Genomic DNA, 56151 nt, shown 5'->3' with positions numbered 1-56151 from the left:
CGCACCGGCTCGGCCACGACCGGCCCGGTGCCCGCGACGATGTCCAGGTCCACCCCGGCCGCGTCCAGCGGCACCATGATGTCGCTGAACAGGATCGCCGCGTCGACGCCGTGCCGGCGCACCGGCTGCATGGTGATCTCGGTGACCAGGTCGGGGCGGCGGCACGACTCGAGCATGCGCACCCCGGCCCGCAGTTCGCGGTACTCGGGCAGGGACCGGCCCGCCTGGCGCATGAACCATACGGGCGTGTGCGGCACGGCCTGCCCGCGACAGGCGCGTACGAACGTCGATCCGGCCAAGGTGAGGCGGTTGAGGCCGCCCGTGGCTGCAGTGTTCATCGTCGCCATCGTGCCACTGGACGAGGGCGGTCCGCCGCAAGGGTGGTGCCGATGTGAGCCGCATCGGCGCGCCGTGCCACCAACCGGAGGCTTGTGCGGACTAGGTTACGGCTATGGCGCTGACGACCGTACTCCCCGAGACGTTCACGCGCGCCGTCACCGCGCTGCGCTCGGTCCACCCCCGCGACGAGATCTCCCTGGAAGAGGTGCCCGCCCCCGGCAAACTCGCGCCGTACGCGTTCGCGCTGGGCGCGTCGGTGCTGCGCCGGGGCGAGGAGGTCACCACGGGGCGGCTGATCCTGCTGCACGACCCGGCCGGGCATGAGGCCTGGCAGGGCGACACCCGGCTGGTCACGTACGTCACCGCGGAGCTGGAACCCGAGCTGGCCACCGACCCGCTGCTGCCCCAGGTGGGCTGGAGCTGGCTGGTGGACGCGCTCGACGCGCACACCTCCGGCTACGCCGCCATCGGCGGCACCGTGACGCAGACCATCTCCAGCCGGTTCGGTGCGCTGGCCGCCGACGGCCCGCCCACCACCGACCTGGAGCTGCGGGCCTCCTGGACGCCGCTGGATCTGAACCTGGGCGCCCACGTGACGGCCTGGTGCGCCGCGCTGGCCTCGACCGCGGGGCTGCCGCCGGTCGGCGTCTCGGCGCTGCCGCTGCGCCACTCCTGAGGGCACCCGGGCAACTCGGTTGATCAGGCACAGATCGGGCGCGCGGAGGCGGGGAAGCCTCATTATTGGCCGGATCGTTACGACGCGCCACGGGACCGGGTGCGGCGACGACCCCGGCCATGCACGTACGGTGTGATCCATGACCGACGAGGACGCAGTGCTGCGCCGTCGGACCCGCCACCGCACGGGCGACGGCACGCCGGACGCAGCCACGCAAGGCACCACGCAGGGCGAGGGCCCGACGCTGCTCATCGAGCCCGCCGGCGGCACCCCCGCCCCCGTGGAGACGCCTGACGAGCTGGCCGAGGTGCTGGCGCGCTTCGCCGCGGGCACCGGCCCGGTGGCCGTCGACGCCGAGCGCGCCTCCGGCTTCCGCTACAGCCAGCGGGCGTACCTGGTCCAGCTGCGCCGCCGCGGCGCGGGCACCGCGCTGATCGACCCGGTGCCGCTGGGCGACCTGTCCGCGCTCGACGCCGTGCTCGCCGACACCGAGTGGGTGCTGCACGCCGCCAGCCAGGACCTGCCCTGCCTGGCCGAGCTCGGCCTGCGCCCGCGCAAGCTGTTCGACACCGAGCTGGCCGCGCGGCTGGCCGACTTCGAGCGGGTGGGTTTGGCCGCGCTGACCGAGCAGCTGCTCGGCCGCACGCTGGAGAAGCACCACTCCGCCGCCGACTGGTCCACCCGGCCGCTGCCGCAGGACTGGCTGACCTACGCCGCGCTCGACGTGGAGCTGCTGGTCGAGCTGCGCGACGCGCTGGAGGCGGAGCTGGCCCGGCAGGGCAAGACCGACTGGGCGGAGCAGGAGTTCGCCGCGCTCGTCCTCAACGGGGCGCGGCCGCCCAAGCCGCGGGTCGACCCGTGGCGGCGGACCTCGGGCATGCACCGGGTGCGCGGCGCGCGGGCGCAGTCGCGGGTGCGGGCGCTGTGGTACGCGCGCGACACCATCGCCGCCCGCCGCGACACCGCGCCCGGCCGGGTGCTGCCCGACGCCGCGATCGTCGCCGCCGCCGAGATGAACCCCAAGACCGAGCGGGAGCTGCTGCTGCTGCCGGGCTTCGGCGGCCGCTCGGTGCGCCGCCTGGCCGCGACCTGGCTGGACGCGCTGGAGGAGGCGCGCAACCTGCCCGACGACGCGCTGCCCACCTCACCGCAGTTCGAGGGGCCGCCCCCGCCGCACCGCTGGGCCGACAAGGACCCGGTAGCCGCAGCCCGGCTGGCCCGCTGCCGGGAGGTGGTCACCAAGACCGCCGAGCAGCACCACCTGCCCCCGGAGAACCTGATCACCCCGGACTTCGTGCGCCGCCTGGCCTGGGAGCCGCCCCCGGCCGACACCGCCGCGGTGGCGGCGGTGCTGGCCGGGTTCGGGGCGCGGGCCTGGCAGTGCGAGCTGCTCGCGGCCGAGCTGGCTCAGGCGCTGATCGAGCCGGAGCCGGTGCCCGCCGACGCGGCGGCCGCGGAGTCCGGCGACGGCGGCACGGAGGCGGCGGCGGGCTGAACCGGCCCGCCCCGCCCGGCCCGGATCGCGTACCCCAGCAGGTACGCCGTGAAGACCGGGTAGACATAGGGCGTGATCTCGGTGACGTCGCCGACCTGGGCGATCTCCCAGGGGGTCGGCCCCGGCAGCCCGTACATGGCGCCGCTGTACATCGTGGGCAGCCACAGCGGCGCCCACACCCGGCTCACCCCGTCGTAGAAGCCCTCACCGTCGACCGTGAGGTACTGGAGCGGGCCCGTATGGCCGAGCACGGTGATCACGATGGCGACGTCGGCCACCGCGAACGCGCCCAGCACACCCACCCACCACGCGGCGGCCAGGCGGCCCCGGGCCGCGAGACCGGACGCCGTCCGCAGGACGACGACCATCCCCCCGCCCCACCACAGCAGCTCGGGCACCACCCGCTCCAGCTTGTCCGCACCGCCGAACAGAGCCACCACCAGGGCGAGGGTGACCAGGCACGGCAGCACCAGCGCGGCGGCCAGCCGCCAGCGGCCGCGCAGCGCGGTGCGCGCGGCCGAGCGCCCGGCCAGCCACGCCAGCAGCACGCCGGACAGGAGGCAGCACATCGCCAGTACCGGGGTGACCTTCGTGGCGTCGTGCCCCTCCTCCCCGAAGATCGCGCGCGCGGTCAGGTTCGCCACGATCACGGCCACGACCAGCACCGCGAAGCAGAGCAAGGGCGCGAGTAGGACGGTGGCCGCGGTGGTCCGGGCACGCCTGGTCAGCAGACTCCGATCGACGAGGGGGTCGGCGGCCGGGCGCGACACGGCGAGGCTGAGCGCGTACGACACGACGCGCACGGACCTGCCCTCGGCGGCCAGCACATGCAGCTCGGCCAGCCATTCGCGGTGCAGGTCATCGCGGAGCCCGGCGGGCCAGCGCCGGACTGCCAGCGCGAGCAGGGCCGCGCCCACCCGCTGGGCGATCACGCGGGCCCCGGCTCGGTGCGGGGGCGCAGCGGCGCCGAGCCGGGCCGGGTCGCCGCGTGCAGCTCGGCCAGTGCCTGGCGGGCGTCGGTCACGCCCTGCGGCGTGAGCCGGTAGTAGCGCCGGGCCGGGCGGCCGGCCGCCACCGGGTCGATCCGCTCCCACTGCGCCGCGAGCCAGCCGGCCCCGGTGAGCCGCTGGAGGATCGGGTAGAGGGTGCCGCTGGGCAGCCCGGTCAGGTTCATCAGGTCCAGGCCGTATCGCTCGGCGTCCGGCTCGGCCAGCAGCGCGGCCAGAACCCTCGCCACAGGAACGGTGATTCGCATGCGCGAGACTCTATGCCTAAACTCTACATAGGGGCAAGGCCGGTTATCTATATAGGGGTCCGGACCTCTCGGCGAGTGCCGATTGTGAGTCAGACCATAGCGAGTCGCTACCCCTCGGTAGTTACCCACGAGTAGCATCCGGATCGGCTCCCTACTGCAAGGAGGCAGACCGTGCCCCGTGAAGTCCGCGACGTCGTCTTCGTCGACGGCGTACGCACCCCGTTCGGCAAGGCGAACGGAGGCATCTACGCCAACACCCGCGCCGACGACCTGGTCGTGCGCTGCATCCGCGAACTCCTGCGCCGCAACCCCCAGCTGCCGCCGGAGCGCGTCGACGAGGTGGCCATCGCCGCCACCACCCAGATCGGCGACCAGGGCCTGACCATCGGCCGTACCGCCGCGCTGCTGGCCGGACTGCCCAAGACGGTCCCCGGGTACGCGATCGACCGCATGTGCGCCGGGGCGATGACCGCGGTCACCACGGTCGCCTCGGGCATCGCCGTCGGCGCGTACGACGTGGCGATCGCGGGCGGGGTCGAGCACATGGGCCGCCACCCGATGGGCGAGGGCGTCGACCCGAACCCGCGCTTCCTCGCCGAGAAGATCGTCGACCCGTCCGCCCTGGTCATGGGCGCGACCGCGGAGAACCTGCACGACCGGTACCCGCAGCTGACCAAGCAGCGGGCCGACGAGTTCGGCCTGCACAGCCAGCGCAAGACCGCCGCCGCGTACGCCGCCGGCAAGCTGCAGGGCGACCTGGTCACCGTCGCCACCCGCGACCCCGAGACCGGCTGGGGCCTGGCCTCGGTCGACGAGGCGCCGCGCGAGACCAGCCTGGAGAAGCTGGCCGGGCTGAAGACCCCGTTCCGCCCGCACGGCAAGGTCACCGCGGGCAACGCCGCCGGGCTCAACGACGGCGCCACCAGCTGCCTGCTCGCCGCCGAGGACGTGGCCCGCGAGCTGGGCCTGCCGATCGGCATGCGGCTGGTCTCCTTCGGCTTCGTCGGCGTCGAGCCCGAGGTCATGGGCGTCGGCCCGATCCCGTCGACCGAGCGCGCGCTGCGCCTGGCCGGGCTGACCATCGGCGACATCGGCCTGTTCGAGCTGAACGAGGCGTTCGCGGTGCAGGTGCTGGCGTTCCTCGACCACTTCGGCATCGCCGACGACGACCCGCGCGTCAACCCGTGGGGCGGCGCGATCGCCGTCGGCCACCCGCTGGCCTCCTCCGGCGTACGGCTGATGACCCAGCTGTCGCGCCAGTTCGCCGAGCACCCCGAGGTGCGCTACGGCCTGACCGCCATGTGCATCGGCATCGGCATGGGCGGCACGGTCATCTGGGAGAACCCGAACTGGGAAGGTGCTAAGTGAGCGAGATCGTCACCCACGCGAAGCTGCGGCTGGTCGCCGTACCCGACCTGGACCGGCCCGCCGCGATCATCACGCTCGACAACGGCCTGGACCACACCAAGCCCAACACCTTCGGCCCCGGCGGCCTGACCTCGCTGTCGCAGGCGATCGACGAGGCGCAGGCGGCGAACCCGTCCTTCATCGCGGTCACCGGCAAGCCGTACATCTTCTGCGTCGGCGCCGACCTGACCGGCTTCGCCTCGCTGACCTCGCGCGACCAGGTCGTCGAGATCGGCCGCCTGGGCCACGCCACCTTCGCCAAGCTGCGCGAGAGCAGCGTGCCCACGTTCGCGTTCGTCAACGGCGCGGCCATGGGCGGCGGCCTGGAGGTGGCCCTGCACTGCCACTACCGGACCCTGTCGTCCGGTGCGGCGGCGCTCGCGCTGCCCGAGGTGTCGCTCGGCCTGATCCCCGGCTGGGGCGGCTCGCAGCTGCTGCCCAACATCATCGGCATCGTCCCGGCCGCGCAGGTCGTGGTGCAGAACCCGCTGATGCAGAACAAGATGCTCAAGCCCGCCCAGGCCGCCGAGCTGGGCATGGCCGACGTGCTGCTGGAGCCCGCCGACTTCCTGGAGCGCTCGCTGGAGTGGGCCGCGGGCGTCGTCAACGGCACCATCACGGTGGACCGGCCCGAGGTCGACCGCTCGGAGATGTGGGACGCCGTCGTCGGCTTCGCCCGTACCGAGCTCGACAAGCGCCTGCACGGCGCCGTCCCGTCCGCCAGCCGCGCGCTCGACCTGCTGCTGCTGGCCAAGAACGGCGTCACCGCCGAGGGCATCGAGACCGAGATCCAGGCCCTGGCCGACCTCGCGGTCACCCCGGAGCTGCGCAGCGGCCTGTACGCCTTCGACCTGGTCCAGCGGCGCGCCAAGCGCCCCGCCGGTGCCCCGGACAAGTCGCTGGCCCGCAGCGTCACCAAGGTCGGCATCGTGGGCGCCGGCCTGATGGCCTCCCAGCTGGCCCTGCTGTTCGCCAAACGGCTGGAGGTGCCCGTGGTCCTCACGGACCTCGACCAGGCCCGCGTCGACAAGGGCGTCGGCTACGTCCACGCCGAACTCGACAAGGCCGTCGCCAAGGGGCGCATGTCCGCCGGCAAGGCCGCCAAGCTGCGCGGCCTGGTCAGCGGCTCGGTCGACAAGTCCGTCTTCGCCGACGCCGACTTCGTCATCGAGGCCGTCTTCGAGGAGCTGTCGGTCAAGAAGAAGGTCTGGGCCGAGCTGGAGACCATCGTCAAGCCCGAGGCGGTGCTGGCCACCAACACCTCGTCGCTGTCGGTCACCGAGATGGCCGCCGAGCTGGCCCACCCCGAGCGGGTCGTCGGCTTCCACTTCTTCAACCCGGTCGCGCTGATGCCGCTGCTGGAGATCGTGCGCGGCGAGCGTACCGACGACGCGACGCTGGCCACCGCGTTCGCCGTCGGCAGGACCCTGAAGAAGAGCTGCGTACTGGTCAAGGACGCTCCGGCGTTCGTGGTCAACCGGGTGCTCACCCGCCTGTTCGGCGAGATCTGGAACGCCGTCGACGCGGGCACCCCGCTGAAGACCGCCGACCGGGCGCTGGACCCGCTGGGCCTGCCGATGCGGCCGCTCGCGCTGCTCCAGCTGGTCGGCCCGGCCGTGGCCGCGCACGTGGGCGGGACCCTGCACCACGAGTTCCCGGACCGGTTCCCGGCCAGCGCGAGCCTGGCCGCGATCGCCGCCTCCGGCGTGCCGCTGATGGTCGACGACCGGCTCAACCCCGAGGTCGAGGGCCTGCTGGTACAGGGCGACAGCCCGCTGACCGGCGAGGAGGTCCGGGAGCGGGCGCTGTCGGCGCTCGCGCAGGAGATCCGGCTGATGCTGGACGAGGGCGTGGTGGCCGAGGCCGCCGACATCGACCTGTGCATGATCATGGGTGCCGGCTGGCCGTTCCACCTGGGCGGCATCACGCCGTACCTGGACCGCGCCGGCGTCTCCCAGCGGGTCACCGGCCGCACCTTCGGCTGACCGCCGCGCGCGGGGCGCTTTCGATGATCGCCGTCTGCGGTCGGAACACGGGCTCAAACCCCGCCTTCCGCCCGCAGGCGGCGATCATCATTGCGTGATCGCGATGTCGGGTGGAGGCAGCGGCCGGACATCGCCCATCCACCGCCGGGCAGCTTCGATTTCGGCGCGCCGGGGAGGTCGCGGCCGGGCGCGACTACGCAACCGAGCCTCGCGGCACCACCCACTGGGCACGGGTGCCCAGCGCGGCGCAGATGCGCTCGTAGTCGCTGTCGTAGTGCAGGACCACGGCGTCATGGGCGGCGGCGACCGCCGCGACGAACAGGCCGACGACCGAGGTCCGGTGCTGGCCCTCGGCAGCCAGCTTCGCCTGCGCCGCGAGCGCCTTCTCCTCGATCAGGTCGTCGCCGTTGAGCATGATCGTCGCGTCCAGCAGGGCGCGCAGCTGCCCGTACTCCTCGCTGTTGCGCGCGCTGTAGCAGACTTCGGCCGTCAACAGGGCGCAGGTGCCCAGCTCGCCCGACCGGGTGAGTTCGGCGAGCGCCGCGGACACGGTCGGCTGTGTACGGCGGGCCCAGACAGAAGTGTCGACCAGGTAGATGGGGAACGGGTAGCGGACTGCGGCTGCCATCTCGCCACCTACCGGTTGGCGGCCCGGTAGTGCGCTTCCGGGTCCTCGATGACGGGAATGTGGGCGGTGCTCTCCAGCAGCACCCGGAGACGGCGACGGCGCAGGATGTCACGCAGCGCCGCGTTGACCGCGTCGGTCTTCGTACGCACCCCGAGCAGCTCCATCACCTCGACGCAAGCGTCGTCGTCAAGATTGATCACAGTCCGCATACCCCACCCCAATCCTGATCTTGATATCATGATTCGCCACTCACGATATCATCCCATCGGCCCAGATCGCTCAACTTGCCTGGCAGTCGTGCGTATCTTGGGGATGAGTTCGCCCGATTGCCCGGCAAGTTGCGCGATCTTGAACGGCCGCGCGGCGGGCGGGGCGGTGGGGGCGGCGCGGGGGCGGTGGGGCTGGGAGGATGCGGGGGTGACTTCGTTTGTTTCGCACACGACGGTGGACTCGGCTGACGCGTTCGAGCTGTCGCGGTGGTGGCAGGGCGTGCTGGACTACGTCGAGGACCCCGCCGATCCGAACCTGCCGGGGCACGAGGAGTGCATGATCTTCTCGCGGGACGGCAGGCACCGGCTGCTGTTCATCGACGTACCGGACGTGAAGCAGGTCAAGAACCGGATCCATCTCGACCTGCGCCCGGCTGAGGGCACTCGCGACGAGGAGCTGGCCCGGCTGATCGGGCTGGGCGCGACCACCGTCGACGACCGGCGCAACCCGGACGGGACCGGCTGGGTCGTGCTGGCCGATCCCGAGGGCAACGAGTTCTGCATCCTGCGCAGTGAAGCGGAGGTCGCCGCGGGCCCGAGGCCGTGACGAGCTCAGAGGGAGGCGGCGCGCTCGGCGGGGCTGCGTTCGACGCAGAACTCGTTGCCCTCCGGGTCGGCCAGCACCACCCAGCCCGTGCCGTCGGCCTTGCGGTGGTCGCCGACCAGGATCGCCCCGAGCGCCAGCAGCCGGTCGACCTCCTCGTCGCGGGTCCGGTCGGTCGGCATCACATCCAGGTGGAACCGGTGGTGGCCGGTCCGCGGCGCGGCGTGCCGCTCCTCGGACACGGCCATGAACAGCAGGTCGGGGCTGTCGTCCTCGCTGGACATCAGCAGCGCCGCCGGGTCGTCGGGCCGGTCGTCGGGGTGGCGCGGGTAGCCGGTGACCTCACTCCAGAAGCCCGACAGCGCGTACGGGTCGACGCAGTCCACGGTGATGTGCCGGATGCGGGATGTCATTGCTGTGACGCTAAAGGCAGCGCGATGGTGACCTCCATCCCACCCCCCTGCAGCGCCACCGCGCCGACGGTGCCGCCGTGCGCCTGGCACACCGCCCGCACGATCGACAGCCCGAGCCCGGAGCCGCGCGCGCCGGTGCGCTCGCGGCCGCCGCGGCGGAACGGTTCGAACAGACCGGCCACGTCGGCCTGCTCGACCTTGAAACCGGTGTTGCCGACCATCAGCCGCGCGTACCCGCCGTCGACGCCGCTGCTGACCCAGATCCGGCCGCCGAGGTGGTTGTAGCGGACCGCGTTCTCGATCAGGTTGCCCGCGAGCCGGTCCAGCAGGCTGGGGTCGCCGACGACCGGGGCCGGGCCCAGGTCGGTGCTCACATTGATCTTGATGCGCTGCACCTCGCGGTCCATTGCCGACAGCGCCCCGCGCACGCCCATGCCCAGGTCCAGCGGTTCGGCGCGCAGGCCGGTGCGGCCCTCGCTGCGGGCCAGCATCAGCAGCGCGTCGACCAGCGCGTTGGCCCGCTCGGAGGCGTCGCGGACCACGTTGGCCATCCGCCTGAGCTCGGCGATGTCCACCTGCGGGTCCGACATCGTGACGTCGATCTCGGTACGCATCACCGCCAGCGGCGTACGCAGCTCGTGCGACGCGTTGGCGACGAAGCGCTGCTGCGCCGTGAACGCCGCCCCGAGCCGGTCCAGCATCTGGTCGAACGTGTCGGCGAGCTCGGCCACCTCGTCGTCGGCCCCGGCGTAGTTGATGCGCTGGTCCATGGTCTCGCCGCCGAGCTTCTGCGCGGTGGCGGTGACCTGGTGCAGCGGGCGCAGCGCGCGGCCGACCACGGCGTACGCGCCGAGCACGCCGACCACGCTGATCGCCGCGACGGCCGCCGCGCCCTTGGCGAACAGCTCCGTCTGCGCGGTCGCCAGCAGCGAGTCCTGCCACCGCTGGGCGTCCATCACCTGGCCGTCGGCCAGGGTCACGATGGTGCCCGGCGGCAGCGAGTCGGCCGGGTTCAGCAGGTCGGCGGTGATCAGCCAGGCCATCAGCAGCAGCAGCGCCCCGGCACCGACCAGCAGCACCGCGTTGAGCAGGGTCAGCCGCAGCCGCAGCGTCGGGCGCAGCCGCCGCTTGGGCCGCACCGGTTGCGTACGCTGCCGCATCACGCGTCCTGCTCCTGCCCCGCCAGCGGGATGCGGTAGCCCGCCCCGACCAGCGTCTCGATCAGCGCCGGCAGGCCGATCTTCATGCGCAGGGTGCGCATGGTCACCCGCACGATGGTGGTGAACGGGTCGGTGTTGGCGTCCCAGACCCGCTCCAGCAGCTCCTCGGTGGAGACGACGCCGCCGCGGGCCCGCAGCAGCTCCTCCAGCACGCCGAACTCCTTGTTGGTCAGGTCGATCAGCGTCCCGGCCCGGGTGACGGTGCGCTTGGCCGGGTCGAGTTCCAGGTCGCCGGCGCGCAGCACCGGCGGGGTGACCGGGGTGGCCCGGCGGCCCAGCGCGTGCACCCGCGCCACCAGCTCGTCGAAGGCGAACGGCTTGGGCAGGTAGTCGTCGGCGCCCAGGCTCAGCCCCTCGACCCGCTCGGCGACGCTGCCGCTGGCGGTCAGCATCAGCACCCGGGTCAGCTGCCCGGAGCGGACCAGTTCGGCGCAGAGCTGGTCGCCGTGCATGCCGGGCAGGTCCCGGTCGAGCACGACCACGTCGTACCGGGTGACGAAGGCCATCTCGTGGCCGGTGCTGCCGTCGTACGCGACGTCGACGGCCAGTCCCTGGCGCCGCAGCCCGCGCGCGATCGCGTCGGCCAGATGCCGCTCGTCCTCCACCACCAGCACCCGCACGCCCAGCACACTCCCTTCGACGCCTCACCCCGTCGCAAACGAAGATAGAGGGCCACTGCCAGGACGTGAAATCTTGACGCGTTCGGCGGTGCCGCTTGATCGTTCAAGTTGCCGGGCAATCGGGCGGCGAAGGGCACTTCGAGCGCCCGATCGCCCGGCAACTTAGCTGATCTTGCGCGTGCCGCGGCGGTGCCGGTCAGGGCAGGTAGCGGTAGACGTCCAGGCCGCCGAGCAGGGCGCGGCAGGCCACCGTGCCCTGGGTCAGCCAGCAGCGGTCCAGGGTCGGGCCGCCCGCGCCGAGCACCCGCACCGGGCCCGGACGGGCCGGGTCGAAGGTGCCGAACCAGGTGCGCCGGCTCTGCTGGTTCGACAGCAGCAGCAGGCGGCCGTCGTAGCCGACGACCTGCCAGTCGCGCAGCCGCACCAGCACCTCGCCGGTGGCGGAGTCGCGCAGCAGGCTGTAGCCGGGAGTGTCGTGTATGCCCGCGTTGAGCACCCCCGGCGCGGCCGGGAAGAACCCGTCCATGCGGCCGTACCAGCGGACCCCGCCGGTCGCGGCGTCGAGCAGCCACAGCAGGTCGCCGTCGTTGACGCACACCGACGGGCGGCAGTCGGAGACGTACACCGAGCTGCGCCGGGCCGGGTTGGGCACGTCCCAGCCCGGTTCCAGACCGGGCAGGCGCAGCGAGGCGACCCTGGGCACACCCTTGTCCTCGTACGAGACCAGCAGCGCCCCGTCCGCCTGCTGCACCGCCCCGGTGTCCGCGGGCAGCTCCCGCTCGGCCCGGGTGGTCCCGTCGGCCCCGACCACCCGAACCCGGCGCCGCTGCCCCATGTCGACCAGTACGAACCCGGCGATCCGCCCGCCCACCTCGTAGAGGCTCCAGTCCTGGCCGGTGGTGTAGGAGACCCGCCACAGTTCGCGGCCGGTGCGCACGTCGCGGCTGACGAACCAGTCGGCCGCCGGGTCCACGCCCACCATCAGCGTGACCGGCTGCCCGCCGTCGATCCGGGTGCCCACCGCGATCGACGCGTCCCGCCAGTAGAGCAGCCCGGTCTGCCGGTCCACCGCGTACGTCGACCAGGGCCGCTCGGCCGCCGAGCCGTCCAGCACCGACACCAGCAGCACGCCGTCGGCGGCCCAGGCCCCGTACACCTCGGGCGAGCCGCCCTGCAGCGGGATCCGCCAGCGCTGGCGGCCGTCGCGGGTGTCCACGGCGGCCAGGTCGCGCCCGCCGTCCTCGCGACGGCGGGCGAGCAGCAGCAGGTCGTCGACGAGCGCCACCGAGCCGACGAGGGCGTCCTGGATGTGCACCGGGCCGCGCAGCGGACCCGGCGGCAGCCGCTCGGTGGCCACCGCCGCCAGCAGCAGCGCCACGCAGACGGCCAGGCCGGTCCAGCGCCGCTGCCACAGCGACAGGCGCGGCGCGCCGGGCGGGTCGTCGTCGGCGGGAGCGTGCTCCTCGCCGAGGTCGATGAGAGCCGTCATCGCGACCTCCTGCCTGCCGGCGTCAGCCGGTCAACCGCCACAGCGCGATCCGGTCGTCGGCGTCGTGGCACGCCAGCAGTCCGGACAGGTACTGACACCGTCGCACACGAGGCGGCAGTTCGGCCAGTACCCGGACCGTACCGTCGGATTCGAGCCGTCCGATCTGGACCCGGTCGGCGGCCTCGCGCAGCACCGTCCCGGAGGTGTCGGCGGCGGCCGCCTCCCAGCCCGGCGCCAGCACCCGCACGGTGTGCCCGGTGTCCGGGTCGATCAGCGACTCGGCGCGCAGGCCGAACCGGGTGACGCCCGGCGCCAGGACCAGGAACCCGACCGGCGTCTCGCGCAGCAGCCGGCCGGGGCGCAGCTCGTAGCGCAGCACCCCGCTGTCCGGGTCGCGCACCTGCACGACGAACGACTCCACCGCCTGCCGGGTGGTGCACCGCAGCCGCCCGCACGGCACCGCGTCGATCAGCTCGGGCGTCGTGGGCACGGCGGCGAACGTCGCGGTGTCGTACGACAGCACGTCGTAGCGGGACTCGCCCGTCTCCCAGTTGAACCGGACCGGCGTGAGCAGGCCCCGTTCGATGATCAGGTTCGGCGGCACGTCCCGCAGCGCGGCGATGTGCCCGTCGGCCACGGGTGACCCGTCGGCCAGCCGGTACGCCCGCACCTGCCCGTATTCGTCCGCCGACCAGCACAGCGGATCGGGGTCGTCGGACACGCCCCGCACCGCGGTCTCCGGCACGGTCCAGCGCACGGCACCGGTGGCCAGGTCGATCACCTCCCGCTGCACGGCCGTCGGCACCCCCGCCACGAGCAGCATCCGGTCGTAGCCGACCTGGGCGGCGGTGACCACCCAGGCGTCCCGGTGCCAGACCTGCCGACCGGTGGCGATCTCGAAGGCCGTGGTCTGCTGCGTGTCCTGGGCCAGGTCACCCTCGTGCAGCAGCACCACGCCCGATCCCGGCGGCACCTCCAGCGTGATCTGATCGGCGCGGATCTCCCGCACCGCCGACCAGCGCGGCGCGCCGTCGCGCAGGTCGAACGCGGCCAGCGCGCCGCGCTCGGCCACCAGCAGCAGGCCGTCGGTCACCACCATGGCCTCGTCGGCGGTCGGCACCGTCGCCATCGACGCCAGCCCCACGACCGGCCGGACGGGCCCGGCCGCCTCGGCGCACATCAGCGTCAGCAGCCCGGCCAGCACGAACGCGGCGGGCCGGAGCCGGCCGGCGAACCCGCCGGACCACCGGACCGGCCCGGCTTGCGGGTCGTGCGGGTGGCTCCAACCGCTGCCCAGGTCGATCTCGGCGGTCACGGTCGGCTGTCCTCCGGCGCGATGATCCGCCACATCGTCAACTGGTTGCCGCTGTGGCCGCAGGCCAGCCAGTCGTCCCGGCGGTGGCATTCCTGCACCCGGTGCTTCAGCAGGCCCAGCGTCTGCACCCGGCCGTCGACCACCACGCCGACCTGCGTCTGCCCGCCGGCGTCCCGCAGCAGCAGGTAGCCGCCGCTGTCATCCGCGGCGGGCAGCACCTCCCAACCGGTGAGGTCGAGCCGCACCTGCCCGGTGGCCTGGTCGATGAGCCGGGTGGCGGCCAGTCCGGTGCCGCGCCCCTGGCCCAGGTCGACCGTGGCGAACCACTCGCCCACCGCCATCACCTGGATGCGGCTGCCGAGCCGGTAGCGGGCCGCACCGGTAGCGGGGTCGCGCACGGTGACATGGAAGTCGTCGCTGTCCGGCACCGGCTCGAACGAGCAGCTGAACCGGCCGCACGGATGACTCGCGGCGTCCGCGCCGGGCTGGCGCACCCGCAGCGTCGCAAGGTCGTAGCGGACCTCCGTCAACGCGTCACCCGAGCCAGCCGAGCTCAACGTGATCTGGTCGTCGCCGTGGACGTGCACGCCGTAGGGCCGCCCCGCCGGGAAGGCGAGCGTGCCGGTGCGCAGCACCGAGCCGTCGCGGACGGCGTACACGGTGAAGGCGCCGGCGGGCGTCACCGTCCACACCTCGCCGCGGGCCTCGGCGAGGCTCGCGTACGGCACGCCCCGCACTGTCCACAGCACCCGGCCGGTGCGCAGGTCGTAGATGGTCGCCTCCTCCTGCTCCGTGGCGAGCTGCCCGGCCGCGTACGGCTGCATCTCCGGCCCCATGTACACGGGAATCTCGGACGCGGCCACGCCGACGCCGCCGACCACGGTCAGCGGACGCGGCACCGTCCACAGCCTCGTGCCGAAGTCGGGGTCGAGCACCGTGGTCGTCCCGCCGTCGAAGACGAGCACCACCCCCTCCGCCGACTGCACGGAGAGGTCGGCGGAGACGCGCGGGTCGAGCGGCACGCTCCACCGCAGCGTCCCGTCGGCGGGCCGGTACGCCGAGAGCCTGCCCGCACCCGAGGCCAGCAGCAGCCCGCCGCCGTCGCGGACCGCACCGCCGTCGATGATCCGGGACACCCCCGGCAGCGTGTACGTGGCCAGCTCCGCCACCTGCCGCACCGGCGCGGCCGCGGCCCCGAGCGCGCCGGTCAGCAGCAGCGGCAGCACCAGCAGGACCGCGCGCCGGGGCCGCAGCGGCGGCACGCCGGGGTCCTCGCGGGGCCGGGTCCAGTCGTCGCTGAGCTCGATCAGTTCGACCGCCACGGTCAGCGTCCCCTCTGCCCGTCCACGCGCCAGATGCCCAGTTGGTCGTCGTCGAACAGGCAGGTCAGCCGGTCGGTGCGGTAGAGGCAGCGCTGCGCCCGGTGCGGCAGCACGCCCAGCACCCGGACCGCACCCGCCACGACCTTGGCCACCTGGGTGGTCTTGCCCACGTCCCGCAGCAGCACGTACCCGTCGCTGCCGTCGACGGCGCCCAGCGCGAGCCAGCCGGTCAGATCGACCAGGGTGCGCCCGGTGGCCGGGTCGACTAGCCGGAGCGCGTCCGTGCCCCGGACGCCGGACGACTGGCCGACGTCCAGCACCACGAACCCGTCCGTGACCGCCAGCAGACTCGACTTCGCCTCAAGGGTCCACAGCGGCGCCCGCGTCACCGGATCGGTCACCGTGATCTGGAAGAAGTCGACGGTGTTCCGGTCGACGCGGTCCACGCACCGGTACCGCCCGCACCGGTACGGCGTGCCGTCCTCGCGCGCCAGCGGCCGCATCGTCGTCAGGTCGTAGTCGAGGTAGCCGAGCCCGCCGTCCGGCTCGGCCGACGCCGCGGCCAGCTGGACCGTGCCCTGGAAGGCGGCGACGTACATGGGCCGTCCCGGCGGGAACTTCGCCTCGCCCCGGCGCAGCAGGCTCGCGCCGTGGACGTCGTACACCGCGAGCGCGCCGTCGTTCGTGACGGTCACCACCAGCCCGCGCTCACTGTCGACGGTGGCGAACGGGGTGCCGGGAACCGTCCACAGCGTCGCTCCGGTGCGCAGGTCGACCCCGGTCACGGAGTCCGTGCCGGGTGGCGGGGCGCCCGGGGTCGGCTGCTCGGAGAAGTCACCGGTCCGGTTGCGCACGTCCATGCCGACCCCGGCGACGGGGTACACGGACCGCGGCGCCGACCAAAGCCGGGCGCCGGACTTCGCGTCGAACGCCGTCGTCGTCTGGCCACCGTCGATGCTCAGCACCACACCCGCGGCTCCGGTCACGTAACCGCGGTCGGCCGCCGCCGACGTGTGGGGCGCGCTCCAGCGCAGGGCGCCGTCCGCGGTCTGGTACGCCGAGAGGGCGGCCCCGCCCTGGACCAGCACCAGGTCGTCGACGGGGTGCAGGATGTCGCCGACGACCTGGTCGGTGACGCCCTCCAGCCGGTGCCGCCCCAGTTCGGCGACGCGGCGCGCCGGCACCCCGGCGGCACCCAGCGTGGCGACCAGGAGCAGCACCAGCGCGTACGCGACGCGCCGGCGCAGCACGGACAGCGGCGTGGCGCGCGGTTGCTCGCGCGGCAGCGCCCAGTCGTCGCCGAGGTCGATCATTTCGGTTGGCATGTTCCGTCCCGCTCGTCCGGGCGCCGCGGCACCGTCTCCGTCGTGGTCATCGCGGACCGGCCTCCACCTGCCAGATGCCGAACCGGTCGTCGGTGGTGCTGCAGATCAGGGCGTGCGCGGTGGACAGGCACTCCTTCAGCTCGTACGGCAGCTCGCCGATCATCCGCAGCTCCCCGTCCGCCCGCAACTCCCCCAGGTACGTCGAGTCGGCGGCCCGACCGGGTCGGACCAGGTAGGACACGAGATCGCTGCGGGTCTGCACCGCGTACCAGTCCCGGTAGGCGGGGCGCACGCCGCCCGTCAGCGGGTCGAACGTCCCGTCGACGCGGGGGCCGAGCCACAGCGACGAGAACCCGACCGCCAGCGGGCCGGCCACGCTGGGCAGGAACCCCCGGTCACCGCCGGCCAGGACGACGACCGGCCGGCCGGTCGCGGCGTCGATGATCCAGGTCCGCGGGCCCTCCGGCGTGGCGGTGAGCCCGCAGGTGTAGCCGCCCCCGCAGTCCAGCTGCCACGCCCAGCGCGGCCCGGCGGCCGACGGGCGCAGCGTGGCCCGGTCGAACCACAGCTCGGTCCGGGGCGTCTGCGGGACGACGGGGCTGCCGTCCGGCTGCACGGCGCCTTCGCCGCCGCTGACCAGCCCGACCACGTCGTCGCCGTAGGTCAGCTCCACCCGCTCGCCGGTCGGGACCGGCACCGCGACCGAGCGGCGGGCGGTGCCGTCGGCCAGGTCGTGCTCGACGATCTCGCCCTCGGGCGACAGCCGCCACAGCGTGCCGGATTGCTCGTCGAGCGCGATGGTCAGCGAGGCCGGCGTGCGCCAGAGCAGCCGGTAGTCGCGGGGGTCGTGCCCTTCGATCTCCATCGCGCCGTCCGCACGCCGGTGATAGGCCAGCAGCCAGCGGCCGCCGACCTGCCGCGTCCAGTCGGCGGCGTACCAGCGGACCTTGCCGGTGTACGCGTCGTACGCCGTGGTCTGGACGGGCGGCTGCTCGCCCTCGCCGTCGGCGGGGGTGCCCGGGACCTGGCTGACCACCAGCAGGCCGGCGATGCCGAAGAAGCTGTCAAGCTCCCCGCTGACCGGCACCTGCCAGCGCAGCGCGCCGTCGGCCAGGTTCCAGCCCGTGATCGCCTCGCGGCTGCGCACCGCGACCGTGTCGGCGCCGACCAGCACCATCGCGCTGACGACGGCGTCACGCAGCGCGAGCTGCCGCAGCCCGGCGCCCTGCGGCCGGGCCGCCGCCGCGGCGCTGACCAGCACGACCAGCACCATGGCGGCGAGCCCGGCGCGGCGCTGCCAGCCCAGCCCCGGCTTGGGCGGCAGGCTGACCTCTTCCTCGTCGTCCCAGCCGTCGCCGAGGTCGATGACGCCGATCTCGCCGTCCACGCCCTGCTGTCGCATCCGCCCGCACCGCCTCACGATGTGTCCGCGTGAGGTGACGCCTCGAACCTGGGTATCGGTTGCAGGCGGCCGGCCGGTACCGCACGGCGCAGGGGCCGCCCGTTGCCGGACGGCCCCTGCGCTACTGCTCGATCGGCTGGGTCAGCCGCGGACCGAGCTGGTCAGCGGCTGCTCGGCCGGGGCGGCGACCGCCGAGGCCCATTTGGTGACCTTCTCGGTGATCTCCGGCGCGGTCAGGCCGATCTCGGCCAGGATCTCCGCCCGGGTGCCGTGGTCCAGCCACTGCGACGGCACGCCCAGGTCGCGCACCGGCACGTCCAGCTCGTTGTCGCGCAGCAGCTTCGACACCGCGTCGCCGACCCCGCCCGCGCGTACGCCGTCCTCGATGGTGACCACGAGCTTGTGCTCGCGGGCCAGGCCGACGATCTCGACGGGCACCGGCCGCACCCAGCGCGGGTCGACCACGGTCACGCCGAAGCCGCGCTCGGCCAGCTTGCCCGCCACCTGCACGGCCAGGTGCGCGAAGGAGCCCACGGCGACCAGCAGCACGTCCTTGCGCTCGGCCTCGGCCAGCACGTCCACGCCGCCCAGCCCGTCGCTGCCGCCCAGGCGGCGCAGCGCGGGCAGCGCCGCGGGCACCGAGCCGGTCGGGAACCGGACGATGGTCGGGCCGTCGTTGATGCCGACCGCCTCGCGCAGCTCCTCGCGCAGCGTCTCGGCGTCGCGCGGCGCGGCCACCCGCAGGCCCGGGACCACGCCGAACACCGACATGTCCCAGATGCCGTAGTGGCTCGGGCCGTCGGGGCCGGTGATGCCCGCCCGGTCCAGCACGAACGTCACCGGCAGCCGGTGCAGGGCCACGTCGAGCAGCACCTGGTCGAACGCGCGGTTCAGGAACGTGGCGTACACCGCGACGACCGGGTGCAGCCCGGCCAGGGCCAGGCCCGCCGCCGAGGTGGTGGCGTGCTGCTCGGCGATGCCGACGTCGAAGGCGCGCTGCGGGAACGCGGCGGCCAGCTTGTCGATGCCGGTCGACTCCGGCATGGCGGCGGTGATGCCGACCACGTCGGGCCGCTGCGCGGCGATGGTGACCAGCTCGTCGGCGAAGACGCTGGTCCACTTGAGGCTCGGCGCGGCCAGCAGGCGGCCGGTCAGCGGGTCGAACGCGCTCGGCGCGTGGAACCGGTCGGCCTCGTCGTCCAGGGCCGGCTGGTAGCCGTAGCCCTTCGCGGTGACCGCGTGCACGATGACCGGCCCGTTGAACCGCTGGGCGCGCGTCAGCGCCGACTCCAGCGCGGCCTGGTCGTGCCCGTCCACCGGCCCGATGTACTTCAGGCCCAGGTCCTCGAACATCGCCTGCGGCGCGACCGCGTCCTTGATGCCCTTCTTGACCGCGTGCAGGGCGTCGAACAGCGGCTTGCCGACCAGCGGCGTCTTCTCCAGCGCGTCCTTGACCAGGTCGAGGACCTTCTCGTAGCCCGGGTTCAGGCGCAGCGTGGCCAGGTGGTCGGCCAGGCCGCCGATGGTCGGGGCGTACGAGCGCCCGTTGTCGTTCACGATGATCACGAGCGGGTTGTCGGTGGCGGCGATGTTGTTCAGCGCCTCCCAGCACATGCCGCCGGTGAGCGCCCCGTCGCCGACCACGGCGACCACGTGGCGCTTCTCGCCGCGCAGCGCGTACGCCTTGGCGATGCCGTCGGCGTAGGACAGGGCGGTCGAGGCGTGGCAGTTCTCGACCAGGTCGTGCTCGCTCTCGGCCTGGCTCGGGTAGCCGGTGAGGCCGCCGCGCTGGCGGAGCAGGTCGAACCCGTCCTGGCGGCCGGTGACGATCTTGTGCACGTATGCCTGGTGGCCGGTGTCGAAGACGAACCGGTCGGTGGGCGAGTCGAACACCCGGTGCATGGCCAGGGTGAGCTCGACCACACCGAGGTTCGGGCCGAGGTGGCCGCCGGTGCGGGCCACCTTGGCGATCAGGAAGTCCCGGATCTCGGCAGCCAGCCCCGTCAGCTGCTCCGGGGTCAGGGCCTTGAGGTCCTGCGGTCCCTGAACCGTGCTCAACAGGCTCGTGCGCTCGTTCACACCGCCACCTCAATCCGATCGCTCATGGTGTGGGCAGTCTATCGGCAGGCCGCACCGGGTCTCACATCGTCCGGTACCCCTGCACCGAACCTTCACTCCTCGGTGGGCCCGGCAACCGTCCGCGACGGCGCGGTGACGGTCCCGGCCCGCTACGGCACCAGCAGCGCCACGCACTCGACGTGGTGGGTCTGCGGGAAGCAGTCGAAGGCCCGCAGCGCCGCCAGCCGCCAGCCCGCCTCCCGGAACGTGCGCACGTCGCGGGCGAACGCCGCCGGGTCGCAGGCGACGTAGGCCACGGCGCGCGGCCCGGCGGCGATCACGCCGCGCACCACCGCCGCCCCGGCTCCGGTTCGCGGCGGGTCCAGCACCACCACGTCCGGCCGGGGCAGCCGCTGCTGCGGCCGCCGGTCGCGGTGCAGGGCCTTCTCGACCGGCGCGGCGATCACGGAGACAGGCCGCCCGGCCAGGTTGGCCCGCGCCGCCGCGACGCCGTCCCGGGCCGCCTCGACCACGGTCACGTGGCCGGTCACGCCGACGCGGTCGGCCAGCGCGGCGGCGAACAGGCCGGCGCCGCCGTACAGGTCCCAGGCGTGCTCGCCGGGCTGCGGGTCCAGCTGCGCCAGCACGGCCTGCACCAGGATGTCCGCGGCGGCCGGGTGCACCTGCCAGAAGCCCCCGGCCGAGATCCGGAAGTCGTGCCCGGCCGCCCGCTCGGCGATCTCCTGCGGCGGCTCCTGCACCAGCTGGGCCGGGCCGCCCGCCGGGCGCACCACGTCGATGACGTCGGTCTCCGGCCAGCGGCGCGACAGCACGTCCAGAGCCTGGATGTCCGGGTGCGCGATGCGGCAGCGGTCGATCGCCACCACCTCGTTGGAGCGGTGCTTGAGCAGGCCGGGCCGGGCGGCGGCGTCGGCGCGGTAGCGCACCCGGGTGCGCCAGCCCTCGTCGCCGCCGGGCAGCGCCTCGACCCGCACCGCCAGCGCGTCGACCTCCTCCTCGGCCAGCCTGCCCAGCCGGACCAGCTGCTCCCGGACGACGGCCGCCTTCCAGTCCAGCTGCGCGGGCGGGGCGACGTGCTGCAGGTCGCAGCCGCCGCAGCCGTCGGCATGGGCGTACGGGCAGCGCGGGGTGATCCGGTCCGCCGACGCCTGCAGCACCTCGACGGCGTCGCCGCGCAGGTACGCCTTGTGCACCTCGGTGATCTCGGTCACCACGCGCTCGCCGGGCAGGGCGTGCCGGACGAAGATCACCCGTCCGGCGTGCCGGGCCACGCAGTGGCCGCCGTGCGCCACCGGGCCGACGGTCACCTCGACCCGGTCACCCTCGTACAGCTCGTCGGCCTGGACGGCGACAGCGGTGTCAGTCATGCGTGCTCACGTACCCATCCTCCCCCGGGCGGGGGCCGCGGGCCGGCGTGCGGGCCAGGCTGCGGTCGAGCCGGTCCAGGTTGGTGGTGCTGGTCGAGTCGAGCTGCCAGGGCACGCTGACGACCATCACGCCGGCCTCGTACAGCAGCCGGCCCTTGATCCGCAGCGCGGACTGGTTGTGCAGCAGATGCTCCCACCAGCGCCCGACCACGTACTCCGGGATGAAGACCGTGACCACGTCGCGCGGCGACGACCGGCGCAGCGACTTCACATAGTCAATGATGGGCCGCGAGATCTCCCGGTACGGCGAGTCGACCACCGTCAGCGGCACGCTGATGCCGCGCCGCTCCCACTCGGCCTGGATGGCCCGGGTGTCGGCCGTGTCGACGTTGACCGTCAGCGCCGTGAGCGTGTCCGGCCGGGTCGCCTTCGCGTACGCCAGCGCCCGCATCGTCGGCAGGTGCACCTTGCTGACCAGCACCACCGCGTGGTTGCGGGCGGGCAGCACCGGCCGCTCCTCCGACGGCACCAGCTCGCGCGCCACCGTGTCGTAGTGCTTGCGGATCGCCACCATCACCGCGTAGATCACCGCCATCGCCGCCAGCGAGATCCAGGCACCGTGGGTGAACTTCGTCAACAGCACCAGGATGAGCACGAAACCGGTCATCACGGCACCGAAGCCGTTGATGGCCTTGGACCGGTTCATCCGCCGCCGCGCCAGCGGGTCGCGCTCGGTGCGCAGCAGCCGGTTCCAGTGCCGCAGCATGCCGATCTGCGACAGCGTGAACGACACGAACACGCCCACGATGTACAGCTGGATCAGCCGCGTGGTCTGCGCCTGGAACGCGATCACCAGCACCGCCGCGAACGCGGCCAGGAACATGATGCCGTTGGAGAACGCCAGCCGGTCGCCCCGGGTGTGCAGCTGCCGCGGCAGGTAGCGGTCCTGGGCCAGGATCGAGCCCAGCACCGGGAAGCCGTTGAAGGCGGTGTTGGCGGCGAGCACCAGGATCAGCGCGGTCACCCCGATGACCAGGTAGAAGCCGGGCGGGAAGTGGTTGAAGACGGCCTCGGCCAGCTGCGCGATGACGGTGGGCTGCTTGTAGTTGGGCCCGGCGCCGACGATCTGCTCGGCGGGGTTCTCGACGTACTGCAGGTTGGTCATCAGGCTGAGCGCCACGATGCCGAGCATCATCGCGATCGAGATGGTGCCCAGCAGCAGCAGCGTGGTGGCGGCGTTGCGGCTCTTGGGCGACTTGAACGCGGGTACGCCGTTGGAGATCGCCTCGACGCCGGTGAGCGCGGCGCAGCCGGAGGAGAACGCCCGCACCAGCAGGAACGCGAAGGCGAAGCTGGTGGCCACGCTCATGCCGTGCTCGGGCAGGATGGTCAGGTCGGCGCTGGATGCCTGCAGGTCCTCGCCGAGCACGAGGATGCGGAACATGCCCCAGCCGACCAGCCCGACGATGGCGAACATGAACAGGTACGTCGGGATGGCGAAGAGCAGACCCGACTCCTTGAGCCCGCGCAGGTTCAGGGCGGCCAGGATCGCGATCAGCAGCACCGCCGAGACCACCTTGTGCTGGCCGATCAGCGGGATCGCGTCGCCGAGGCTGTCCACTCCGGAGGAGATCGACACCGCGACCGTGAGCACGTAGTCGACCAGCAGCGCGCTGGCCACGCCGAGGCCCGCCTTCGGGCCGAGGTTGACCGTGGCGACCTCGTAGTCGCCACCGCCCGACGGGTACGCGTGCACGTTCTGGCGGTAGCTCGCCACCACGGTGAGCATCACCACCACGACCGCCAGCGCCACCCACGGGGAGTACGCGTAGGCGGCGGCACCGGCCACGGACAGGGTCAGCAGGATCTCGCCGGGCGCGTACGCGACGCTGGAGAGCGCGTCCGAGGCGAAGATGGGCAGTGCGATCCGCTTGGGCAGCAGCGTGTGCTGCATATGGTCGGATCGGAACGGCCTGCCGAGCAGCAGTCGCTTCAGCAGGGAGGTAGGGCTCGCCACAGGGGGAGCCTACGACGCGCCCGCCCTTTGCGCCGTGGCACTCTGATGTCGCGCGAGCCCCCCGGTCATGGCAGGCTGGGGGCGAAGCAGGCTCGAAAGGCGGCGACGTGCACGTTGTGATCATGGGATGCGGCCGGGTCGGCTCGACACTGGCGCACAGCCTGGAGGCGCGCGGGCACTCGGTCTCGATCATCGATCAGGATGCCGACGCGTTCCGGCGCCTGTCCCCCGACTTCGCCGGCACCACCGTCACCGGGGTGGGCTTCGACCGCGAGGTGTTGATCCAGGCCGGGGTCGAGCGCGCCGACGCGTTCGCGGCGGTCTCCAGCGGCGACAACTCCAACATCATCTCCGCGCGGCTGGCCCGGGAGACGTTCGGCGTCCAGCGGGTCGTCGCCCGCATCTACGACCAGCGCCGCGCCGAGGTGTACGAGCGGCTGGGCATCCCCACCGTCGCCACGGTGCGCTGGACCGCCGACCGGATCGTGCGCCACCTCGTGCCCGAGGGCGCCACCGAGCTCTACCGCGACCCGACCAGCACGGTCGCCATCATCGAGACCCCGATCAACCCGGCCTGGGTCGGCCACCCGCTGCGGGCGCTGGAGGAGGCGACCGGCACCCGGGCCGCCTTCGTCATGCGCTTCGGCCTCGGCCAGCTGACCACCGACTCCACCGTCCTCCAGGACGGCGACCAGGTCTTCATGCTGGTCACCGACGAGATCGCGGGCACCGTCACCAAGATCGCAGCCGCCGCGCCGGCCGCCGCGGCCTAGAAGGAGCAGACCATGCGTGTCGCCATCGCCGGTGCCGGCAACGTCGGGCGCTCCATCGCCCAGGAACTGATCGAGAACGGCCACCAGGTCATGCTCCTGGAGCGCCAGCCCCGGATGCTGCGCCCCGAGCGCGTGCCGGCCGCCGACTGGGTGCTCGCCGACGCGTGCGAGCTGTCCAGCCTCCAGGAGGTCAACCTGGCCGCCTGCGACGTGGTCGTGGCCGCCACCGGCGACGACAAGGTCAACCTGGTCGTGTCGCTGCTGGCCAAGACCGAGTTCGCGGTGCCGCGCGTGGTCGCCCGGGTCAACCGGGCCGAGAACGAGTGGCTGTTCACCGAGCAGTGGGGCGTCGACGTCTCGGTCAGCAAGCCGCGCCTGATGGCCGCGCTGGTCGAGGAGGCGGTCACCGTCGGCGACCTGGTCCGGCTGATGACGTTCCGCCAGGGCGAGGCGAACCTGGTCGAGATCACCCTGCCGCAGGACGCGCCGCACGTGGGCCAGCCGGTCCGCGACATCCCGCTGCCGCACGACAGCGCCCTGGTCGCCATCGTGCGCGGACGCCGGGTGCTCACGCCCAGCCCGGACGACCCGGTCGAGGCGGGCGACGAGCTGGTGTTCGTCTGCACGGTCGAGGTCGAGGAGCAGGTACGTTCCGTCATGCTCGGCGCCGACAGCGTCGAGCGCACCCGCTCCCGCCGCCGCTGACCCACCCCGCCACCCCCCGACCCGACGCAGCAGCCCGCCCGCCCGCCGATGATCGCTAGCTGCGGCCGGAACAGGGCCTGTACGGCGCCTTGCCGACCTCGGATAGCGATCTTCGAGGGTCAAGGTGGCGATGATCGGCTCCTGAGGGCGGAAACCGCTGTGCGGCATCCGCGACCGAGCGGCATCCGCGACCGCTGTGCGGCATCCGCTGCCGCTGAGCCGGGTCACGGCTTGAGCAGCAGCGAAGCCCCGGACCGGCCCATCCGGGAGACGACGGCGGCAGGGCCCGTGCCGAAGCACGGGCCCTGCTGGTGGTCGAGGTCGCGGAGCGGGGGTCAGGCGGACAGGACCGGGTCCGCGGGGTCGCGCCGGACCCGGCGGACCGCCCAGATGCTGACGGCCAGCAGCAGCGCGTACGGCGGGTAGCCGAGCACGATGCGGGCGACGCCTAGCGCGGTCGCCTGGTCGGCGAGGTAGAGCAGGGTCTGCACGGCCGCCTTGAGCAGGTAGATCGCCGCCCACAGTCCGGTCAGCCAGCTGAAGGTGCGCACCATCCGCCGGTCCTCGCGCCAGTCGCTCAGGCCGCCGTTGGCCACCACCGTCCACAGCCAGCCGACCAGCGGCTGCCGGAAGACGATCGAGACGAGCATCGCCAGGCCGTACGCCACGGTCCAGAGGATGCCGGGCAGGTAGAAGTCGCGGGCCTCGCCGGAGTTCCAGGCCAGCGCGGCGCCCAGGGCGATGCCGAACAGGCCGTTGACGGCGTGCCGGATCGGGCGCCGCTGCGACAGCCGGACGATCGCGATGCCGAGCGCGGTGGCCACGGCGACGCCGACGGCCCACTTGAGCGCCGTCTGGCCGGTCGGCCACTTCAGCCCCAGCACCACGTTGGTCAGCACGAACACGATCACGGGAATGCTGGACTCGAACAGGCCGCGCCAGCCGCCGAGCTGCTGGGACATCTGCACCGCGAACGGGGGCAGCTCCTGCTCCTGCTCGTCCGTGCCGACCTGGGCCCGATCGCGTTCGCTCATGCCGCCGCTTCCAGTTCGTAGTACGGGTTGAAGATGACCTTGCGGCCGTCGCGCAGGGCCACCCGGCCGCGCACGTGCAGCCCCCGGCCGGGCTCGATGCCGTTGATGTGGCGGCGGCCCAGGAAGACCAGGGTGATCAGGTCGGTGCCGTCGTACAGGTCGGCCTCGAGTGTGGGCAGGTTGGTGCGGGGGGTGTACACGACGGTGCGTAGACGGCCCGTGACGTTGACGAGGTCGCCGCGGCCGACGGTGTCGGCGCAGACGCAGCCCGCCCGCTCGCTGTCGCGGCGCAGCTCCTCGGACTCCAGCTCCTGGTCGGAGGCGGTGAGGCGGTGGAGCATCCCGCGCAGGCCGCGCGGACGTTGTCGTGGTTCGTCGGTCGACATGACCTGCTCTCAATCCCTCCCCGCCGGGGTAGGGGCCCGGCGGATTCGTACCCACCAGCCTACTTCGCGGCGGGGGGCCGACCGGCGAGCCCCGCAGCAGCGTACGCCGGAAGGCACGAACGCGCTCGGTGCGCCGCTTGAGCTGCGGCGCACCGAGGGTGTGAGTTCGATTACTAAGAGTTCAGTCGCGACGCGGGCGCGGGGAGGGCTTGCGCCGGGGCGTGTCGCCGCCGGAGACGGTGCCCGGCGCGGGCTGTCCGGCGGGTGTGATGGAGCCGAACGGGGTCGGCGCGGGCGGCGGCGGCACCCGGCCGGGCACCAGCTCGGAGCGCGGCGACTCGTACCGCTCGTACCGCGACTGCGCCTCCTGCTCCTGGCGCAGCTGCTCCTGCCGGGCCTGCTCGAACGCCTCCTCATCGGCGCCCTGCGCGGCCTGCGCCGCGGCGGCCTGCTGGGCCAGGTGCTGCGGCAGCCGCAGCGGCAGCGCCTCGCGCACCGGGCGGGCCTGGTCGTCGCGGTGCACCACCAGGCCGGTCAGGCACTGCAGCAGCGGACCGGCCTGGCGCAGGTCCAGCGCGGCCGGGCCCTGGAACACGGCCCGGACCATCCAGCGCGGCCCGTCCACGCCGACGAACCGCAGGTCGTTGAAGCCCTCGGGGGTACGGATGCGAGCCCGCAGCTCGGTGCCCCAGTGCCCCGGGGCCTCCTCGGAGGCGACCCCGTCGGCGAACAGCGAGCGGCGGATCTCCTCGCGCACCTCGTCCCAGATGCCCTCGGAGCGCGGGGCCGCGAACACGCCGAGCTGCAGCGCGCTGGGCCCGTGCACGAGCGCGATCTGGCCGATCGCCCCCTGCTCACCGGCCTGCACCCGGATCTCGACGCCGTCGATGGCGGGGACGTGGAGGCTGCCCAGGTCCAGCCGGGGCGCGTCGGGCATGTCGTCGTACTGGTCGTACGGGCCGTCGTCGCCGAAGATCGAACCACGGAGCGGGGAGTCCTCGGCGGCACCGGCGCCCCGGGGGGCCTTCGGCCCGTCGGGCTGATAGTCCTCGCCGAGCAGCGCGGCGCGCCGGGCGGCGCGGGCGTCCTCGAAACGCGGCTCCTCGGCCTTGGCGTGCCGGCCACCTGTGGCGGCACGTCGTCGCGAGAAGATCACTGTTCCTCCTAGTTCCCGGTCGAACCGTGCCCGCCGGTCCCCCGTTCGGAGTCCGGCAGCTCGGCGACGTCGTGGAAGTGTGCCCGCTCCACCCGCTGCACGACAAGTTGCGCGACGCGGTCCCCTCGCACGATCTTCGCCTCGTTCGCCCGGTCGTGGTTGATCAGGTTCACCAGGATCTCGCCCCGGTACCCCGCGTCCACGGTGCCGGGCGCGTTGAGCACGGTCACCCCCAGTTTGGCCGCCAGACCCGAGCGCGGGTGCACCAGTCCCACGAATCCGTCCGGGATGGCCACCGCCACCCCGGTCCGCACCAGGCGCCGCTCGCCCGGGGCGAGCACCACGTCCTCGGCCGCGTACAGGTCGGCGCCGGCGTCACCCGGGTGGGCGTACGACGGCAGCGGCACCTGCGGATCCAGCCGCCGGATCGGGATCACGACAGGCTCGCCCGGCGCAGCGGGCATCGCAGTCGGGTACAACGGTCAGACCTCCGGGGGAGTACTGGCGACGCGGCCCCGACCAGGGAGCTGCGTCTCTTCACGTCCATCCTGCCGCGCCGGGCGGGCCCATGGGGACCTACCCTCGACGTTGTGACACATCCAGGCGGCGGCATGGCGTCCTCAGGCACAACGGCGACGGGGGTCGGCGCGGCACGGCCTGCGCCCCGGCACACCGAGCGGCTGACGGTGCCGCTGTGGCTGTGGCCGACAGTGCTGCTGGTCACAGCGGTGCTGGCCGCCCAGATCGGGCTGGGCGCTCCGGGCCCGCGCAGCTGGCTGCCGTACGCGGTGCTGCTGCCGCTGGCCGCGGCCGGGCTGTGGTGGCTGGGCCGGGTCCGGATCGCGGTGACCGGCACCGAGCTCCAGGTCGACGACGCCCGCCTGCCCCTGGGGGTGGTCTCCCGCGCCATTGCGCTGGACGCCGAGACCCGGCGCGAGCTGCTCGGCCCCAGCGCCGACCCGCTGGCCTTCGTGGTGCAGCGCCCGTGGATCGCCGAGGCGGTCCAGGTGGTCCTGGCCGACCCCGACGACATCACGCCGTACTGGGTGATCAGCACCCGCCACCCGGACGCCCTGGTCCGCGCCCTCAACGAGGGCGCCGCGGCCGTCCGCTAACCGCGGGGCAGCTGCGGGTGCTGGCCCTGCCGGTGCCGCAGGTCGCGGCGCAGGTCCTCGCCGAGCCGCTTGGTGGCCTTGCGGTTGAGGTAGCTGGCGATGGCCGCCCCGGTGAACAGCGGCCCGAGCGTGGTCAGGTTGCGTCCGAACCGCTTGAGGATCATGTCGCGAAGCTGCTTGCGGGTGGCCGTGCCGAGCACGATCGCGGTGGCCCCGGCGGGCACCATCGGGTTGATCCCCCGGTGGCCGGCCCAGGACTGGAGCAGGTTGATCGCGCGCTGACCGCCGCCGCCGACGACCGGCTGGCCGTACACCTCGTGCAGCTCGCCGATGAGCTTGAGCTCGATCCCGACCACGGCGACCGTCTCCGTCGCCAGCAGCACCGGGGTGCTCAGCAGGGCGGGCGGCGCCGCCCACTCCACGGCGGCGACACCGCCGCCGACGGCTCCGATGCCCGCCGCGGACCGCGCCGCGTTGCGGATCAGGCGCTCCGCCAGGGCCTCGTCGTCGAGGCCGGGGTAGTGCCGCCGCAGCGTCTCCAGGTCCCGGATCGGGATGTGCGGGGCGATGTCGCCCACCGCCTCGGTGATCCAGTTGATCGCCTTGCGCGGCATGAAGACCTCTTTGACGCCCCGCTCCTTCAAGCCGACCAGCAGGCGGCCGAGCAGTCTGCGGCGTCCGGACGTGTCCAGCTCCCCCTCGGCGAGCCCGGCCACGGCCACGGCCAGCGCGTCGTTCCTGGCCACGCCCTTGCCGTCAGGCGGTGTACCGCCGGGAACGGCAGTGCCCGACGGGGACGGCTCGTCGGGCACCGGTACTTCGGGGCTGGTGGTCATGGCGCGCTCTCCTGTCAGCTGAGACGGCGCCGGCGGCCGCAGGGCCACAGGCAACGGGGGCTGGCGGATCGTTCGGCACGCCGCGTTGCGGCGGCGTGCCCCCCCTCAGCCATGCCCCCTGATGTTCTGCGCCATCTCACCCCACCGCGTCAAGCCCTGTCGGGCATCGGCGTCAGGCGCACTCCCGGCAGATCGGCTCGCCGTTGCGCTCGCCGGCCAGCTGGCTGCGGTGATGTACGAGGAAGCAGCGCGAGCAACGAAACTCGTCAGCCTGCATGGGCACGACCTTCACGGTCAGCTCCTCGTCGGCGAGGTCGCCGCCGGGAAGCTCGAACGCCTCCGCGAGATCGACTTCGTCCACGTCCACGCTGCCCGACTGTGAGTCGACTCGCCGGGCCTTGAGTTCCTCAAGGCTGTCCTCGCCGAGATCGGCCTCGTCACGGCGCGGGGCGTCGTAGTCGGTGGCCATCGATTGTCACACTCCCAAATCAGTGTTGTTACCGTCGGCGTACGTCGACGTATCCGTGTTCCCAACGAGCGCGGTACTTTAGCGCGCCCGTGTGGGATTTGTACGCTCTCGCACGCGAAGTTGTTCCCGATGTGACTGAGCCGACAGCCGCTTCCGACCGTTGGTTCAGGCGTCACCAAGGTAGGGGCAGCCGGTCGCCGATCACTGTCGGCGCGCCGGGAACGTCCGGCCAATTCCGGCCGTCTGTCGGGTCGCGGCCCCTACCGGGCCGGTCAACCGATAACCTCTGGCCCATGCCGTCAATTGTGGCGGCTGACCGACTCCAGCTCACGGGGAGCGCACGAGATGCAAATGGCACGAATTCGGGCGATCGCCATCGTCAGCACTCTGGCGATCATCGGCATCGTCCTGGCGGTGGTCACGCTCACCCGTGACACCCAGAGTGAGCCCCCCGCGGTGCAGCGCTGCCCGAGCGGGTACGTCCCGGCCAACCTCAAGCTGCCCGAGGCCGAGAGCGACGTGAACATCAACGTCTTCAACGCCACGAACACTCCCAACCTGGCCACGAACGTCGCGGCGGACTTCACCAACCGCAAGTTCAAGGTCAAGAAGGTCGGCGACGAGAAGAAGAAGCTCGCCGACACCGTGGCGGTGCTGCGGTACGGCCCGAAGGCGGTGGGCGCGGCCCAGTTGCTGCGAGCGTACTTCCTGGACGACGCCGAGAACCAGTTCGACATCAACCGCAAGGACGACATCATCGACGTGGTCATCGGCGGCGGCTACCGCCAGCTCGCCACGCCGACCGAGATGCGTCAGGCCGTCGCCCAGCTGGGCAACCCGGTGGCTCCGGACGGCACCTGCGCCGAGACGAAGTGATCCGCGACGCACGATGAGGGCGGGCCCCGGCGACCGGACGGTCGACGGGGCCCGTCCGCATACCCGGGCGGCTACGGCCCGCCGTCCGCGTCGAGCTCGACCAGCACGTCGTGGAGCACCCCGTGCAGCGCCTCAGGCGCCGCCAGCGTCATCCGCGCCCCGGCCGGGCGTCCGGACAGCCCGGTGACCAGCAGGCCCGCCTCGCGGGCGATCAGGCCGCCCGCCGCCAGGTCCCACTCGGCCAGGCCCTTCTCGTAGTACGCGTCCAGCTGGCCCTCGGCCGCCGCGCAGAGGTCCAGCGCGGCCGCGCCCATCCGCCGGATGTCCCGGATCTGCGGCAGCAGCCGTGCCACCACGGCCGCCTGGTGGGCCCGCCGCTCCTTCGCATACGCGAAGCCGGTGCCGACCAGCGAGACGGCCAGGTCCGTGGCGTTCGAACCGCCCAGCCGGCGCCCCTCGTGCCACGCCCCGTGCCCGAGCGCGGCGGTCCACACCTTGCCCGTGGCCGCGTTGTGCACCACCCCGGCCACCACCTGGCCGTCCACCTCCGCCGCGATCGACACCGCGTACTGCGGCAGCCCGTACAGGTAGTTCACCGTGCCGTCGATCGGGTCGACGACCCAGCGCACCCCCTCGGCGGAAACGGCAGGGCCGCCGAACTCCTCACCGAGTACTGTGTCACCTGGGCGTCGCGCCGCCAGCGCGGCGACCACCTGTTGCTCGACCGCCCGGTCGGCGGCCGTGACCACGTCGGTGATGGTCGATTTCGTGCCCACCTGCGTGATGGCCTCGGCCCGCATCCGGACGGCCGTAACGGCCGCGTCCGCGGCCACCTGTACGGCGATGTCCAGCAGTTCCAGTTCGTTCATGACCGTCCTCTCCGGCAACCCGGTGCCATCCTGCCAAGCGACCCGGCCGGGCCGCGGGACCTCATCCGGCGTGCGCATCGAGATGATCGCCGAGTACGGCGCTACAATTCACGCCTGCCACGTGCCGACAGCGCGGGGCGCATCCACACATCACACTGGCTGACCCCACCGGGACGCGATCCGCGCCACCGGCGGTCGGCCGCAGATTCTGCTCGATCCTCGCCTCCGGAAGGTCGTCCGTGACTGAAGCCCGCCAGATCAGCGCCGACGTTCGCTCGCTCACCGACATGCTGATCGCCCAAGCCTCCGGCAGTGGCGGTCGGCTCACGCCTGCGGACGTGGCGCGCACCGTCGAGGCCGCCGACGTCACGCCCGCCCAGGCCAAGAAGCTGCTGCGCGCACTGCTCGAAGCCGGTGTGACGGTCGAGGTCGACGACTCGGCCAACGGCCGCCGCAAGGTCGCCGCCGCCCGCGCCGCCACGCCCGCCTCCAAGGCGACCACGGCCAAGGCCGCGCCCAAGCCGGTGGCCCCCAAGCCCGCCGCACCCAAGCAGACCGCACCCCAGCAGGCCCCGGCCGGCGAGCGCGACGGCGCGGAGGCGACGCCCGTCAAGCTGGCGCCCAAGGCCGCTCCGGTGAAGGCCGCCGCCAAGGCCGCCCCCGTCAAGGAGGCGCCCGCCAAGGCGGCCAAGGCCGCCGAGGGTGACGACGCCCAGGCGAAGCCGGCCAAGGCCGCCGCGGCGAAGAAGGCCGCTCCGGCCGCCAAGAAGGCTGTCGAGAAGAAGACAGCCGACAAGGCCGCGCCGGCCAAGGCCGCCAAGCCCAAGGGCGAAGGCGAGGGCGAGGAGCCCGACGGCGCCGACCTCACGGTCGAGGACCTGGCCGCCGACCTCGAGGACGTCGTGGTCGACGAGCCCGTGGAGATGGCGCAGGCCGCCGAGGCCGACGCGGCCGCCGCCGACGACTTCGAGTGGGACGCCGAGGAGTCCGAGGCGCTCAAGCAGGCCCGCAAGGACGCCGAGCTGACCGCCTCCGCCGACTCCGTCCGGGCGTACCTGAAGCAGATCGGCAAGGTGCCGCTGCTCAACGCCGAGCAGGAGGTCGAGCTCGCCAAGCGCATCGAGGCCGGGCTGTACGCCGCCGAGCGGCTGCGCCAGGCCGAGGAGGAGGGCCTGCAGCTCACCCGCGACATGCAGCGCGACCTGCTGTGGGTCTCCCGCGACGGCGAGCGGGCCAAGAACCACCTGCTGGAGGCCAACCTCCGCCTGGTGGTCTCGCTGGCCAAGCGCTACACCGGCCGCGGCATGGCGTTCCTGGACCTGATCCAGGAGGGCAACCTCGGCCTCATCCGCGCCGTCGAGAAGTTCGACTACACCAAGGGCTACAAGTTCTCCACGTACGCCACCTGGTGGATCCGGCAGGCCATCACCCGCGCCATGGCCGACCAGGCCCGCACCATCCGCATCCCGGTGCACATGGTCGAGGTCATCAACAAGCTCGGCCGCATCCAGCGCGAGCTGCTCCAGGACCTGGGCCGCGAGCCCACCCCGGAGGAGCTGGCCAAGGAGATGGACATCACCCCGGAGAAGGTGCTGGAGATCCAGCAGTACGCCCGGGAGCCCATCTCGCTGGACCAGACCATCGGCGACGAGGGCGACAGCCAGCTCGGCGACTTCATCGAGGACTCCGAGGCGGTCGTGGCCGTCGACGCGGTCTCGTTCTCGCTGCTGCAGGACCAGCTCCAGCAGGTGCTGCAGACGCTGAGCGAGCGCGAGGCGGGCGTGGTGCGGCTGCGCTTCGGCCTGACCGACGGCCAGCCGCGGACTTTAGACGAGATCGGCCAGGTGTACGGCGTCACCCGCGAGCGCATCCGCCAGATCGAGTCGAAGACCATGTCGAAGCTGCGCCACCCGTCCCGGTCGCAGGTGCTGCGGGACTACCTCGACTAGGTCATATCGCCCCGGAGTGGTCACGTTGTGGACTCCCAAATCCCCTAATTCGGGCATTTGGTATCCACCGAACGTACGGAATCAGTCACCTTGCGTACAGATACGCGTAGGCCCATGGTTTCTGTTCGACGCGGATGCGTTGACGTGGCACTCTGGGGGGACGGCACACTGTCCAGAGGCGCTCATCACCCCGATGGTCGCCTGACCAGGTAGGCTCCACCGCCCACCGGATGTGACCCCGGTCCCCCCGAGGCCAATCCGGGAAGGCCCCCGACGCGGTCGGCGTTGAGGTCTTCGTGGGTAACGAGCTGAATGACAACGGCGGGTTCAGCAACGCTGGACTCTCCGGCACGATGGATGTCAACATCGGTGACGACCAGAGGAGGAAGGCGATGACCCAGACCCTCACGCCGCCGCCGGAAACGGCGGCTGCCCCAGCCGCCGATGAACGGTGCGACCGCTGCAACGCGGCGGGCAAATTGCGGGTGAAGCTGGCCGGTGGGGGCGAGCTGGTGTTCTGCGGACACCACGCCAACAAGTACGCCGAGGACCTAATCAAGATCGCCGTCGACGTGGCGGCCGACCCCGAGTTCACGTGGCGGGGCGCCGACCTGATGGCGAAGTAACCACTACAGGCTTACCAAAAGAGGTGCCGCACCCAGCGGCACCTCTTTTGCGTCCCCACCAGGCTTCACCGCCACCCCACCGCCACCCAGCCACCGCGGGCGCCGCGTTCACGCAGGCGCCGCGCCGCCACCCACCCCACCGCCACCCAGCCACCGCGGGCGCCGCGTTCACACAGAAGCCGCGCCGCGGCGCCACCCAACGCAGCAGCCCCTCAGCACCAGGAGCCGCGCCGCCACCCAACGCAGCAGCACCACGAGCCGCCAGCCGCGAGCCGCGAGCCGCGAGCCGCGAGCCGCGAGCCGCGAGCCGCGAGCCGCGAGCCGCGAGCCGCGAGCCGCGAGCCGCGAGCCGCGAGCCGCGAGCAGTTTCGGGGAAACTGCACGAATCTTGGCCGCGATTCCCGCACTTTTCCCGAAACTGCAGGAACCGAGCGGCAAGATCATGAGTTCCGGCGCGGGGCATCACGCGCTCCGGCGCGGGGCGACCAGGAGAAACTGGCCACGGTCCGCGATCTTCCTGCGATGATCGCGGATCGCGGTCGAAAACCGCGCCATAAATCCCCGATTCGGCCTCGAACGGCGATCATCGCAGGAAGATCGCCGTTCGAGGACCGTTCAGCGGCGACGGCCGTCAGAGGCAGCGCCGAAGCTGCTGCCCCGGCTGGCGAAGCGGCGCGGAGCTGTACCGAAGCAGTTGCCGGGGCGAGTGCCGAAGCAGTTGCCGGGGCCAGTGCCCAAGCAGCGCCGAAGCGGTTGCCGGGGCCAGTGCCGAAGCGGTGCCGGGGCGGGTGACGAAACTGTCCCGGAGCAGTGCGAGAGTGGTTCCCGGGGCCAGTGACGAAGTTGTGCCGAAGTTGTGCGGAAGTGGTTGTCGGGGCCGGTCAGAAGCTCTGGATCGTGGCGATGCGTTCTTCGAGCTGCTCGATGGTGGCCTGGGCGCTGGGCGGGCCGCCGCATTTGCTGCGCAGCTCGGAGTGGATCTTTCCGTGCGGCAGGCCGGTGCGGTGGTGGTGCGCGGCGACCAGGGCGTTGAGCTGGCGGCGCAGGTGGATGCGGCGCTCGGCGGCGGACATGTCGCGCACCTGCTCCCGCTCCGGCTGAGCGGGCGCGGCCGCCCGGTTGCGGCGGATCGTCGCCGCCTGCTCGGCCTGGCGCTTGGTCAGCAGCGCGGCCACCTGATCCGCACTGAGCAGCCCGGGCAGGCCGAGGAAGTCCTCCTCCTCGGGGGTGCCGGCCTGGGCGGGCAGCCCGAACGTCGCCCCGTCGAAGATCACCTGGTCCAGCTCGGCGGTCGCCGACAGCGCCTCGAACTTCTTGGTCAGCTCGCCGCTGGCCTGCTCGGACTCGTTCGCCCGGGCCAGCAGCTCGTCGTCGAGGCCGTCCTCCTTGGCCTTGGGGCCGCCCAGCACGTGGTCGCGGGCCAGCTCCATCTCGCTGGCCAGCCCCAGCAGCTGCGGCACGCTGGGCAGGAAGACGCTGGCGGTCTCCCCGGGGCGCCGCGCCCGCACGAACCGGCCGATGGCCTGGGCGAAGAACAGGGGGGTGGAGGCGCTGGTGGCGTAGACGCCGACGGCCAGGCGCGGGATGTCGACGCCCTCGGACACCATCCGGACCGCGACCATCCAGCGCTGCTGCGACCGGGAGAACTCGCCGATCTTGGCGGAGGCGCCGGTGTCGTCGGAGAGGACCACCGTGGTCTTCTCGCCGCTGACGGCCTCCAGCAGCTTCGCGTACGCCCGGGCGGTCTGCTGGTCGGAGGCGATGACCAGCCCGCCCGCGTCGCCGATGCCGCCGTCACGCAGCACCTGCAGCCGCGCGTCGGCCGCCCGCAGCACCTGCGGCATCCAGTCGCCGCCCGGGTCCAGCGCGGTACGCCACGCCTGCGCGATCAGGTCCTGGGTCAGCGGCTCGCCCAGCCGCACCGCCAGCTCGTCCCCGGCGCTGGTCCGCCACCGGGTCTCCCCCGAGTACGCCAGGAAGATGACCGGGCGGACGACCCCGTCGGCCAGCGCGTCGGAGTAGCCGTACACGGAGTCGGCGCGCGAGCGCTGCACCTCCCCCACGTTCTCGTAGGTCACGAACGGGATCGGGTTCTCGTCGGACCGGAACGGGGTGCCCGTCAGCATGAGGCGCCGCACGGCGGGCTCGAACGCCGACTTGACGCCGTCGCCCCAGCTGCGCGAGTCGCCCGCGTGATGAATCTCATCGAGGATGACCAGCGTCCGGCGCGTGGTGGTGCGCCGCAGGTGCACGTGCGGAGCCATACCCACCTGCGCGTACGTGACCACGACGCCGTGGAAGTCGGCCCCGCTGTACACGTCGGCGTTGCGGAACGCGTGGTCGAGCTGGATGCCCACCCGGGCCGCCGCCTGTGCCCACTGCAGCTTCAGGTGCTCGGTCGGGGCGACCACGGTGACCGCGTCGACGGTGCCGTCGGCCAGCAGCTCGGCCGCGATTCGCAGCGCGAACGTGGTCTTGCCGGCGCCGGGCGTGGCCACCGCCAGGAAGTCGGGGCTGCGCCGGCGCAGGTATTCGACCAGTGCCTTGCGCTGCCAGTCACGCAGCGCCGGGAACGACTCGGGTACAGGGCGGGGCGGCGCCACGCGACGGCCTCCTGGGGGCTCGGCATCGAAAGTCGAACACGGCTCGTCGCGGCGCTCCGCACGCGGCGCGCCGGCAGACTGACCATGATCGCCCCCGGGCGGCACAGGCAGTCCCGGGCACTCCGCCAGGGGCGGAACAGGGACGAGCCGCGTGCCGACGCGCGACCGTCGTCCGGGTCGGACGGCGGCTGCGCCACGGGGGCTGCGCCTGGAGTCTATCGGCTCTTCATGACAGGTCGGTGCGGCTGCCCGGTGTCGGACCCGCTCCATCGGGTGTCGTTCCCGCCACGCCCGGACCCGCGCCGTGGCCGCCCGGGGCCGTCTGGGCGGTGCCCGGCGACGCTCCGGTGGAGACGCGCGGGCGGGGCGCCGACCAGTGCCGGTACAGCGCCGTGATGCGTACCACGAAGACCAGCAGGGCCGCCGCGGTGTACGTGACCGCGTCGCCCAGCCCCGACCGCGCCAGCACCGCCACCGTGATCGCGCCCAGCAGCGACGCCACGGCGTAGATCTCGCGGCGCAGCACCACCGGGATCTCCCCCAGCAGCAGGTCCCGGATCAGGCCGCCGCCGATGCCGGTCAGCATGCCGAGCAGGCAGGCCCCGAACGCGGGCACCCCGGCGTCGAGGGCCTTCAGCGTGCTGGTGACGGTGAACAGGCCCAGGCCGGCGGCGTCGAGGCCGTACACGGTGCGGCGCAGCCGGTCCAGGTGCGGATGCAGCCAGAACACCGCCAGCGAGGCGGTGATGGCGGTGGCCGGGTAGAGCCAGTTCGCGAAGGCGAGCGGCGGTACCTGGTTGATCACCAGGTCGCGCAGGATTCCGCCGCCGAGCGCGGCCACGAAGCCGACGAAGACCACGCCGAAGATGTCCAGCCGCTTGCCCACCGCCGCCGAGCCGCCCGAGGCGGCGAACACCGCGACCCCGGTGAGGTCCCCGACCAGCAGCAGCGTCGACGTACTGTCCACCGCCGCAGGTTACTGCATGTCACACCCCCAGCCGTCGGACAGCCGCGCAAGATCGCCGTCTTGGGCCACCTTCGGTGCGTCGACCATCATGAATGCGAGGGCCGTTCCCGTATTCCAGGAAACATAGCTCCGAAGATCGCCGTCCTGGGTCATTCCCCTGCGCCGCCGCGGCGCCGACCGCCGGTTTCTGACCATAGGCGGCGATCTCCATCTCGTGATCACTGTTCGCGGTCAAAAACATGCCCTCCAGGACCACTTTTGACCGCAGACACCGATCATCGCCACCTACCGATCATGGCCATGCAAAGCCGAACGCACCGCCGAAACGGGCACGCACCGCCACACCACTGCCCAGCCCAGCGGGGGTGGGCAGGTCACAGGTAGTGCGCCTCGTACAGGGTGTCGATGTCGGTGGCGGTGGGCAGGGAGCTGGAGGCGCCGCGGGTGCGGGTGCAGCAGGCGCCGGCGGCGCAGGCCCAGCGCAGCGCGTCCAGGATCGGCCGGCCCTGGCCCAGCGCCACGGCCAGCGCGCCGGTGAAGGCGTCTCCTGCGGCGGTGCTGTCCACCGCCTCGACCGGCGGGGCGGGCACGTCCAGCCGTACCCCCGTGCGGTCGGCGTAGGCCACGCCGTTCGCGCCCAGCGTGAGCACCACCCGCGGCACCGCCGCGAGCAGCAGTTTCAGCAGTTCGTCCGGGCTGCCGTCGGCACCGGCCAGCGCCGCCGCCTCGCCCCGGTTGACGACCAGCACGTCGACGGCGTCGAGCAGCCCATCGGCGGACGCGGGCGCCGGGGCGGCGTTGAGGATGGTCAGGGTCCCGGCGGTGCGGCCCGCGCGCAGCGCCTGGACCACCGCCCGCGGCGGGATCTCAAGCTGGCACACCACCACATCCGAGCCCGCGATGAGTTCGAGGTCGGCCGCGTCGAGTTCGGCCAGCTGCGAGTTGGCGCCCGGGGCGACGACGATGAGGTTCTCGGCGGCGGCGTCCACGGCGATCAGGGCGACCCCGGACGGCCGGTCGACCCGGCGCAGTCCGTCGAGATCGACTCCGGCGGCGGCGAGGCTGCCGCGCAGTTCGTCGCCGAAGGCGTCGCGGCCGACGGCGCCGAGGAAGTGGCAGCGCGCACCGGCCCGGGCGGCGGCCACGGCCTGGTTGGCGCCCTTGCCGCCGGGGATGGTGAGGAAGTCGTCGCCGAGCACCGTCTCGCCGGGGCGCGGCAGCGTGGCCGCGCTCACCACGAGATCCATGTTGGCGCTGCCCACCACGACCACGTTCGCGGTCACGGCCGCCTCAGGTGGCATCGGTGCTCCCGGTCGGTAGACCCCCGTGCGTGCCGGCGGGGCGCCGGCACGGCCTCACCTGCGGGTCACGCGGACAGCGACTCGTAGATCTCTCGACACTCGGGGCAGACGGGGAAGCGGTTGGGGTCGCGCGTGGGCACCCAGACCTTGCCGCACAGGGCCCGGACCGGGGTTCCCTCGACCATCGCCTCGAGGAGTTTGTCCTTCGGCGCGTAGTGGGACATGCGCTCGTGGTCGCCCTCGTCCAGCCGGTAGTCGGTGGCGACGCGCTCATCAAGGGTGGTGCTGGGAGTAGTCACAGGTGTGGTCACTCGAACATTGTCTCAGGTGAGCGGCGCGAGTCCCAGTCTGATATCCCCGCCGGGTCGCCGAAGCCGGTGGCGGCGGGCCGATCGGGTAGCGTCATGATCGTGACTGAGCTGAGCATCCATCTCGGCGCGGAGGTGAAGGCGGCGCTGGCGACGGGCCAGCCCGTCGTCGCGCTGGAGAGCACGATCGTCTCCCACGGGCTGCCGCGCCCCGACAATCTGCGCGTCGCCCGCGAGATCGAGCAGGTGGTACGGGACCACGGCGCCGTACCCGCCACCATCGGCATGGTCGGCGGCCGCCTCGTCGCCGGCATCGACGACGAGGCGCTGACCCGGCTGGCCGTCGGCGAGAACGTGGCGAAGCTCTCGGTCCGCGACCTGGCCGTCGCCGCGGCGCTGGGCGTCGACGGCGCGACGACCGTGGCCAGCACCAGCGCGGTCGCGGCCGCGGCCGGGATCGGCGTGTTCGCCACCGGCGGCCTGGGCGGCGTGCACCGGGAGGCGGCGCAGACGTTCGACGAGTCGGCGGACCTGACCACGCTGTCGACCACGCCGATCGTGGTGGTCTGCGCCGGGGTCAAGTCGATCCTCGACGTGGGCGCCACCCTGGAGCGGCTGGAGACCCTGGGCGTGGGCGTGGTCGGCTACGGCACCGACCGGTTCCCGGGCTTCTTCATCCGCGACAGCGGCTTCGGCGTCGACTGGCGGGTGGACTCCCCGATCCAGGTCGCGGCGGCCATGCGGGCCCAGCGCGACCAGGGCGTACACCGGGGGGCGATCATCGTGGCCAATCCGCTGCCGGAGGATGAGCAGCTGGACCGGGTGCTGCACGACCGGGTGCTGGCCGAGGGCCTGGCCATCGTCGAGCGGGACCGGGTCACCGGCAAGCAGGTGACGCCGGTGCTGCTGTCGCACTTCCACTCGGCGACGCAGGGGCAGAGCCTGGCGGTCAACGTACGGATCATCCTGCGCAACGCGGCCCTGGCCGCCCAGATCGCGGTCGCGGCGGCCAAGCAGTGATCCTCACCGTCGGCGACCTGGTCACCGACGTGCTCGCGGTGCTGCGGGCACCGCTGGCGCCCGGCTCGGACACCCCGGCCACAGTCCACGTGGCCGGGGGCGGCCAGGCCGCGAACACGGCCGCCTGGCTGGCCGCGATCGGCGCTCCGGTGACCTTCGTCGGCGCCGTCGGGGACGACCAGGCCGGTCGGGACCGGCTGGCCGAACTGCACCTGGCGGGGGTACGGACCCAGGTCAGCGTCCGCCCCGGCGCCGCCACCGGCAGCATCGTGGTGCTGACGCACGAGGGCGAGCGCACCTTCATCACCGACCGGGGCGCGAACCTGCTGCTCGCCCCGGCCGACGTCGACGCGGCGATCGGGCACGGCGGGCAGCTGCTGCACCTGTCCGGGTACACGCTGCTGGACCAGCCCTCGCGGCCGGCGGGCCGGCGGGCGCTGGCCGCGGCGCGGGCGGCGGGGCTGCGTACCAGCGTGGACGCGGCTTCGGCGGCGCCGCTGCACGCGGTCACCACGGAGCTGATCGACGACGGGCCGACCGGGCACCCGTTCCTGGACTGGGTACGCGGGGTGGACCTGCTGCTGGCCAACACCGACGAGGCGACCGCGCTGGCCGGACCGGGCACCCCGGCCGAGCAGGCGATGGCGCTGTCGTACGCGATCGGCGGGCAGGTGGTGGTCAAGCTCGGCCCGTTCGGCGCGCTGTGGGCCGGGCCGGGCGGCGTGACGCACCTGCCGACCGAGCCCGCGCCCATGGTCGACGCGACCGGCGCGGGCGACGCGTTCGCGGCCGGGCTGCTGCACGCCTGGATGTCCGGCGCCGACCCGATGCAGTGCCTCCAGGCAGCGTGCCTGCTCGGCGCCCAGGCCGTCGGCCACGTCGGCGCCCGCCCGCCCCTCCCCCGCTGACCCCCGCGACCCCGCCCCGCCCCGCACCGCACCGCGCCGCGCCGCACCCGGATTGGTTCGTGCGGTTTCGGGGAAAGTGCAGGAATCTAGGCCCGCATTCGTGCACTTTCCCCGAAACCGCACGCCGGCCCGGGGTGCGGCGCGGAGCGCGCACGCGGGGCGCGCGACCCCGGGCGGCGCGGGCGGACGGGCAGGAGCAGGATGGAGAGGGATGCTCGGAGCAGGGAGGCGCGCGTGAAGCGGCAGGACAACCAGCCGGTGCTGATCACGGATGCGGCGCCCAGCCAGGACGAGGAGCTGAAGTTCCGGGAGCGGCGCTACATCCTGATGATGCTGCTGCGCGCGGGCTGCCTGATCCTCGCGGGCGTGCTGGCGATCCTGAAGGCACCGTGGCTGTGGCTGTGGCTGCCGCTGTGCGGCGTCGGCATGGTGCTGCTGCCGTGGCTGGCCGTGCTGCTGGCCAACGACCGCGCGCCCAAGGACGAGCACCGGTTCAAGCGCTACCGCCGCCAGACGCTGCCCCCGAACGCGCTGCCCAGCAAGCCCGCCGGGGCGACGTTCGAGGGCGAGACGCTGGACGGCGCCACCGTCGAGGACAAGCGCTAGGCGTCAGCCCAGCCGGACGCGTACCCGCCGGTTGGCCTTGCCCTTGCTCTCCACCTTCACGACCTGGAGCTTGCCGATCTGCGAAGTCGACGCCACGTGCGTGCCGCCGTCGGCCTGCACGTCCAGCCCCACGATGTCGACGATGCGGATCTCCTGCTCGTCGGCCGGGATCAGGTTCGACTGGGTGCGGATGATGTCGGGCAGCGCCAGCGCCTCGTCGCGGCCCAGCACCCGGGTCACCACCTGCCGGTCCGCGCCGACCTCGGCGTTGACCAGCTCCTCCAGCCTGGCCTTGAAGTCGGTCGGCACCTCGGGCAGGTTGAAGTCCATCCGGGCCTCGCCGGGCTCCATGTTGCCGCCGGTGACCAGCGCCCCGAAGTCACGGAACACCACCCCGCACAGCACGTGCAGGCCGGAGTGGGTGCGCATCAGCAGGCTGCGGCGGGTGTCCTCGACCGCGCCGGCGACGCTGGTGCCCGCGGGCGGCACCGGGTCGCCCTCCTCCGGAATGAGCCACAGGTCGTCGCCCTTGCGGGTGCCCGCGATGCGGGTCTGCACGCCCTGCCACAGCAGCACGCCGTGGTCCGGCGGCTGGCCCCCGCCGCCGGGGTAGAAGGCCGAGCGGTCGAGCACGATCCCCTGCTCGGGGTCGCTGTACACGACGGTGCAGGTCCACTCGCGCAGGGTGGGATCGGCCAGGTCGAGGCGCTCGGTGCGCCCGTGGTGTGTGACGCCCATGACCGCGCAGTCTATCTCCGCGCCGCCCCGGTTCAGTCCCGCCGGACCGGCTCCACGCTGCGGGCCTCGACCGCGCCGTCGGCCAGGATGTGCAGCAGCACCTCCTCGCCCTCCGGCCGGGGCCGGGCCGCCTTCGGCCTGCGGCCGGACCGCCCCACCGACTTCGACACCGCGGGCCGCGCCGGCCGGGCGGCCCGCCGGTCGGCGCGCCGGTCCCGGGGCCGTACCGCCACGGTCAGCCAGTGCTGCTGCTCGTCGGCGCACCACTGCTCCTGGTGGAACCAGCACCTGGCCTCGCCGGCCCCGGGTGCCAGCACGTCGAGCGGGTCCAGGCGGGTGTCCAGGCGCTCCAGGTCGGCGGTCCCGGCGCAGCGGGCGTACGCCGCCTTGAGCGTCCACATGCGCAGGAAGTGCTCGCCGCGCTGCCGGGCGTCGGTCTGCACGAGCCGGGTCTGCTCGTCGGCGGACAGCAGCGGCCAGGGCAGCGCGTCCGGGCCGCGTTCGGCCGTGCCCAGGTCCACCCCGATGTCGTACGACTCCGACACCGCGATCGCCAGCAGCGTCGGCGTCTGGGCGAAGCTCAGGTCGATCCCGGCGACCGGCCCGAACACGGCGAGTTTGCCGAAGCCGCTGCGCCCCAGCACCCAGTCGCGCGGAGCCACCTCGCCGTGCCACTCGATCGACAGGATCATGCGGATCAGCGCCCGGGTCACCACGTACGCGCTGCGCCGCTCGCCCGAGCGCAGGGTGGCCGCCTCGGCGCGCTCGTCGGCGCCGAGGAACTGGGCCAGTTCGTCCTGGCGGCGGTGGCACTCCTGGAGCCGGAACAGCGACAGCGCCAGGCCGGTCGACTGCCCGCGCCGCTGGGCCGGGGTGGCCCGCAGCTCGGCCAGCAGCTGCCGCGCGGCGGCCCGGGAGCCGCTGCGCGGTCCGGCCGGCTCGGGTACGACGGCGACCGGCTCGGGTACGACCTCGTCCACCACCTCGCCCTCGACCACGGCCTCGGTGGCGGCCTCAGCGGCGGTCCCGGCCACGATCTCACCCTCGAGCACCGGCTCCGGCAGCTCCACCCGCAGCTGGCGGGCCGGGTTGCCGTCCCAGACCTGCCCGGCGGGCAGCTGCTCGCCCTTCATCAGGAACGAGTGCGGCCCGAGCACGCCGCCCTCGCCTATCCGTACGCCGTAGTGCACGAACGCGCCCACGCCGAGGGTGCAGCCGGAGCCGAGCTCGGTGTGCTCGGAGCGGAAGAACCCGTCCTCCTGCGAGTGGCACTGGATCACGCTGGTGGCGTTGAGGGTGGCGTCGTCGCCGATGGTGACCAGCGTCTTCTCCGGCATGTAGCAGCCGTCGTCGAACAGCCGCCGCCCGACGCGCACGCCCAGGGCCCGCATGATCGGGCCGCGGAACGGGGTACCGGTGAACAGCACGCCCGCTTCCACCTTCCACAGCCGCTCGTGCCACCAGTAGTACGGGTCGTAGATGGAGCAGCGCCTGGGCCGCAGCGGCCGGAAGCCGCCCACGGCGCGCTCGACCAGCACCGTGTACGCCGTGTGGTAGACCAGCCCGAGGACGCCCGCGGCGGGCAGCACCCACAGTCCCCAGTCGGACAGCAGGTCCAGCGCGGTCAGGGTGAGCACGAACGCGCCGTAGCCGTAGCCGTAGCCGACCAGCAGGTAGACGCCGATGGTGCCCAGGTTGTAGCGGTTCTTGGCCCGCAGCCGCCGCCGCAGTTCGTCGCCGGCCGGCCGGTCCCCGGCCTCCCGGGCCACCGCGCGCGGGATCTCGAACGACGGCGACCCCAGCAGCCCCGTACCGGTCACCGCCGGCCCGGTCACCGGCACCGCCGTCTTGGTGCCGAACAGGCAGTCGTCTCCCACGGTGGCCTGCGGCGGGTAGGCGAGGTTGTTGCCGAGGAAGCTGCGCGGCGGCACGAAGGTCCGGGACAGCCGGAACGAGGTCGCCGACACATCGCTGTTGATCAACGACAGGCCGTCGGAGACCATCGTGCCGCTGCCGACGCTGCACAGGAACGGCGTGTCGTGCTTGAGCTCGTTGCCGAAGTTGGAGCCGGTCTGCACGACGCGGCCGAGGTCGTAGCCGAGCCAGCGCAGGTAGTGCACGACGTAGGAGCTGTCGCCGAACAGCTGCATGAGGTAGGCGTTGTTGGTCCACCGTCCGATGGCGACCTGGAGCCAGTGGTGGATGCCGTAGAGCCGGTACACCCGCCCCGGGCGCAGCGCCAGGTTCATCAGCCTGGGGACCGTCATGATCATCCCGAGCCCGAGCAGCAGGCCGCCGACGTACAGGATCGCCGTGATGATCGCGACGTCGCGGAAGAAGTACCCCCGCGTCACCGTCAGGTCCGCCGCGCCGAGCATCCGCGTGAGCACCGGCAGCCGGGTCAGCAGCACCACCAGGAACCCCCAGGCCAGCGGCCCGGTGAGCAGCAGCAGGTTGGCCAGTTTGAGGACGCAGTAGACCGTCTTGCGGACCGGCCCGATCGGCATCGGCGGCACCGTCGCCAGGTCGCCGCCCGCGCGCTGGGCCGGGCTTCCCTGCCAGTACTGCCCCGCCGGGACCTCCTGCGCGGCGTGCAGCGACGACGCGTGCCCCAGCCGGGCCCCGTCGCCGACCCGCGTGTCGATGTCGAGCACGGCCATCTCGCCGATGATCGCCCCGGCCCCGATCGCGACCGGCCCGGTCTGGATCAGGCCCGCGTACGCCCGGTAGCCGGCGAACTGGACGTCCTTGCGCACGACCGCACCGGCTCCGACGGTTAGCAGGTCGGTGCAGACCGGCACCGTGCCGGACAGGACGACCGCGCCGGGCCCGATCTTCGCGCCGAGCAGCCGCAGGTAGACGTTGTAGAGCGGGGTGCCCGCGAACAGCGCCAGCGGGTTGCCGCGCACCGCCATGCGCCCGAGCCAGAAGCGCAGGTAGCCCAGGCTCCACACGGGCACCTCGCGGGCCTTCCAGCGCCCGATGACCAGCCACTTCAGCCCGATGGGCAGCGCGCAGCCGACGGCGAAGGCCGCCGCCGTGAACGCCGCGCAGCGCAGGTAGAGCTCCACCCAGCCGGTCGCGGCCGAGGTGTAGAGGTACCCGAGCACCAGCAGCAGCGCGCCGAGGCAGGCCCCCGCGATCATCAGCGCGACCTGGGCGACGCCGGTCAGCACGTAGCGGACGGTGGCCGCGCGGTGGGCCCGCCGGGCGGGCACCGGCCGCGCCACGGGCTCGCCCGCCGGCACGTCGGCGGGGGCCGGGCCGGCCGCGGCGGCCAGCGCCCGGATCGTCGGGTGCAGGTAGACGTCGCGCATGGACACCGGCGGCAGGTCGGCGCGGGCGCGGACCTTCGCGCAGAACTTGGCCATCAGCAGCGAGTCGGCACCCAGTTCGTCGAAGAAGTGGCTGTCCACGCCGATGCGGTCGAGGCGCACCGTGGCGGCGAGCAGTTCGGCCAGGCCGCGCTCCACCGGCCCGACCGGCTCGGTGGTGGTCTGCGACCCGGTCAGGCTGCGGTCGCCGCTGGGCGGCGGCAGGCTCTTGCGGTCGGCCTTGTCGCTGGGCAGCAGCGGGATCGCCGCCAGCTGCTCCAGGTACGCCGGGATCATGTAGCCGGGCAGGCGGTCGCGCAGGCGCGCGTACACCAGCTTGCGGTCTAGTTCCGGGGTGTCGGCGCGCAGGCTGTAGTAGCCGACCAGCTCGACCGCGCCGGGCTCGGGCTCATGGGTGGCCACCACCGCGGCCGCGATGCCGGGCACCTGCAGCAGCACCGACTCGATCTCGGTCAGCTCGATCCGGTAGCCGCGCACCTTCACCTGGGTGTCGATCCGCCCGTGGTACTCGATCTCGCCGTCGGCGTTGACCCGGCCCAGGTCGCCGGTGCGGTAGATGCGGCCGGACGGGTTGTGGTCCAGGGCCAGGAAGTCGGGGACGAAGGCGCGCTCCGTGAGGTCGTCGCGGTTGACGTACCCGGCGGCCAGGCCGATCCCGGCGATGCCGATCTCGCCCAGCGCACCGGCGGGCAGGGCGCGCGGTGCGTCGGGGTCCAGGATCACCGCCGTGTACGTCGGCAGCGGCAGCCCCAGCGTGATCGGCTTGTCGGGGTGCACCTCGGTCCACGTCGCGGTGACCGTGGCCTCGGTCGGGCCGTACACGTTGAGGAACCGGCGGTCCGGCCGGTGCCAGCGGGTGACCAGGTCCTGCGGGCACGCCTCGCCGGAGACGAGCAGGAAGCGCAGCCGCGGCAGGTCGGCGTCCAGGGTGGCCAGGAGCGTGGGCACGCAGCACACCGCGGTGACGTCGCGGGCGTCCAGGAAGTCCCACAGGTCCTGCCCGAGCAGGCTCGCGCCGCCGGGTTTGGGCACCAGCGTGGCGCCGACCAGCCACGGCACCCAGATCTCCTCGACCGAGAAGTCGAACGCGATGGTCATGCCCTGGTACATGCGGTCGTCGGGGCGTACCCCGTAGCACTCGGCCGCGACCTGGACGAAGTTGCAGATGGACCGGTGCTCGACGGCGACGCCCTTGGGCCGCCCGGTCGAGCCGGAGGTGTAGATGATGTAGGCCAGCTCGTCGACCGGCTCGCCCCGCTCGCGGTCGGCCAGCCGGTACCCGGCCAGCGCCTCGATCGCGTCGGCCTGCTCGTCCACGCACAGCAGCTCGGCCCCGTCCTCAGCGAGCCGGTCGCGCAGGTGGGACAGGGTCAGCACCAGCCGCGCCCCGGCGTCGGCGGTGATGTAGGCCAGCCGGTCGGCGGGGAAGCCCGCGTCCAGCGGCACGTACGCAGCGTTGATCTTCATGACGGCGAGCATGCCGGTGTAGGCGTGCACCGCCTGGTCGAACAGCAGCGCGACCCGGTCGCCGGGGCGCACGCCCCGGGCGGCCAGGTACCGGGCGAGCCGGTTCGCCCGCACGTCGAGCTGGTCGTACGTGAGCGCGACGTCCCCGGCGTCGACCGCCGGCCGGTCGCCGTGCCCGTCGCGCCGCAGCCGGTCGCACTGCCGCTCGTACAGGTCCGACAGCCGCTCCCCCGGTCGGCACCGGGGCTCGTGGCTGACGCCGAAACCGCGCACCACCAGCCCGTCCGCGCCGCCGGGGTCCAGCCCGGACAGGTCGTCGGCGACAAGGCCACTGCTCATGAACGGACCTTCCCTTCGGCGGCGGGACGGGCGGGACCGGCTCGGCTCAGCTCTCGTCCGCGCCGCGGGGCAGCTGCTCGGCCTCGCGCTGCGCCGGCGGCACCGGGCAGCAGGCCCGGACGGCCTCCAGCAGCACCTGGCAGGCGGTGTCGACGGTCGGCGCGTCGACGTTGAGCGGCGGCAGGATGCGCACCACGCAGTCGTCGCGGCCGCCGAGCTCGATGATCAGGCCGTGCCGCAGCGCGTACGCCTGCACCTGGCGGGCCAGTTCACCGGCGGTCCGCCCGTCGCCGGGGTCGGCCAGCTCGATGCCCCACATCAGGCCCCGGCCCCGCACCTCCCGTACGGCGGGGTGCTCGCGCAGCGGGAGCAGCCGGGCGGCGAGCTGCTCGCCCCGCGCGGCCACGTTGGCCAGCACGCCGTCGCGGTGGATGATGCGCACCGCCTCGGCCCCGGCCGCGAACGCGAGCTGGTTGCCCCGGAAGGTGCCGGTGTGGGCGCCGGGGGCCCAGACGTCGAGGCGCTCGTCGTACATGATGATCGCGACGGGGGTGCCGATACCCGACAGGGCCTTGGCCGCCACGATCACGTCGGGCTCGATGTCGTACTGCTCGAAGGCGAACCAGGTGCCGGTACGGCCGCAGCCGGTCTGCACCTCGTCGACGATCAGCGGGATGTCCAGCGCCCGGGTCAGCGCCCGCACCCGGCGGACGAAGTCGTGGTCGGCCGGGATCACGCCGCCCTCGCCCTGGACCAGTTCGAGCAGCACCGCCGCGGGCAGCGGGATGCCGCCGTTGGGGTCCAGCAGCGCGTTCTCCAGCAGCGCGGCGCAGTTGGTCTGGCAGCTGTCGGGCCGCAGCCCCACCGGGCACCGGTTGCAGTACGAGTACGGGAAGAAGTGCACCCCCGGCACCCCGTTGGCGATCGGCCGCTTCTGCGCCACCAGGCCGGACAGCGCCATCGCGGCGTGGCTGCCGCCGTGGTAGCCGCCCTGGAAGGAGACGATGTCGCCCCGGCCGGTCGCGGTCTTGCACAGCTTGATCGCGGCCTCGATGGCGTTGGCGCCGGTCGGGCCGCAGAAGTGCACCTTCATCCGCTCGCGCAGCCCGGGGGCCAGCATGGACAGCTGGGCGTCGACGAAGTCGTCCTTGGCGGGGGTGGGGAAGTCCAGCGCGTGGGTGAGCGTGGCGACCTGCTGGGCGACCACGCGTACCAGTTCGGGGTGGTTGTGGCCGAGCGAGAGCACGCCCGCGCCGGTCAGGAAGTCGATGAAGACGTTGCCGTCGACGTCGCGCACGTAGCTGCCGCTGCCTTCGGCCAGCGCGATGGGCAGGTGCCGGGGGTAGGTCCGGGCGTTGGACTCGCGGCGCTGCTGGCGCGCGAGCAGTTCGGCCGAACGGGGTCCGGGCAGGTCGCCCTGGACGTACGGTCTGGTCGCCGCCTCAGGCCCGCTGAGCAGTGTCATTGCTTCTCCTTCTGGGTCACGAACCCGGTGGTCACCGGATCCGGTGAGCAGGGCGGTGGCGCCCGGTCCTGGAGCACCGTGCCATAACGACTACTGTTTGAAATCGTTTGCTCACCCTTCGTGATGCTACCCACGGACTGTCCGAACAGTCCGATTTTCCCGGAGGTTCGCCGCCGGTCCGGATCGCCGCAGTTCAGGGCAGCCGTCGGCGCCGCCGAAAGGCGCACAGTGGCGGGCTTCGTTAGCATGCGCGGTATGTCCAGGACCAAGCTCGCGTTCACCGCGCTCGCCATAGCCGCCCTCGCCCTCACCGGCTGCACGCCGAAGCAGGACGACGACAAGCCCGCCGAGACGCTGCCCAGCGCCCAGCAGCTGCTGGGTGAGGGCGCCACGGCGATGGCCGCGGTGACCACGGCCCACTTCGTCATCGACGTCGAGGGCAAGATCAGTGGACTCAGCCTCAAGCACGCCGAGGGCGACCTCACCAACAAGGGCGAGGCCACCGGCTCTGCCAAGATCGAGCAGTTCGGCGCGCTGTTCGAGGCGAAGTTCGTCATGGTCGGCAGCGACCTCTGGCTGCAGGGCCCGACCGGCGGCTTCACCAAGCTCCCGCTGTCCGCCGCGGCCAGCGTCTACGACCCGTCGGCCATCCTGGACCCCAACCGCGGCGTGGCCAAGCTGCTCAGCACGGTCAAGAGCGCGACCACCGAGGCCAAGGAGACCGTCGACGGCCACGAGGCGTACAAGGTGAAGGTCGAGCCGGACCAGGCCGCGCTGGCCGCGCTGGTCCCGGGCGCACCCGCCGGGGTCACCGGCTACCTGTGGCTGGACGCGAGCACCAAGCAGCTGGTCAAGGGCGAGTTCAACATGCCCGCCAGCGGCAGCGACCCGGCCGGCAAGGTCACCGTCGCGTTCACGAACTACAACGCCCCGGTCACCGTCACCCCGCCCGCGTCCTGATCCTCGTGACCACCCCCGCCACCAACGCGCCCGCCGCACCGACACGCCACCTGGCCGTCGGTGTCGGCGGGCTCGCCGTACTGCTCGGCGCCCTCGACACGTACGTGCTGGTCTCGGTCCTGGTCCAGGTGATCACCGACATCGGCATCCCGATCAACCACCTGGAGCGGGCCACCCCGCTGGTCACCGGCTACCTGCTCGGCTACCTGGCGGCGATGCCGCTGCTGGGCAGCCTGTCCGACCGGTACGGCCGCCGCCTGGTCATCATCGCCTGCCTGGCCGGCTTCGCCGCGGGCTCCGCGCTGACCGCCGTCGCCACCGGGCTGGTGCCGCTGACGGCCGGACGCGCCATCACCGGCATGGCCGGCGGCGCGCTGCTGCCGGTGACCATGGCCCTGATCGCAGACCTGTTCCCGCCCGCCTCCCGGCCGACCGCGCTGGGCTGGGTCGGCGCCGCCCAGGAGCTCGGCGCCGTGCTCGGCCCGCTGTTCGGAGCCGGGGTGGCGGCGTGGATCGGCTGGCGCGGCATCTTCTGGCTCAACCTGCCGCTGGCGGCCGTCGCCGCGGTGGCGGTGTGGTTCCTGGTGCCCCGGCGCGACCCGGCCGCCCCGCGCGGCGGCCGGGTCGACGTGGTCGGCGGACTGCTGCTGGCGCTGGTGCTCGGGCTGCTCGTGGTCGGCCTGTACAACCCGGACCCGCAGCACACCATGCTCTCGCCCTGGGGCGTGCCCGCGCTGGCCGCCGCCGCGGTCGCGCTGGCGGGGTTCGTGCTGTGGGAGCGGCGGGCCCGCACCCGGCTGCTCGACCCGGCGGGCGTGCGGATGGGGCCGTTCCTGGCCGCGCTCGGCGCCAGCGTGTGCGCCGGGGCCGCGCTGATGGTGACCCTGGTCGACGTGGAGCTGGTGGCGCAGACGCTGCTGCGGGTCGACGCGTTCGAGGCCACCCTGCTGCTGACCCGGTTCCTGGTGGCGCTGCCGGTCGGGGCGGTCCTCGGCGGGCTGCTGATCAAGCGGCTGGGCGAGCGCTGGCCGACGGTGGCGGGGCTGCTGCTGGCCGCCGGGGCGTACGCGCTGATCGCGGCCTGGCCCGCCGACCTGCTCGCGGCCCGGCACGACCTGGGCCTGTTCACCCTCCCCCGGCTCGACACCGACCTGGTGCTCGCGGGCCTGGGCCTGGGCCTGGTCATCGCGCCGCTGTCGGCGATCGTGCTGCGCATCGTCCCCGCCGACCGGCACGGCGTCGCCTCGGCCGGGGTCGTGGTGGCCCGGATGACCGGCATGCTGGCCGGGGTCGCCGGGCTGACCGCCTGGGGGCTCTACCGGTTCCAGCAGTTCACCAAGGACCTGGCCACGCCGTTCCCGTTCGGGCTGACCGAGGACGAGTACAAGCGGCAGCTGGCCGCGTACACGACCGCGCTGACCGACGCCCTGCGGGCGGAGTACCGCGAGATCTTCGTGGCGACCGCGGCGATCTGCGTGCTGGGTGCCGTCATCGCGCTCGGGCTGCGTGTGCGCACGGACACAGCAGGTGGGCATACGGAGCCGGTGGCACCCGAGGTGGCACCCTCGGTAGCATCGATGTCATGAAGCTCAGCGTCAGCCTTCCCGACGAGGACGTGGACTTCGTCGACGACTACGCCGAGCGCACCGGCATGTCCACGCGCTCGTCGGTGCTGCACCGTGCCATAGACCTGCTGCGCGAGCGCGACCTCGAGGCCGCGTACGCCGACGCGTTCGACGAGTGGGAGGAAGGCACCGACGCCCCCGGTCCCGGCTGGGACGTCGTCGCCGGCGACGGGCTCGCCGATGCGGCGCGGTGACGTCTACCTGGTCGATCTCGAACCGCACCGGGGCGCCGAGGCGGACAAGGTCCGGCCCGCGGTCGTGGTCAGCAACGACGCCGCGAACCGGGTCGCCCAGCGCACCGGTCGCGGCGTCGTCACCGTGGTGCCGGTGACCACCAGCACCGACCGGGTCTACCCGTTCCAGGTGCTGCTCCCGGCCGTCGAATGCGGGCTGCGGCAGGAGTCCAAGGCCCAGGCCGAGCAGGTGCGTACGGTGGCGGTGCAGCGCCTGCACCGCCGCGTCGGCACGGTCCCGCCCGAGCAGATGGAGCGCCTGGACGAGGCCCTGCGCACCCACCTGGCGCTGTGATGGTGACGGTGCGCCCGGCCGGGCCCGACGACCTGCCCGCGCTGATCGCACTGCGCCGCGCCTGGACCGCCGAGCAGCACGGCACCGACGATCCCGACTTCGACGCCCAGTTCACCGCCTGGTACGCCGCCGAGGCCGACCGCCGCGTGTTCTGGCTGGCCGAGTGCGACGGCGAAGCGGTCGGCATGGTCAATCTGGTCATCTTCACCCGCATGCCGAAGCCCGGCTTCCCAGCCGGACGCTGGGGCTACCTCAGCAACGCCTTCGTGCTGCCCGCCCACCGCGACGCCGGTGTCGGCGCGGCCATGATGAACGCCCTGCTGGCCCACGCCCGAGCCGAGAAGCTGGTCCGCGTGCTGCTCAGCCCCTCCCAGCGGTCGGTCCCGTTCTACCGCCGCGCCGGCTTCGACCCCGCCGCCGGCCTCCTGATCACCAGCCTGGACGACGAGTACGTACCCTGACCGCTCTGGATACCCGCGGATGCGCTCATCGGTGATGGCCTCATCTGTGATGGTTCCACTTCTGGAACCATGTCCGGGAGCGACTAGCCCTTCGCCCCCTTGGCCTCGGCCTTCATCTGCTTCTTGAACTCGCGCACCTTGGTCAGGGACGGGGCGTCGACGATGTCGGCCACCGAGCGCAGCGAGCCCTCCTCGCCGTATGCGCCCGCCGCCTCCCGCCAGCCCTCCGGCCGCACGTCGAACTGCTTGCCCAGCAGCGCGGTGAAGATCTGCGCCTTCATCTTGCCGAAGCCGGGCAGGTCGCCGAGGCGCTTGAGCAGGTCCTTGCCGTCCTTGGCTCCCGTCCACAGCGCGGCGGTGTCGCCGTCGTAGTCGTCGACGATCGCCTGGGCCAGCTTCTGGCTGCGCTCGGCCATCGAACCGGGGAAGCGGTGGATGGCGGGCGGGGTGGCGTAGATGGCGGCGAAGCGCTCGGGGTCGTACGCGGCGATCTCGGCGGGGTCGAGCCGGGACACCTCCAGCCGCTGCGCCAGCAGGTACGGCCCCTTGAACGCCTTCTCCAGCGGCTGCTGCTGATCCAGCAGCATGCCGAGGATCAGGGCGAACGGGTCCTCGGCGAGCAGCCTGTCCGCGTCGGCGTCCTGGGCGAGCCACAGCGTCGTCATGCCCTACAGCCTGCCAGACCCCGCCGCCCCACCAGCCCGACTCCCGCTCCCCCGGCGCGCCCGCCGCACCCCCACCCAAGATCGGGTGCAGTTTCGGGGAAAGTGCCGGAATCTTGGCGCGGATTCATGCAGTCTCCCCGAAACTGCAGCGACCATGACGCGGGTCCCGGGGCACCCCGACCCAGCAGGCGGCGCCGGTGCCGGGCGATGCGGTGGTCAGCGGGGCGCAATCGCCAGGGGACGGGTCCGGGACGGGGCCTTGGCCCACCAGCGGCGGGTGGCCAGGCCGCCGAGCAGGCAGCCGAGCGCGTTGACCAGGATGTCGTCGACGCTGAACACGCGGCCGTCGACGAACAGGTGCTGCACCACCTCCAGCACGGCCGAGCAGGCGGCGCCCAGCGCGAACAGCCGCCACGGCGCGGCGAACGCCGCCGAGCGGACCGGCGCCCCCGCCCCGAGCGCGAACAGCACCAGCAGGTTGCCGACGATCTGCGGCACGATGAAGCCGATCGGCTGGATCATCTGCACGCGCAGGTCGCTGAGCGGGATCAGGTAGACGCGGGTGAAGTCCGGCGGCACCCGCACCGGCGTCATGATCATCCATACCCACGGAACGGTGCCCGCGACCGCGAGCACCTCGGCGAGCGAGCGGCGCCGGGCCGTGACCGGATCGAGCCCGGCCCGCACCCGCAGCCGGGTCAGGGCGGCGATCGCGAGCAGCACGATCGGGGCCAGCGCCAGCATCGTGATCCAGACGACGTGCCAGCGCTGCCAGAGCTGCTGCATCATGCGCAGGAGATTAGTGCACGATGTCAGAGTGCAGACGCTGCTGGAGCCCGCTGACCTCGACCGCCTGCGTACGGCGCTGACCGCCGCGGGCTTCACCGCCGACGGCATCGCCGCCCGCCTCGGACCGGCCGCCACCGCCGACGCCGCCCGGCACGACTTCCGGGCCGCGCTGCGCGCCACCGGCTCCGGCGAGGCGCTCGACACGCTGATCCGCCTGTTCATCTGCGGCGTCACCGAGACCGAGCCCGCCGTCACCCGGGCGCTGGCACCGCTGGCGCTGTCGGCGGCGCGCACCGCCGGGCTGGTGGCGCTGGAGGACGGCGGGGTGCGCGCGAACGTCGACCTGGAGCCGTACGGCGACTGGTGGGTCCTGTCCGACCTGCCCGCCCAGCCCGGCCGCCAGCTGCCCGCCGACCACGTGCTGGGCGTCGGCGGCGCCTCCACCACCCTGGCCGCCGCCACCGTACGCACCAAGGTCGGCACCGCCCTGGACCTCGGCACCGGCTGCGGCGTACAGGCGCTGCACCTGAGCACCCACGCCGCCTCGGTCACCGCCACCGACCTGTCCCCGCGCGCGCTGCGCTTCGCCGCCACCACCGCCGCGCTCAACGGCCTCAACTGGGAGCTGCTGCAGGGCGACATGCTCGCCCCGGTCGCCGACCGCGGCTTCGACCTGGTGGTGAGCAACCCGCCGTTCGTGGTCGGGCCCGGCACGGCCACGCACGTGTACCGCGACTCCGGCCGCGCCGGGGACGGCGTCTGCGCCGAGCTGGCCGCCGCCGCGCCGACGCTGCTGAACCCGGGCGGCACGCTGCAGTTCCTGGCCAACTGGGTGCACGTCGCCGGCGAGGACTGGGAGGACCGGGTCGCCGGGTGGTTCGCGGGCACCGGCATGGACGTGTGGGCGATCCAGCGCGAGGTCAGCGACCCGCTGGACTACGTACGGCTGTGGCTGGCCGACGCCAGCGAGCGGCACGACGCGCACCGGGCCGCGCAGTGGCTGGACTGGTTCGCCGAGCACGGCGTCGAGGCGATCGGCTTCGGCCTGATCACGGCCCGCCACGGCGGCAAGGCCGACCCGACCGTGGTCTGCGAGGACCTGCGCCAGCAGGTGCAGCCGCCCCTGGGTGACCGCGTCGCCGAGTGGTTCACCCGCCGCGACTGGCTCGACGCCCGTACCGCCGAAGAACTCCTCGCCACCCGCTACCACACCGCCCCCGGCCTGCAACTACGCCAGGAGGCCACCATGTCCGACGACGGCTGGGCGGTAGACCGCCAGTACCTCACCCTCCCCGAGGGCCTGCGCTGGACCGAGGAGATCGACCCCCTCATCCTCGCCCTGGTCAGCGGCTCCACCGCCACCCTGCCCCTCCGCGACCAGCTGGCCGTCCTCGCCGCCGCCCACGACGCCCCCCTCCCCGACCTCACCCAAGCCCTCCTCCCCGTCCTAGACCACCTGGTAGAACGCGGCATCCTCCTCCCTACCGCCACCCCCGACAGCCGTTGATCATGAACTTGTGGCACGGTTCGACGGCGTGTCGTGGGCACAGCTTCCTGATCGACATCACAGACAAGGGGTAGCGGGATGCGAGCGGTGGTGCAGACGGTCAGCCGGGCGAAGGTGACCGTCGCCGATGAGACCGTGGGCGAGATCAAGGACGGACTGCTGGTACTTCTCGGTGTGACGCACGGCGACACCCAGGCGACCGTCGAGACGATGGCCCGCAAGGTGCATGAACTGCGGATCCTCGAGGGCGAGCGATCCGCCTCGGACGTCGGCGCCCCGCTGCTGGTGGTCAGCCAGTTCACCCTGTACGGCGACGCCCGCAAAGGCCGCCGCCCCACCTGGCAGGCGGCGGCCCCCGCAGAAGTCGCCGAACCGGTCTTCACCGCCTTCGTCGAAGCGCTACGCGCCCGCGGCGCCACCGTCGAGACCGGACGCTTCCGCACTCACATGCTGGTCGAAAGCGTCAACAACGGCCCCAACACCCTCATCCTCGACCTCTGATTCCCTATCGGGGATCGGGTGTCAAGCCTGGCTTGACCAGCGCGGGATGCTGGTTGGAGGATCGCTGGTGGGGAAGGTCGCCTCGTTTGTCGGCGCT

At 73.0% G+C, this 56151-nt stretch carries 52 protein-coding genes and 1 pseudogene (1 of these 53 only partly in view); 21 read left to right on the top strand and 32 right to left on the bottom strand.

Features of this window, described 5'->3' with window-relative positions; genetic code table 11:
* On the bottom strand, positions 1-338 hold the start of the coding sequence (gene hemE / locus QEZ54_RS28780) for a uroporphyrinogen decarboxylase (protein WP_281307869.1). It extends 724 nt beyond the left edge of the window; 338 of the gene's 1062 nt are visible here — the first part of the coding sequence; the start codon lies at positions 336-338; its stop codon lies off the left edge, out of view.
* Positions 339-451: 113 nt separating this feature from the next.
* On the opposite strand from hemE, the gene QEZ54_RS28775 reads away from it, so the two are divergent.
* Together QEZ54_RS28775 and QEZ54_RS28770 are read left to right on the top strand one after the other, a co-directional pair.
* Entirely contained in the window at positions 452-1015 is a 564-nt protein-coding gene (locus tag QEZ54_RS28775) for a DUF3000 domain-containing protein (RefSeq protein ID WP_281307868.1), read from the top strand.
* 139 nt (positions 1016-1154) lie between these two features.
* Complete coding sequence (locus QEZ54_RS28770) at positions 1155-2510, top strand: ribonuclease D (protein ID WP_281307867.1); 1356 nt, start codon at positions 1155-1157, stop codon at positions 2508-2510.
* Here the strand turns inward: QEZ54_RS28770 and QEZ54_RS28765 are convergent.
* Positions 2423-3442 (bottom strand): hypothetical protein, encoded by a 1020-nt coding sequence (locus QEZ54_RS28765; RefSeq protein WP_281307866.1) that lies wholly within the window; start codon positions 3440-3442, stop codon positions 2423-2425. The two genes, QEZ54_RS28770 and QEZ54_RS28765, sit on opposite strands and share 88 nt — an antisense overlap.
* Complete coding sequence (locus tag QEZ54_RS28760; protein WP_281307865.1) at positions 3439-3765, bottom strand: helix-turn-helix transcriptional regulator; 327 nt, start codon at positions 3763-3765, stop codon at positions 3439-3441. Before QEZ54_RS28760 ends, QEZ54_RS28765 begins: the two co-directional genes overlap by 4 nt.
* Positions 3766-3936: 171 nt before the next feature.
* Here QEZ54_RS28760 and QEZ54_RS28755 point away from each other — a divergent pair, with 171 nt between their 5' ends.
* The gene (locus QEZ54_RS28755; protein ID WP_281307864.1) at positions 3937-5133 is read left to right on the top strand and encodes a thiolase family protein; all 1197 of its coding nucleotides are present in this window, start codon (positions 3937-3939) and stop codon (positions 5131-5133) included.
* Entirely contained in the window at positions 5130-7157 is a 2028-nt protein-coding gene (locus QEZ54_RS28750) for a 3-hydroxyacyl-CoA dehydrogenase NAD-binding domain-containing protein (protein ID WP_281307863.1), read from the top strand. Before QEZ54_RS28755 ends, QEZ54_RS28750 begins: the two co-directional genes overlap by 4 nt.
* A 193-nt stretch (positions 7158-7350) precedes the next feature.
* Here QEZ54_RS28750 and QEZ54_RS28745 read toward each other — a convergent pair whose 3' ends face one another.
* Positions 7351-7785, bottom strand: coding sequence for a PIN domain-containing protein (locus tag QEZ54_RS28745; RefSeq protein WP_281307862.1), 435 nt, complete (start codon positions 7783-7785; stop codon positions 7351-7353).
* A gap of 8 nt (positions 7786-7793) precedes the next feature.
* Entirely contained in the window at positions 7794-7994 is a 201-nt protein-coding gene (locus tag QEZ54_RS28740) for a type II toxin-antitoxin system VapB family antitoxin (protein WP_281307861.1), read from the bottom strand.
* A gap of 208 nt (positions 7995-8202) precedes the next feature.
* Between QEZ54_RS28740 and QEZ54_RS28735 the strand changes: the two genes are divergently transcribed.
* Positions 8203-8601, top strand: coding sequence for a VOC family protein (locus QEZ54_RS28735; RefSeq protein WP_281307860.1), 399 nt, complete (start codon positions 8203-8205; stop codon positions 8599-8601).
* Between the two features lie 5 nt (positions 8602-8606).
* On the opposite strand, the gene QEZ54_RS28730 is transcribed toward QEZ54_RS28735, so the two are convergent.
* The 11 genes from QEZ54_RS28730 to QEZ54_RS28680 all read right to left on the bottom strand — a co-directional run bounded on the left by QEZ54_RS28730 (position 8607) and on the right by QEZ54_RS28680 (position 23167).
* Positions 8607-9011 (bottom strand): VOC family protein, encoded by a 405-nt coding sequence (locus QEZ54_RS28730; RefSeq protein WP_281307859.1) that lies wholly within the window; start codon positions 9009-9011, stop codon positions 8607-8609.
* Positions 9008-10150, bottom strand: coding sequence for a HAMP domain-containing sensor histidine kinase (locus QEZ54_RS28725; RefSeq protein ID WP_281307947.1), 1143 nt, complete (start codon positions 10148-10150; stop codon positions 9008-9010). The genes QEZ54_RS28730 and QEZ54_RS28725 overlap by 4 nt, the downstream gene beginning before the upstream one ends.
* Positions 10151-10170: 20 nt before the next feature.
* Complete coding sequence (locus QEZ54_RS28720) at positions 10171-10851, bottom strand: response regulator transcription factor (protein WP_281307858.1); 681 nt, start codon at positions 10849-10851, stop codon at positions 10171-10173.
* Positions 10852-11047: 196 nt separating this feature from the next.
* Positions 11048-12340, bottom strand: coding sequence for a PQQ-binding-like beta-propeller repeat protein (locus tag QEZ54_RS28715; RefSeq protein WP_281307857.1), 1293 nt, complete (start codon positions 12338-12340; stop codon positions 11048-11050).
* Positions 12341-12362: 22 nt separating this feature from the next.
* Positions 12363-13655: a PQQ-binding-like beta-propeller repeat protein gene (locus QEZ54_RS28710; RefSeq protein ID WP_281307856.1), complete on the bottom strand. Its 1293-nt coding sequence runs from the start codon at positions 13653-13655 to the stop codon at positions 12363-12365.
* On the bottom strand, positions 13652-14977 hold the full coding sequence (locus tag QEZ54_RS28705) for a PQQ-binding-like beta-propeller repeat protein (RefSeq protein ID WP_281307855.1): 1326 nt from the start codon (positions 14975-14977) through the stop codon (positions 13652-13654). Before QEZ54_RS28705 ends, QEZ54_RS28710 begins: the two co-directional genes overlap by 4 nt.
* 2 nt (positions 14978-14979) lie before the next feature.
* The gene (locus QEZ54_RS28700; RefSeq protein WP_281307854.1) at positions 14980-16302 is read right to left on the bottom strand and encodes a PQQ-binding-like beta-propeller repeat protein; all 1323 of its coding nucleotides are present in this window, start codon (positions 16300-16302) and stop codon (positions 14980-14982) included.
* A gap of 46 nt (positions 16303-16348) precedes the next feature.
* Positions 16349-17704, bottom strand: coding sequence for a hypothetical protein (locus tag QEZ54_RS28695; protein ID WP_281307853.1), 1356 nt, complete (start codon positions 17702-17704; stop codon positions 16349-16351).
* A gap of 141 nt (positions 17705-17845) precedes the next feature.
* Complete coding sequence (gene dxs / locus QEZ54_RS28690; protein WP_281307852.1) at positions 17846-19783, bottom strand: 1-deoxy-D-xylulose-5-phosphate synthase; 1938 nt, start codon at positions 19781-19783, stop codon at positions 17846-17848.
* Positions 19784-19932: 149 nt separating this feature from the next.
* The gene (locus QEZ54_RS28685) at positions 19933-21150 is read right to left on the bottom strand and encodes a TRAM domain-containing protein (protein WP_281307851.1); all 1218 of its coding nucleotides are present in this window, start codon (positions 21148-21150) and stop codon (positions 19933-19935) included.
* Positions 21143-23167, bottom strand: a complete 2025-nt coding sequence (locus QEZ54_RS28680; RefSeq protein ID WP_281307850.1) for an APC family permease — start codon at positions 23165-23167, stop codon at positions 21143-21145. Before QEZ54_RS28680 ends, QEZ54_RS28685 begins: the two co-directional genes overlap by 8 nt.
* Positions 23168-23274: 107 nt before the next feature.
* Between QEZ54_RS28680 and QEZ54_RS28675 the strand changes: the two genes are divergently transcribed.
* Both QEZ54_RS28675 and QEZ54_RS28670 read left to right on the top strand, forming a co-directional pair.
* On the top strand, positions 23275-23940 hold the full coding sequence (locus tag QEZ54_RS28675; protein WP_281307849.1) for a TrkA family potassium uptake protein: 666 nt from the start codon (positions 23275-23277) through the stop codon (positions 23938-23940).
* A gap of 12 nt (positions 23941-23952) precedes the next feature.
* On the top strand, positions 23953-24645 hold the full coding sequence (locus QEZ54_RS28670; protein WP_217396660.1) for a TrkA family potassium uptake protein: 693 nt from the start codon (positions 23953-23955) through the stop codon (positions 24643-24645).
* 335 nt (positions 24646-24980) lie between these two features.
* Here QEZ54_RS28670 and QEZ54_RS28665 read toward each other — a convergent pair whose 3' ends face one another.
* The 4 genes and pseudogenes from QEZ54_RS28665 to dut form a co-directional block, all read right to left on the bottom strand.
* Complete coding sequence (locus QEZ54_RS28665) at positions 24981-25679, bottom strand: DUF3159 domain-containing protein (RefSeq protein ID WP_281307848.1); 699 nt, start codon at positions 25677-25679, stop codon at positions 24981-24983.
* Positions 25676-26065 (bottom strand): OB-fold nucleic acid binding domain-containing protein, encoded by a 390-nt coding sequence (locus tag QEZ54_RS28660; RefSeq protein WP_281307847.1) that lies wholly within the window; start codon positions 26063-26065, stop codon positions 25676-25678. Before QEZ54_RS28660 ends, QEZ54_RS28665 begins: the two co-directional genes overlap by 4 nt.
* Positions 26066-26498: 433 nt before the next feature.
* Positions 26499-27026: pseudogene (locus tag QEZ54_RS28655) on the bottom strand (DUF3710 domain-containing protein); the annotation flags it as partial.
* A gap of 203 nt (positions 27027-27229) precedes the next feature.
* On the bottom strand, positions 27230-27685 hold the full coding sequence (gene dut, locus QEZ54_RS28650; protein WP_281307846.1) for a dUTP diphosphatase: 456 nt from the start codon (positions 27683-27685) through the stop codon (positions 27230-27232).
* Positions 27686-27832: 147 nt separating this feature from the next.
* Here dut and QEZ54_RS28645 point away from each other — a divergent pair, with 147 nt between their 5' ends.
* A complete protein-coding gene (locus QEZ54_RS28645; protein WP_281307946.1) occupies positions 27833-28336 on the top strand; it encodes a DUF3093 domain-containing protein in 504 nt (167 codons plus the stop codon).
* Here the strand turns inward: QEZ54_RS28645 and QEZ54_RS28640 are convergent.
* Together QEZ54_RS28640 and QEZ54_RS28635 are read right to left on the bottom strand one after the other, a co-directional pair.
* Positions 28333-29172: a hypothetical protein gene (locus QEZ54_RS28640; RefSeq protein ID WP_281307845.1), complete on the bottom strand. Its 840-nt coding sequence runs from the start codon at positions 29170-29172 to the stop codon at positions 28333-28335. The two genes, QEZ54_RS28645 and QEZ54_RS28640, sit on opposite strands and share 4 nt — an antisense overlap.
* A gap of 172 nt (positions 29173-29344) precedes the next feature.
* Complete coding sequence (locus QEZ54_RS28635) at positions 29345-29641, bottom strand: DUF4193 domain-containing protein (protein WP_212832865.1); 297 nt, start codon at positions 29639-29641, stop codon at positions 29345-29347.
* Between the two features lie 351 nt (positions 29642-29992).
* On the opposite strand from QEZ54_RS28635, the gene QEZ54_RS28630 reads away from it, so the two are divergent.
* On the top strand, positions 29993-30517 hold the full coding sequence (locus QEZ54_RS28630) for a LytR C-terminal domain-containing protein (RefSeq protein ID WP_281307844.1): 525 nt from the start codon (positions 29993-29995) through the stop codon (positions 30515-30517).
* A 71-nt stretch (positions 30518-30588) separates the two neighbouring features.
* On the opposite strand, the gene QEZ54_RS28625 is transcribed toward QEZ54_RS28630, so the two are convergent.
* Positions 30589-31386 (bottom strand): inositol monophosphatase family protein, encoded by a 798-nt coding sequence (locus tag QEZ54_RS28625; protein WP_281307843.1) that lies wholly within the window; start codon positions 31384-31386, stop codon positions 30589-30591.
* Between the two features lie 239 nt (positions 31387-31625).
* Between QEZ54_RS28625 and QEZ54_RS28620 the strand changes: the two genes are divergently transcribed.
* Together QEZ54_RS28620 and QEZ54_RS28615 are read left to right on the top strand one after the other, a co-directional pair.
* Positions 31626-33335: an RNA polymerase sigma factor gene (locus tag QEZ54_RS28620; protein WP_281307842.1), complete on the top strand. Its 1710-nt coding sequence runs from the start codon at positions 31626-31628 to the stop codon at positions 33333-33335.
* A gap of 392 nt (positions 33336-33727) precedes the next feature.
* Complete coding sequence (locus QEZ54_RS28615) at positions 33728-33961, top strand: hypothetical protein (RefSeq protein WP_281307945.1); 234 nt, start codon at positions 33728-33730, stop codon at positions 33959-33961.
* 881 nt (positions 33962-34842) lie between these two features.
* Here QEZ54_RS28615 and QEZ54_RS28610 read toward each other — a convergent pair.
* From QEZ54_RS28610 to QEZ54_RS28595, 4 genes are all read right to left on the bottom strand, one after another.
* Positions 34843-36564 carry a DEAD/DEAH box helicase gene (locus QEZ54_RS28610; protein ID WP_281307841.1) on the bottom strand — a complete coding sequence of 574 codons (1722 nt, stop codon included), beginning with the start codon at positions 36562-36564 and terminating at the stop codon, positions 34843-34845.
* A gap of 226 nt (positions 36565-36790) precedes the next feature.
* A complete protein-coding gene (locus QEZ54_RS28605; RefSeq protein ID WP_348650584.1) occupies positions 36791-37531 on the bottom strand; it encodes a trimeric intracellular cation channel family protein in 741 nt (246 codons plus the stop codon).
* 374 nt (positions 37532-37905) lie between these two features.
* Entirely contained in the window at positions 37906-38832 is a 927-nt protein-coding gene (locus QEZ54_RS28600; RefSeq protein ID WP_281307840.1) for a ribokinase, read from the bottom strand.
* Between the two features lie 65 nt (positions 38833-38897).
* Complete coding sequence (locus tag QEZ54_RS28595; protein WP_217396648.1) at positions 38898-39143, bottom strand: DUF3039 domain-containing protein; 246 nt, start codon at positions 39141-39143, stop codon at positions 38898-38900.
* Positions 39144-39236: 93 nt separating this feature from the next.
* Here QEZ54_RS28595 and QEZ54_RS28590 point away from each other — a divergent pair, with 93 nt between their 5' ends.
* From QEZ54_RS28590 to QEZ54_RS28580, 3 genes are all read left to right on the top strand, one after another.
* The gene (locus QEZ54_RS28590; RefSeq protein ID WP_281307839.1) at positions 39237-40160 is read left to right on the top strand and encodes a pseudouridine-5'-phosphate glycosidase; all 924 of its coding nucleotides are present in this window, start codon (positions 39237-39239) and stop codon (positions 40158-40160) included.
* Positions 40157-41068, top strand: coding sequence for a PfkB family carbohydrate kinase (locus QEZ54_RS28585; RefSeq protein WP_281307838.1), 912 nt, complete (start codon positions 40157-40159; stop codon positions 41066-41068). Before QEZ54_RS28590 ends, QEZ54_RS28585 begins: the two co-directional genes overlap by 4 nt.
* Before the next feature lie 234 nt (positions 41069-41302).
* A complete protein-coding gene (locus tag QEZ54_RS28580) occupies positions 41303-41674 on the top strand; it encodes a DUF3099 domain-containing protein (protein WP_281307837.1) in 372 nt (123 codons plus the stop codon).
* A 3-nt stretch (positions 41675-41677) separates the two neighbouring features.
* On the opposite strand, the gene QEZ54_RS28575 is transcribed toward QEZ54_RS28580, so the two are convergent.
* From QEZ54_RS28575 to QEZ54_RS28565, 3 genes are read right to left on the bottom strand one after another with little or no spacing between them, the layout of a single operon-like run.
* A complete protein-coding gene (locus QEZ54_RS28575) occupies positions 41678-42412 on the bottom strand; it encodes an alanyl-tRNA editing protein (RefSeq protein ID WP_281307836.1) in 735 nt (244 codons plus the stop codon).
* 32 nt (positions 42413-42444) lie between these two features.
* Entirely contained in the window at positions 42445-47553 is a 5109-nt protein-coding gene (locus QEZ54_RS28570; protein ID WP_281307835.1) for a Pls/PosA family non-ribosomal peptide synthetase, read from the bottom strand.
* 46 nt (positions 47554-47599) lie between these two features.
* Complete coding sequence (locus tag QEZ54_RS28565; RefSeq protein WP_281307834.1) at positions 47600-49018, bottom strand: diaminobutyrate--2-oxoglutarate transaminase family protein; 1419 nt, start codon at positions 49016-49018, stop codon at positions 47600-47602.
* 255 nt (positions 49019-49273) lie between these two features.
* Between QEZ54_RS28565 and QEZ54_RS28560 the strand changes: the two genes are divergently transcribed.
* Genes QEZ54_RS28560 through QEZ54_RS28540 form a run of 5 tightly spaced genes read left to right on the top strand, consistent with a single transcriptional unit; the run spans position 49274 to position 52592 of the window.
* Positions 49274-49978 carry an LppX_LprAFG lipoprotein gene (locus QEZ54_RS28560; protein WP_281307833.1) on the top strand — a complete coding sequence of 235 codons (705 nt, stop codon included), beginning with the start codon at positions 49274-49276 and terminating at the stop codon, positions 49976-49978.
* Positions 49979-49983: 5 nt separating this feature from the next.
* Positions 49984-51564, top strand: coding sequence for an MFS transporter (locus QEZ54_RS28555; protein WP_281307832.1), 1581 nt, complete (start codon positions 49984-49986; stop codon positions 51562-51564).
* Positions 51561-51797: a ribbon-helix-helix domain-containing protein gene (locus QEZ54_RS28550; RefSeq protein WP_212832894.1), complete on the top strand. Its 237-nt coding sequence runs from the start codon at positions 51561-51563 to the stop codon at positions 51795-51797. The genes QEZ54_RS28555 and QEZ54_RS28550 overlap by 4 nt, the downstream gene beginning before the upstream one ends.
* Positions 51784-52131, top strand: a complete 348-nt coding sequence (locus tag QEZ54_RS28545; protein WP_281307831.1) for a type II toxin-antitoxin system PemK/MazF family toxin — start codon at positions 51784-51786, stop codon at positions 52129-52131. The genes QEZ54_RS28550 and QEZ54_RS28545 overlap by 14 nt, the downstream gene beginning before the upstream one ends.
* Entirely contained in the window at positions 52131-52592 is a 462-nt protein-coding gene (locus QEZ54_RS28540; RefSeq protein ID WP_281307830.1) for a GNAT family N-acetyltransferase, read from the top strand. The genes QEZ54_RS28545 and QEZ54_RS28540 overlap by 1 nt, the downstream gene beginning before the upstream one ends.
* 83 nt (positions 52593-52675) lie before the next feature.
* Here the strand turns inward: QEZ54_RS28540 and QEZ54_RS28535 are convergent, their stop codons facing one another.
* Both QEZ54_RS28535 and QEZ54_RS28530 read right to left on the bottom strand, forming a co-directional pair.
* Positions 52676-53257, bottom strand: a complete 582-nt coding sequence (locus QEZ54_RS28535; protein WP_281307829.1) for an HhH-GPD-type base excision DNA repair protein — start codon at positions 53255-53257, stop codon at positions 52676-52678.
* A 216-nt stretch (positions 53258-53473) separates the two neighbouring features.
* A complete protein-coding gene (locus QEZ54_RS28530; RefSeq protein ID WP_281307828.1) occupies positions 53474-54046 on the bottom strand; it encodes a VanZ family protein in 573 nt (190 codons plus the stop codon).
* A gap of 28 nt (positions 54047-54074) precedes the next feature.
* Here QEZ54_RS28530 and QEZ54_RS28525 point away from each other — a divergent pair, with 28 nt between their 5' ends.
* The gene (locus QEZ54_RS28525) at positions 54075-55553 is read left to right on the top strand and encodes a methyltransferase (RefSeq protein ID WP_281307827.1); all 1479 of its coding nucleotides are present in this window, start codon (positions 54075-54077) and stop codon (positions 55551-55553) included.
* Positions 55554-55631: 78 nt separating this feature from the next.
* A complete protein-coding gene (dtd, locus tag QEZ54_RS28520) occupies positions 55632-56054 on the top strand; it encodes a D-aminoacyl-tRNA deacylase (protein ID WP_281307826.1) in 423 nt (140 codons plus the stop codon).
* Positions 56055-56151 lie beyond the last annotated feature (97 nt).

It is taken from the genome of Catellatospora sp. KI3, from assembly GCF_029948125.1.
GTDB lineage: Bacteria > Actinomycetota > Actinomycetes > Mycobacteriales > Micromonosporaceae > Catellatospora.
This window is presented reverse-complemented; position numbering and strand designations above follow the sequence as displayed.

Excerpts from the sequence above, each read along its gene's own strand:
- QEZ54_RS28775 (WP_281307868.1), top strand. The coding sequence starts at position 452 with ATGGCGCTGACGACCGTACTCCCCGAGACGTTCACGCGCGCCGTCACC.
- QEZ54_RS28770 (WP_281307867.1), top strand. The coding sequence starts at position 1,155 with ATGACCGACGAGGACGCAGTGCTGCGCCGTCGGACCCGCCACCGCACG.
- QEZ54_RS28760 (WP_281307865.1), bottom strand. The coding sequence starts at position 3,765 with ATGCGAATCACCGTTCCTGTGGCGAGGGTTCTGGCCGCGCTGCTGGCC.
- QEZ54_RS28745 (WP_281307862.1), bottom strand. The coding sequence starts at position 7,785 with ATGGCAGCCGCAGTCCGCTACCCGTTCCCCATCTACCTGGTCGACACT.
- QEZ54_RS28740 (WP_281307861.1), bottom strand. The coding sequence starts at position 7,994 with ATGCGGACTGTGATCAATCTTGACGACGACGCTTGCGTCGAGGTGATG.
- QEZ54_RS28730 (WP_281307859.1), bottom strand. The coding sequence starts at position 9,011 with ATGACATCCCGCATCCGGCACATCACCGTGGACTGCGTCGACCCGTAC.
- QEZ54_RS28715 (WP_281307857.1), bottom strand. The coding sequence starts at position 12,340 with ATGACGGCTCTCATCGACCTCGGCGAGGAGCACGCTCCCGCCGACGAC.
- QEZ54_RS28700 (WP_281307854.1), bottom strand. The coding sequence starts at position 16,302 with ATGCCAACCGAAATGATCGACCTCGGCGACGACTGGGCGCTGCCGCGC.
- QEZ54_RS28695 (WP_281307853.1), bottom strand. The coding sequence starts at position 17,704 with ATGCGACAGCAGGGCGTGGACGGCGAGATCGGCGTCATCGACCTCGGC.
- QEZ54_RS28685 (WP_281307851.1), bottom strand. The coding sequence starts at position 21,150 with ATGACTGACACCGCTGTCGCCGTCCAGGCCGACGAGCTGTACGAGGGT.
- QEZ54_RS28670 (WP_217396660.1), top strand. The coding sequence starts at position 23,953 with ATGCGTGTCGCCATCGCCGGTGCCGGCAACGTCGGGCGCTCCATCGCC.
- QEZ54_RS28665 (WP_281307848.1), bottom strand. The coding sequence starts at position 25,679 with ATGAGCGAACGCGATCGGGCCCAGGTCGGCACGGACGAGCAGGAGCAG.
- QEZ54_RS28660 (WP_281307847.1), bottom strand. The coding sequence starts at position 26,065 with ATGTCGACCGACGAACCACGACAACGTCCGCGCGGCCTGCGCGGGATG.
- dut (WP_281307846.1), bottom strand. The coding sequence starts at position 27,685 with ATGCCCGCTGCGCCGGGCGAGCCTGTCGTGATCCCGATCCGGCGGCTG.
- QEZ54_RS28645 (WP_281307946.1), top strand. The coding sequence starts at position 27,833 with ATGGCGTCCTCAGGCACAACGGCGACGGGGGTCGGCGCGGCACGGCCT.
- QEZ54_RS28640 (WP_281307845.1), bottom strand. The coding sequence starts at position 29,172 with ATGACCACCAGCCCCGAAGTACCGGTGCCCGACGAGCCGTCCCCGTCG.
- QEZ54_RS28635 (WP_212832865.1), bottom strand. The coding sequence starts at position 29,641 with ATGGCCACCGACTACGACGCCCCGCGCCGTGACGAGGCCGATCTCGGC.
- QEZ54_RS28630 (WP_281307844.1), top strand. The coding sequence starts at position 29,993 with ATGGCACGAATTCGGGCGATCGCCATCGTCAGCACTCTGGCGATCATC.
- QEZ54_RS28625 (WP_281307843.1), bottom strand. The coding sequence starts at position 31,386 with ATGAACGAACTGGAACTGCTGGACATCGCCGTACAGGTGGCCGCGGAC.
- QEZ54_RS28615 (WP_281307945.1), top strand. The coding sequence starts at position 33,728 with ATGACCCAGACCCTCACGCCGCCGCCGGAAACGGCGGCTGCCCCAGCC.
- QEZ54_RS28600 (WP_281307840.1), bottom strand. The coding sequence starts at position 38,832 with ATGCCACCTGAGGCGGCCGTGACCGCGAACGTGGTCGTGGTGGGCAGC.
- QEZ54_RS28590 (WP_281307839.1), top strand. The coding sequence starts at position 39,237 with ATGATCGTGACTGAGCTGAGCATCCATCTCGGCGCGGAGGTGAAGGCG.
- QEZ54_RS28575 (WP_281307836.1), bottom strand. The coding sequence starts at position 42,412 with ATGGGCGTCACACACCACGGGCGCACCGAGCGCCTCGACCTGGCCGAT.
- QEZ54_RS28570 (WP_281307835.1), bottom strand. The coding sequence starts at position 47,553 with ATGAGCAGTGGCCTTGTCGCCGACGACCTGTCCGGGCTGGACCCCGGC.
- QEZ54_RS28565 (WP_281307834.1), bottom strand. The coding sequence starts at position 49,018 with ATGACACTGCTCAGCGGGCCTGAGGCGGCGACCAGACCGTACGTCCAG.
- QEZ54_RS28560 (WP_281307833.1), top strand. The coding sequence starts at position 49,274 with ATGTCCAGGACCAAGCTCGCGTTCACCGCGCTCGCCATAGCCGCCCTC.
- QEZ54_RS28550 (WP_212832894.1), top strand. The coding sequence starts at position 51,561 with ATGAAGCTCAGCGTCAGCCTTCCCGACGAGGACGTGGACTTCGTCGAC.
- QEZ54_RS28545 (WP_281307831.1), top strand. The coding sequence starts at position 51,784 with ATGCGGCGCGGTGACGTCTACCTGGTCGATCTCGAACCGCACCGGGGC.
- QEZ54_RS28540 (WP_281307830.1), top strand. The coding sequence starts at position 52,131 with ATGGTGACGGTGCGCCCGGCCGGGCCCGACGACCTGCCCGCGCTGATC.
- QEZ54_RS28535 (WP_281307829.1), bottom strand. The coding sequence starts at position 53,257 with ATGACGACGCTGTGGCTCGCCCAGGACGCCGACGCGGACAGGCTGCTC.
- QEZ54_RS28530 (WP_281307828.1), bottom strand. The coding sequence starts at position 54,046 with ATGATGCAGCAGCTCTGGCAGCGCTGGCACGTCGTCTGGATCACGATG.
- dtd (WP_281307826.1), top strand. The coding sequence starts at position 55,632 with ATGCGAGCGGTGGTGCAGACGGTCAGCCGGGCGAAGGTGACCGTCGCC.